Origin of the sequence: Propionibacterium acidifaciens DSM 21887 (genome assembly GCF_000426605.1) — a bacterium.
Lineage (GTDB): Bacteria > Actinomycetota > Actinomycetes > Propionibacteriales > Propionibacteriaceae > Propionibacterium > Propionibacterium acidifaciens.
In genome coordinates this window covers 1-52,158 of the sequence record NZ_AUFR01000002.1, presented here as the reverse complement: position 1 = coordinate 52,158, position 52,158 = coordinate 1, and the positions used below count along the sequence as shown (strand labels likewise).

36 protein-coding genes and 1 pseudogene are annotated in these 52,158 nt (G+C 71.4%); 17 read left to right on the top strand and 20 right to left on the bottom strand.

Annotated features, from left to right (window positions below):
• Both K336_RS20040 and K336_RS0101735 read left to right on the top strand, forming a co-directional pair.
• On the top strand, nucleotides 1–739 hold a 739-nt coding region (locus K336_RS20040; RefSeq protein WP_211223409.1), incomplete at its 5' end, for a transposase.
• A gap of 714 nt (nucleotides 740–1,453) precedes the next feature.
• Nucleotides 1,454–1,762, top strand: coding sequence for a hypothetical protein (locus tag K336_RS0101735; RefSeq protein WP_028706130.1), 309 nt, complete (start codon nucleotides 1,454–1,456; stop codon nucleotides 1,760–1,762).
• Here K336_RS0101735 and K336_RS0101730 read toward each other — a convergent pair.
• From K336_RS0101730 to K336_RS0101690, 9 genes are all read right to left on the bottom strand, one after another.
• On the bottom strand, nucleotides 1,759–3,078 hold the full coding sequence (locus K336_RS0101730; RefSeq protein WP_028706129.1) for a dicarboxylate/amino acid:cation symporter: 1,320 nt from the start codon (nucleotides 3,076–3,078) through the stop codon (nucleotides 1,759–1,761). The genes K336_RS0101735 and K336_RS0101730 overlap by 4 nt on opposite strands.
• A gap of 414 nt (nucleotides 3,079–3,492) precedes the next feature.
• Complete coding sequence (gene lysS, locus K336_RS0101725) at nucleotides 3,493–4,959, bottom strand: lysine--tRNA ligase (RefSeq protein WP_028706128.1); 1,467 nt, start codon at nucleotides 4,957–4,959, stop codon at nucleotides 3,493–3,495.
• Nucleotides 4,960–5,031: 72 nt separating this feature from the next.
• On the bottom strand, nucleotides 5,032–6,417 hold the full coding sequence (locus K336_RS13665; RefSeq protein ID WP_081660496.1) for a UDP-glucose dehydrogenase family protein: 1,386 nt from the start codon (nucleotides 6,415–6,417) through the stop codon (nucleotides 5,032–5,034).
• Between the two features lie 105 nt (nucleotides 6,418–6,522).
• Complete coding sequence (locus tag K336_RS0101715; protein ID WP_028706127.1) at nucleotides 6,523–7,524, bottom strand: phosphotransferase; 1,002 nt, start codon at nucleotides 7,522–7,524, stop codon at nucleotides 6,523–6,525.
• Nucleotides 7,521–8,666 carry an aminoglycoside phosphotransferase family protein gene (locus tag K336_RS13660; protein WP_051245312.1) on the bottom strand — a complete coding sequence of 382 codons (1,146 nt, stop codon included), beginning with the start codon at nucleotides 8,664–8,666 and terminating at the stop codon, nucleotides 7,521–7,523. The genes K336_RS0101715 and K336_RS13660 overlap by 4 nt, the downstream gene beginning before the upstream one ends.
• Complete coding sequence (locus tag K336_RS0101705; RefSeq protein WP_028706126.1) at nucleotides 8,663–10,468, bottom strand: ABC transporter ATP-binding protein; 1,806 nt, start codon at nucleotides 10,466–10,468, stop codon at nucleotides 8,663–8,665. The genes K336_RS13660 and K336_RS0101705 overlap by 4 nt, the downstream gene beginning before the upstream one ends.
• Nucleotides 10,461–11,624: a glycosyltransferase family 4 protein gene (locus tag K336_RS0101700; RefSeq protein ID WP_028706125.1), complete on the bottom strand. Its 1,164-nt coding sequence runs from the start codon at nucleotides 11,622–11,624 to the stop codon at nucleotides 10,461–10,463. The genes K336_RS0101705 and K336_RS0101700 overlap by 8 nt, the downstream gene beginning before the upstream one ends.
• On the bottom strand, nucleotides 11,624–14,053 hold the full coding sequence (locus K336_RS19200) for a glycosyltransferase (RefSeq protein ID WP_211223408.1): 2,430 nt from the start codon (nucleotides 14,051–14,053) through the stop codon (nucleotides 11,624–11,626). The genes K336_RS0101700 and K336_RS19200 overlap by 1 nt, the downstream gene beginning before the upstream one ends.
• 459 nt (nucleotides 14,054–14,512) lie before the next feature.
• Nucleotides 14,513–14,857, bottom strand: a complete 345-nt coding sequence (locus K336_RS0101690) for a cupin domain-containing protein (protein WP_021796490.1) — start codon at nucleotides 14,855–14,857, stop codon at nucleotides 14,513–14,515.
• A gap of 244 nt (nucleotides 14,858–15,101) precedes the next feature.
• On the opposite strand from K336_RS0101690, the gene K336_RS16700 reads away from it, so the two are divergent.
• Genes K336_RS16700 through K336_RS13650 form a run of 3 tightly spaced genes read left to right on the top strand, consistent with a single transcriptional unit; the run spans nucleotide 15,102 to nucleotide 19,410 of the window.
• On the top strand, nucleotides 15,102–15,704 hold the full coding sequence (locus tag K336_RS16700) for a TetR/AcrR family transcriptional regulator (RefSeq protein ID WP_211223407.1): 603 nt from the start codon (nucleotides 15,102–15,104) through the stop codon (nucleotides 15,702–15,704).
• On the top strand, nucleotides 15,698–17,434 hold the full coding sequence (locus tag K336_RS0101680; RefSeq protein WP_028706123.1) for an ABC transporter ATP-binding protein: 1,737 nt from the start codon (nucleotides 15,698–15,700) through the stop codon (nucleotides 17,432–17,434). The genes K336_RS16700 and K336_RS0101680 overlap by 7 nt, the downstream gene beginning before the upstream one ends.
• A complete protein-coding gene (locus K336_RS13650) occupies nucleotides 17,431–19,410 on the top strand; it encodes an ABC transporter ATP-binding protein (protein ID WP_043150042.1) in 1,980 nt (659 codons plus the stop codon). The genes K336_RS0101680 and K336_RS13650 overlap by 4 nt, the downstream gene beginning before the upstream one ends.
• A gap of 114 nt (nucleotides 19,411–19,524) precedes the next feature.
• Here the strand turns inward: K336_RS13650 and K336_RS0101670 are convergent, their stop codons facing one another.
• The 3 genes from K336_RS0101670 to K336_RS0101660 form a co-directional block, all read right to left on the bottom strand.
• Entirely contained in the window at nucleotides 19,525–20,352 is an 828-nt protein-coding gene (locus K336_RS0101670; RefSeq protein ID WP_028706122.1) for an NAD(P)H-binding protein, read from the bottom strand.
• A 526-nt stretch (nucleotides 20,353–20,878) separates the two neighbouring features.
• The gene (locus K336_RS0101665; protein WP_051245310.1) at nucleotides 20,879–22,159 is read right to left on the bottom strand and encodes an alpha-amylase family protein; all 1,281 of its coding nucleotides are present in this window, start codon (nucleotides 22,157–22,159) and stop codon (nucleotides 20,879–20,881) included.
• Nucleotides 22,149–22,589: a MarR family winged helix-turn-helix transcriptional regulator gene (locus K336_RS0101660; RefSeq protein WP_051245309.1), complete on the bottom strand. Its 441-nt coding sequence runs from the start codon at nucleotides 22,587–22,589 to the stop codon at nucleotides 22,149–22,151. The genes K336_RS0101665 and K336_RS0101660 overlap by 11 nt, the downstream gene beginning before the upstream one ends.
• A 61-nt stretch (nucleotides 22,590–22,650) precedes the next feature.
• Between K336_RS0101660 and K336_RS0101655 the strand changes: the two genes are divergently transcribed.
• Nucleotides 22,651–24,084: an FUSC family protein gene (locus K336_RS0101655; protein WP_028706119.1), complete on the top strand. Its 1,434-nt coding sequence runs from the start codon at nucleotides 22,651–22,653 to the stop codon at nucleotides 24,082–24,084.
• On the opposite strand, the gene K336_RS13645 is transcribed toward K336_RS0101655, so the two are convergent.
• Complete coding sequence (locus K336_RS13645) at nucleotides 24,062–26,383, bottom strand: glycoside hydrolase family 31 protein (RefSeq protein WP_043150040.1); 2,322 nt, start codon at nucleotides 26,381–26,383, stop codon at nucleotides 24,062–24,064. The two genes, K336_RS0101655 and K336_RS13645, sit on opposite strands and share 23 nt — an antisense overlap.
• A 208-nt stretch (nucleotides 26,384–26,591) precedes the next feature.
• Between K336_RS13645 and K336_RS18920 the strand changes: the two genes are divergently transcribed.
• Nucleotides 26,592–27,281, top strand: coding sequence for a PIN domain-containing protein (locus K336_RS18920; RefSeq protein WP_043150038.1), 690 nt, complete (start codon nucleotides 26,592–26,594; stop codon nucleotides 27,279–27,281).
• Between the two features lie 216 nt (nucleotides 27,282–27,497).
• Here the strand turns inward: K336_RS18920 and K336_RS20035 are convergent.
• The 4 genes and pseudogenes from K336_RS20035 to uriH form a co-directional block, all read right to left on the bottom strand.
• Nucleotides 27,498–28,274, bottom strand: a pseudogene (locus K336_RS20035) (AzlC family ABC transporter permease); the annotation flags it as partial.
• Nucleotides 28,275–28,416: 142 nt separating this feature from the next.
• A complete protein-coding gene (locus tag K336_RS13635; protein ID WP_051245308.1) occupies nucleotides 28,417–29,412 on the bottom strand; it encodes a nucleoside hydrolase in 996 nt (331 codons plus the stop codon).
• A 241-nt stretch (nucleotides 29,413–29,653) separates the two neighbouring features.
• Nucleotides 29,654–31,024 carry a nucleoside transporter C-terminal domain-containing protein gene (locus K336_RS0101630; RefSeq protein ID WP_028706117.1) on the bottom strand — a complete coding sequence of 457 codons (1,371 nt, stop codon included), beginning with the start codon at nucleotides 31,022–31,024 and terminating at the stop codon, nucleotides 29,654–29,656.
• A 549-nt stretch (nucleotides 31,025–31,573) separates the two neighbouring features.
• The gene (uriH, locus tag K336_RS0101625) at nucleotides 31,574–32,515 is read right to left on the bottom strand and encodes a uridine-preferring nucleoside hydrolase UriH (protein WP_021797535.1); all 942 of its coding nucleotides are present in this window, start codon (nucleotides 32,513–32,515) and stop codon (nucleotides 31,574–31,576) included.
• A 194-nt stretch (nucleotides 32,516–32,709) separates the two neighbouring features.
• On the opposite strand from uriH, the gene K336_RS0101620 reads away from it, so the two are divergent.
• The 5 genes from K336_RS0101620 (at nucleotide 32,710) to K336_RS19565 (ending at nucleotide 36,483) form a co-directional block, all read left to right on the top strand.
• Complete coding sequence (locus K336_RS0101620; RefSeq protein WP_051245307.1) at nucleotides 32,710–33,801, top strand: LacI family DNA-binding transcriptional regulator; 1,092 nt, start codon at nucleotides 32,710–32,712, stop codon at nucleotides 33,799–33,801.
• Nucleotides 33,802–33,907: 106 nt separating this feature from the next.
• Nucleotides 33,908–34,816, top strand: a complete 909-nt coding sequence (locus K336_RS0101615; RefSeq protein ID WP_028706115.1) for a PfkB family carbohydrate kinase — start codon at nucleotides 33,908–33,910, stop codon at nucleotides 34,814–34,816.
• A gap of 538 nt (nucleotides 34,817–35,354) precedes the next feature.
• Complete coding sequence (locus tag K336_RS0101610; protein WP_028706114.1) at nucleotides 35,355–35,780, top strand: hypothetical protein; 426 nt, start codon at nucleotides 35,355–35,357, stop codon at nucleotides 35,778–35,780.
• Between the two features lie 206 nt (nucleotides 35,781–35,986).
• Complete coding sequence (locus tag K336_RS18310) at nucleotides 35,987–36,148, top strand: hypothetical protein (RefSeq protein WP_155944948.1); 162 nt, start codon at nucleotides 35,987–35,989, stop codon at nucleotides 36,146–36,148.
• 71 nt (nucleotides 36,149–36,219) lie between these two features.
• Nucleotides 36,220–36,483 (top strand): helix-turn-helix domain-containing protein, encoded by a 264-nt coding sequence (locus tag K336_RS19565; protein ID WP_267879346.1) that lies wholly within the window; start codon nucleotides 36,220–36,222, stop codon nucleotides 36,481–36,483.
• Nucleotides 36,484–36,771: 288 nt separating this feature from the next.
• Here K336_RS19565 and K336_RS0101595 read toward each other — a convergent pair whose 3' ends face one another.
• From K336_RS0101595 to K336_RS0101585, 3 genes are all read right to left on the bottom strand, one after another.
• Complete coding sequence (locus K336_RS0101595; protein ID WP_267879348.1) at nucleotides 36,772–37,806, bottom strand: dihydroorotate dehydrogenase-like protein; 1,035 nt, start codon at nucleotides 37,804–37,806, stop codon at nucleotides 36,772–36,774.
• 106 nt (nucleotides 37,807–37,912) lie between these two features.
• Entirely contained in the window at nucleotides 37,913–41,503 is a 3,591-nt protein-coding gene (gene nifJ, locus K336_RS0101590; RefSeq protein WP_028706112.1) for a pyruvate:ferredoxin (flavodoxin) oxidoreductase, read from the bottom strand.
• Between the two features lie 188 nt (nucleotides 41,504–41,691).
• Nucleotides 41,692–43,323: an NAD(P)-binding protein gene (locus K336_RS0101585; protein ID WP_028706111.1), complete on the bottom strand. Its 1,632-nt coding sequence runs from the start codon at nucleotides 43,321–43,323 to the stop codon at nucleotides 41,692–41,694.
• A 900-nt stretch (nucleotides 43,324–44,223) separates the two neighbouring features.
• On the opposite strand from K336_RS0101585, the gene K336_RS0101580 reads away from it, so the two are divergent.
• The 5 genes from K336_RS0101580 to K336_RS19195 all read left to right on the top strand — a co-directional run.
• Complete coding sequence (locus K336_RS0101580) at nucleotides 44,224–50,019, top strand: DUF6531 domain-containing protein (RefSeq protein WP_028706110.1); 5,796 nt, start codon at nucleotides 44,224–44,226, stop codon at nucleotides 50,017–50,019.
• A gap of 42 nt (nucleotides 50,020–50,061) precedes the next feature.
• Nucleotides 50,062–50,400 (top strand): LCCL domain-containing protein, encoded by a 339-nt coding sequence (locus K336_RS18305; protein WP_155944947.1) that lies wholly within the window; start codon nucleotides 50,062–50,064, stop codon nucleotides 50,398–50,400.
• 86 nt (nucleotides 50,401–50,486) lie between these two features.
• Nucleotides 50,487–50,981, top strand: a complete 495-nt coding sequence (locus K336_RS18300) for a hypothetical protein (protein WP_155944946.1) — start codon at nucleotides 50,487–50,489, stop codon at nucleotides 50,979–50,981.
• On the top strand, nucleotides 50,981–51,331 hold the full coding sequence (locus tag K336_RS18295) for a hypothetical protein (RefSeq protein WP_155944945.1): 351 nt from the start codon (nucleotides 50,981–50,983) through the stop codon (nucleotides 51,329–51,331). Before K336_RS18300 ends, K336_RS18295 begins: the two co-directional genes overlap by 1 nt.
• Before the next feature lie 278 nt (nucleotides 51,332–51,609).
• On the top strand, nucleotides 51,610–52,158 hold a 549-nt coding region (locus tag K336_RS19195), incomplete at its 3' end, for a winged helix-turn-helix domain-containing protein (RefSeq protein WP_411431114.1).

Below are 52,158 nucleotides of genomic sequence, written 5' to 3'. Positions count from 1 at the left end.
GTTGGATCAGGGCCGGAAGGCCCACACCGCAAGACTGAGGCCCGCCCCGAGCACGAGGCCTGGACCCGCCGCATGCAGCCCCCGAAAGGACAACGCACCAGACCGTCCGTGGACCGGCAGAAGACGTCCCAGTCCTTCCCCGACGCCCTCCCCGACCAGCAGAACAGTCACGCCGTACCCGACCGAGCAGAACCAGAACACCTGGCAGACGACCCTCGCACCGGACCCGCTCCAACAAGAAACCGGCACCGGCAAGACCGCGGTCGTCCCGGACAACGCCCGCTTCCACCATGCGAAAGCGTTGACCGGCCTCCACGAGCCCGGCCGGCTGCTGGAGCGCATCACCCCTGTTTTCCTGCCGCCGTACGCGCCCGACCACAACCCCGCCGAGCACGTCCGGAACACGGCCAAGAACAACACCACCACCATCCAGCACGAGACCCCCGAAGAAACCCTCGAAACATTCGCCTCACACATCACCGGCCGTGCCTTCGACCACGACTCCGAACACCTCCCCGCCCCGCGAAACCAGAAACGATTTTGTTTCATGACAGCCATAATTCTACCTCACGATCATTTCACCCACTGTCCGAAAAACACCAAGCACTCCACACAAAACCCAAGGCTTGACAGCCAGGCCATCGGGCTTCTTGCCCAGGGGCAGGGCCACGATCTTGACGAACCTGGTCGTCCGTTCCATGAGCATCGCCGCCGCCGAGGCCCCGTCCTTGACCTGTGACGGGATCACCCTCCCAGCCGCGACTCCCGGCGGCCCCGCACGTCGTCAGGACGCTCCCCGGTGCCTTCCCCGTCCCGATGATGGAGGCTCCCCGCTGGCCGACCCTGCGACGAGGACGCCGACAGGTCCGGCCGCCGTAGCGGCATGATCCCGTGATGGGCCAGTTCTCCTTCCGGAAGAGACAGTGGATCCAGGCGTGCGGATGGTCTCGTGAGACACGACGGCACCTCCTGCCGGCGGAAACCCTCTCCGAGGGTCTCACCTGCCGGCTCGCAGCCTCCAGATGGAATCTCCCGGCGGCCTGGACGGGTTGTGCGGGACTTCGCCAGATCGGCCAGGGCCCTGGCGCGCAGCACCGGCTCTGTCTCCAGGCGGCGGGGTCTGGGCCGGGACCGTCGGGTGGCTACCTGCTGGTCCGCCTAGCCGGGCCGATAGGCGCCCCTGCCACCGTGTCGGGCAATTCCCCGGGACACGACCGAGGGACACCGGCCCGGCCCGGATCAGCGATCCGCCGCACCGAGCAGCCCTGGGCCAGACCCTCCCCGAACGACTTGGCTGTCCGTCCTGGCCCGCAACCGTCTCAACACCAACCCCCTTGTCACAGGCACGAACACCGTTGCTTCAACACTATGACACCACCCTGGCGGCCTCCGGGATCAGCTACGCGGCCAGAACGGCCACAGGTAAGTCGACGCTGACCATCCCACCGACCTCATGACGCACGTCCTGACGAATCAGGACACCTCGGGGATCATTCCCGTCGTGCGCCGGGAACAGGAGGACACGGGCAGGGCTCTGGAGCAGGCCGGTCAGGCCGTCGTCTCGGCCCGGCTCTCCCATCGGGAGCAGGAGAGTCCGGTCCTCACCGACGGTGATCCGACCCCGGAGTTGCCCAGACGCGCCGCGGTCGAGTCCTCGTCCATCGCCGAGCAACTCCGGGACGTGGCCCGGCTCCACGACGAGGGGGGCCTCTCCGACTCGGAGTTCACCGTGGCGAAGTCACGACTGCTCGGGAACCTCTAGGACGTGCTCGGCAGGACACCGAGGTCCTCGGCGCTCATGCCCGGGGCCGAGACATCATCGAGATAGGCCGTCGTGTCGAAGGCGAGCTCGCGGGCGTTCTCGGGGTCGCCGCCGTCGCTGATCCGGCCGCCGGTCATCCGGTCGACGATGATGGCGAGGGCGCCGTCGCCGGTGACGTTGGTGGCGGTGCCGAAGGAGTCGAGGGCGATGTAGGTGGCGATCATGAGGGCCACCTGGGCGTCGTCGAAGCCGAGCATCGAGGACAGCAGACCGGTCGCGGCCATGATGGCGCCGCCGGGCACGCCGGGTGCGGCCACCATCGTGATGCCGAGCATGAAGACGAAGCCGACCCACTGCGCGGTGGAGATGCTCACGCCCTGGGTGAGGGAGATCGCGTAGGCGAAGGCGAAGATCTTCGAGGTGGAGCCGGCCAGGTGGATCGTCGCGCACAGCGGCACGGTGAAGGAGGCGACGGCGCCGGACACGCCGTTGCGCCTCGTCTGGCGCAGGGTGACGGGGATGGTCGCGGCCGAGGAGGAGGTGCCCAGGGCGGTGAGATAGGCCGGCAGCATCGTGGCGAGGGCCCTCACCGGGTTCTTCCGACCGTAGGCGCCGGCCACGCAGTACTGGACGCCGAGGATGACGACCTCGAGGAGCAGGACGACGACGACCACCCTCAGGAGGGTCTTCACGACGGCGAGGGCCTCGCCGGTGTAGGTGAGGTTGAGGAAGATGCCGAAGATGTGCAGCGGCAGCAGCGGGATGATGATCCGCTCGATGAGCTTCGTGATGATGGCGCGGAACTCGACGAAGCCCTTGCGCAGGACCCCGCGGGGGATCATGCCCAGCCCGATGCCGAGGACGAAGGACAGCAGCAGGGCGGTCATGACCTCGAGCGGCGCCGGCATCTCGACGGTGAAGTAGCTCTCCAGGGCGCTGCCCGGCTTCTCGACGTCGCCCAGCGAGGTGCTCGCCAGGAGGCGCGGGAAGACCTGCGCGCACACGAGATAGGTGATGAAGCCCGAGAAGAGCGTCGACGTGTAGGCCAGGGCCGCCGTGATGCCGAGCCACTTCCCGGCGCCGCGCCCGAGGTCGGCGATGGCCGGAGTGACGAGCCCGACGATGATGAGCGGGATCGAGAAGGTGAGGAACTGGCTGAACAGGTCGGAGAAGGTCGCGAAGACGCGGCCGACGCCGACGGGCAGCAGGTGATTGCCGCCGATGCGCACCGAGCCCAGCACGAGGGCGAGGACGATGGCGGCGAGCACCCACACGAGGATGCCGCCCTTGGACAGGGCTCTGCGGAGCTTGGGCATGGGGAACCTTCCGGCGCCGGCGGCGGCGCGGGCCGCCGCTCGCCACGGTCAGGGTTTCACACGCGCGGGCGCACAATGCGCGGCGGACGGAGAACGAGACACCCGGGCCCGCCCCCGAGCGCGGGGCCGAGCCCTCCGGTCCGGCGGGGAGAGGCTCCACCACCCCGGCCCGGTGCGACTGCGCCAGCTGGAGGTCTCGGGCCCGGCGGGGAAGGCTCCGGAATTCCGGAGCCCCCGGACACGGGGTCGAGCCCGACGAGGAGCGGGACGGGTCCGTCGTCCGCGCCCGGTCCCTCAGCCGCAGCGGCAGGCCATCCCCGCGGAGCGGTTGTGAAGGTTGTGAAGCCGGCCACGCCGACCCCGGGCCGGTCTCCGACAGCCGCGGATCGCGCCGACGGACGAGACATCCGGGCTTCAGCCCTGCGGCCGCAGCAGCGGGAAGAGGATCGTCTCGCGGATCCCGGCGTCGGTGAACAGCATGATGAGCCGGTCGATCCCCAGGCCGAGGCCGCCCATGGGCGGGCAGCCCTGCTCGAGGGCGGACAGGAAGTCCTCGTCGAGCTGCATGGCCTCGGGGTCGCCGGCCGAGGCGGCGAGCGACTGGGCGATGAGGATCTCGCGCTGGACGACGGGGTCGACGAGCTCACTGAAGCCGGTGCCGCGCTCCATGCCGCCGATGATGAGGTCCCAGGCCTCGATGCAGCCGGGCTTGGAGCGGTGGCGGCGGGCCAGCGGCTGGGCGATCTCGGGGTAGTCGCAGACGAAGGTGGGCGCCATCAGGTCCTTCTCGACGAGCTCGCCGAAGAGCTCGACGACCATCTTCTGCGGGCCCCAGCCCTCGTCGAAGGCGACGCCGTTGGCCCGCGCGGCGTCGCGCAGCTCCTCCAGCGGGGTCTCGGGCGTGATCCGTCGGCCGAGCCTGTCGGACAGCCCCTCGTGGACCGGCAGCCAGGCCCACTCGCCGTCGAGGTCGATGACGCCGCGCCCGGTCTCGATCCGGTGGACGCCGAGGGCGTCGGCGACGTCCATGACGACCGACCGGAGGGTCTCGGCGATCGTGAACTGGTCGCCCCAGCTCTGATAGGCCTCGAGCATCGTGAACTCGGGGCTGTGCGAGGAGTCGACGCCCTCGTTGCGGAAGACCCGGCCGATCTCGTAGACACGGTCGGCGCCGCCCACCATGACGCGCTTGAGGTGCAGCTCGAGGGCGATGCGCAAGTACATGTCGATGTCGAAGGCGTTCAGGTGGGTGATGAAGGGCCTCGCCGCCGCGCCGCCGTGCAGGGTCTGGAGCACCGGGCCCTCGACCTCCAGGTAGCCCTGGGCCTCCAGCGACTCGCGGATGGTGCGGGTGATGCGCGCCCTGGTGCGCAGCATGGCGCGCGCCTCGGGACGGACGATGAGATCGTTGTGGCGCTGGCGCACGCGCGACTCCTCGGACAGCCCCTTGTGAAGCACCGGCAGGGGCCGCAGCGCCTTCGAGGCGAGCCGCCACTGGGCCGCCATGACCGACAGCTCACCGCGCCGGGACGCGACGACCCGTCCGCGCACCCACACGAAGTCGCCCAGGTCGACCTCGGACTTCCAGCCCGCCAGGGCCTCGTCGCCGATCTCGGCGCGCGAGAGCATGACCTGGAGGCGCTCGGCGTCGGCGTCGGGGGTGAAGCCGTCCTGGAGGGTGGCGAAGCACAGTCTGCCGGAGTTGCGGAGGAAGACGACGCGCCCGCCGACGGCCACCTCGTCGTCCGTCTCCTCGCCGGGCCCCAGGCCGGGCCAGCCGGCCCGCACCTGCGCGAGGGTGTGCGTCCTGCGCAGATCGACCGGATAGGGCTGGCCGCCCGCCTCGAGGCAGCGCCGGCGCTTGGCGGCGCGCACGCGCATCTGCTCGGGAAGGTCCTGCTCGGGCTCTTCGCCCCTGGGGTCGGTCGGCTGCTGGGAACTCACCCGAACAGGTTACCGTGGCACCTTCCGGGGGCTTCGGGCCCGTCGCAGCGCCCGGGTCCGGAGCGCCGGCACGAGCCGGGGCCGGCCGAGCCCCAGATGGGTCCAGCCGGCCTCGCGCCAGCGCCGGACGTCCAGGGCGTTGCGGCCGTCGATGACGACCGGGGTCGCGACCCGGTCCGCCGCCTCGTCCGGGTCGAGGCGGACGAACTCGTTCCACTCGGTCAGGAGCAGGACCAGGTCGGCGTCCTCGAGGGCCGCCAGGGGCTCGCGGACCGTCTCGAGCCCCCGGTGGTGGCGCCGTACGGCGTCGAGGGCCCGCGGGTCGCACACGCGCACCCGGGCCCCCCGCTCGTGCAGGCGCCGCGCGACCTCCAGGGCCGGGGAGTCGCGGATGTCGTCGCTGTCGGGTTTGAAGGCGGCGCCCAGCACGACGACCCGCGCCCCCTCGGGGGAACCGCCCAGGCAGCGCTCGGCAAGGGCCACGACGCGATCGCGACGGCGCCGGTTGATGGCGTCGACCTGCTCCAGGAAGGAGACGGCCTCCCGGACGCCCAGCTCCTCGGCGCGGGCGACGAAGGCGCGGATGTCCTTCGGCAGGCAGCCGCCGCCGAAGCCGACGCCGGCGCGCAGGAAGGCCGCGCCGATGCGCTCGTCGTACCCGAGGGCCTCGGCGAGCGCCACGACGTCGCCGCCGGTCGCCTCGCACACCTCGGCCATGGCGTTGATGAAACTGATCTTCGTGGCGAGGAAGGAGTTGGCGGCGACCTTGACGAGCTCCGCGGTGGGGTGGTTCGTCACGATGCGGGGGACGCCCTCGGCGAGCAGGGGCGCGTAGACGGCGTCGAGCGCCTCCTGCCCCCGGCGGGCGAGCACCGGGTCCCCGGGCAGCCCGTAGACGATGCGGTCGGGGTGGAGGGTGTCCTCGACGGCACGGCCCTCGCGCAGGAACTCGGGGTTCCACACCAGGGCCGCCCCGCGCGGCGCCAGCGACTCGGCGAGGCGCGACGCGGTGCCCACCGGCACCGTCGACTTGCCCACGACGACGGCCCCCGAGCCGGCGGGCAGGGCCCCTCGGAGCGCCTCGACGGCGGCCTCCACGTGGCTCAGGTCGGCGGAGCCGTCATCGGACTGCGGGGTGCCGACGGTGATGAAGTGCAGCTCGGCGCGGGCGAGCTGCTCGGAGGCCGGCGCGACGGCGAACCGCAGACACCCCTCTCGGGTGACGCGCTCGAGGAGCTCGGCCAGGCCGGGCTCGTAGAAGGGCGGCCGACCCGCCGCGAGGGCGCCGACCCGATCGGCGTCGACGTCGACGCCCAGCACGTCGTGGCCCAGCGCCGCCATGGCGGCCGCGTGCACGGCTCCCAGGTAGCCGCATCCCAGAACGGTGATCCGCATGATGTCCTTCCTTCCGTGGTGCTCGTGTCGGTGGTTCCCGCCCCGGCGGTGCCGACCGGGGCGCGGTGCCCGTCGCGGGCCCGCGGCGGTGCCGCGGCGGTCGACTCAGGGCGGCTCGGCCGACGCCAGGCAGGCCTCGACCCACTCCGGGAGCCACCAGTCGGCCGCCGGCCGGAACGCGTGGACGAGGGCCAGCCGCAGGCGGGCGGCCCGCCGGTAGCAGTCGACGCGCGCCGGGCGCGCGCCCGTCCGAGCGGCGAGCTCCGCCAGGTGGCCGCGGACCCGCCGGTGCGCCGGGGCGCCGAGGGCGCCCGTCAGCCTGCCCAGTTCGGCGTGCGCGAGCAGGTTCCCCACGTCGAGGGCGGCCTCGCCGCGGGCGACGGTGTCCAGGTCGAGGACGCCGAGCTCCCGCCCGTCCCAGAGCAGCTGCCCGTCGTGCAGGTCCCGGTGCAGCAGCGCCGGCGGATCGGCGGATGCGACGAGCTCGGCGCACACCCGCTCCACGGCCCGGCGCAGCGCGTCGAGGCGCCCCAGCGCCCCGTGCTCCCCCGCCGCGGCGAGCCAGCGGGCGAGCACCGCGACCTCGTCGGCCCCGGTGTGCCCGGAATCGGCCAGATCGGGGCGCGCGGCGATCCGCGGCCAGGCCTCGGCGAGCCGCGCCCAGCCGTCGAGACCGTCGTCGCCGAGCTCGTGAAGGCTTCGTCCGGCCAGCAGGGAGAGCTCGACGCGGGCGTCGGTCGCGGCGAGCACCCGGGCGACCCGCAGCCCGGTGCCCTCGCACGGCCCGCCGAGGCGCCGCGAGGCCGCGACGAGCGGCCGGGCGCGTCCGGGCCGCAGCAGCTTGACCGCACGGTCGGCGCGCAGCACGACGGCCCGCCGGTGGAGGCGGTGCACGACGAGCGCCCCGTCCGGAGGCGGCACCAGCTCGGGCAGGCGGGGGTCGGCGGCGTAGTCGGCGAGCTCGACGCGCCCGTCGGCCCCCACACGGCCGGCGCGCAGCAGCCCGTCGTCGCCGCGCCGTTCGAGGACGACGGCGCCGCGGCGCCCCGGCCATGCCCGGACGACCCCCACGAGGCCGCGCAGGGCCGCCAGCGCCTCGCTCGTCATCGCAGCACCTCCTCGAGCCGGTCGAGCCGCTCGCCGACGAGGGCGGGCCAGTCGGGACGGGCCCGCCGCAGGGGCTCGGCGACGCGCAGCAGCATGGCCCGGGCCCGCGCCGCGCGCAGCTGGGGCTCCGGCGGGACCGTGCCGCCCGCCTCCCGGTAGCCGGCCAGGAAGGCCCGGCCCTCGGCGCCGCCGGACGTCGTGAGGTAGGAGCCCAGGTCGACGGCGGCGGGCGCCAGGTGGGCGCGGTCGAAGTCGGTGAGCCAGGCCCCGCCGTCCCGGTCGGTGAGCACCTGGTCGGGGGACGCGTCGCCGTGCACGAGCACCGTCGGGCCGGTCAACGGCGCCGGGGCGCGCGCGGCGAGCCGGCGCACCCGATCGGCCAGCCCGGGGTCGAGCGCGTCGAGGACGCCGGCGTGGGCCGCCGCCTGGCGCTGCGGGTCGACGGCCCTGCGGGCCAGCGCCTCGCGCAGCCCGTCCGGCAGCCGGCCCGTCGAACGGTGGAGCGCCGCGAAGAGGGCGCCGGCCCGACGGGCCGCCACCGAGTCGGGCCGGACGCCCAGGTCGGCGTCCCCGGTGCGGCGGAGCACGGCCATGCTCGGGTCGGCGCCGTCGTCGAGCCGTCGGGGGACGGCCAGCCGGTCCGACACGAAGGCGTGGAGGCCGGCCCCCAGCGGGTCCGGGGCGGCCGTCACCCGCACCACCCGGTCGCCGTCGCGGGCGACGAGGCGCCGGAACGGGTTGTAGCGCAGCGCCGCGTCCTCGGGGCGCCCGGCGAGCAACCCGCCCCGGCCGGCCCGCGCCAGGGGGCGGCGGAGCCGGGGGTCGGCGCGGATCTCGCCGTGCTGGAGCACCAGCCCCGCCAGCCCCCCGTCCAGGGGACGGCGGGCGGTGACCAGTCCGAGCCCGGCGGCCCTGCGCTCGGCCTTGACGGCCTTGGACAGCCCGTCCGGCCACAGCACCCTGGCCCAGCCGTCGGCCAGGCCGGTCCCGGGGTCCGTCAGGGCCAGGACGACGGACGAGCCCGGCTTGACCCGGATGCGCGCGGCGCGCACCTCGCGGCCGACGAGCTCGCTGAGGCGGGCGGCGTCGAGGACCTCGGCCACGACCCGTCCGGTCGACGAGGGCCGCCGGCCGGCGGTCATGGCGGCCCCCCGACCCTCGTCCCGTCGCGGGCGTGCCCGCCGGCGGCGACCCAGTCGCGGAACGCCCGGCTCGACGCCATGAGCTCCTGCGGGGGCCCGTCGAGGACGATGCGCCCGTCCTCGATCCACACGACGCGGGTGGCGCGCAGGGCGACCTCGGCGTCGTGGGTGACGGCCAGGATGGTGCGGCCCGCCACGAGACGCTCGATGGCGTCGAGGACGAGGGCCGCCGAGGCGGGGTCGAGCCCCGTCGTGGCCTCGTCGAGGATCACGACGGGGGCGTCGCGCAGCAGGGCCCGGGCGATGGCCACACGCTGCCGCTGGCCGCCGGACAGGGTGCCGCCCCGCTCGCCGACCACCGTGTCATAGCCCTCGGGCAGCTCCATGACGAAGTCGTGGACGCGGGCGGCCCGGGCGGCCGCCTCGACCTCGGCGTCGTCGGCGCCCCGGCGCCCCAGCCGGATGTTCTCCCGCACCGTGCCGGTGAACAGCACGGCCTCCTGGTGCAGCAGCGAGACGTTCGCGCGCAGCTCGTCCAGGTCGAGCTCGCACAGCGGGTGCCCGTCGAGGCTGACCCGACCGGCGGTGGGGTCCTGGGCGCGCACGAGCAGGGACACAAGGGTCGACTTGCCGGCGCCCGAGGGGCCGATGAGGGCGACGATCTCGCCGGGCGCGGCGGCCAGGCTCAGCCCGTGGAGCACCTCGGCGCCCTCGTAGCCGGCGTGCACGTCGTCGAGACGCACGAGGCCGTGGGCCCGACCGATCCGCACCGGGTGGGCGGGGGTGACGATCTCGGGACGCACCGCCATGAGGTCGGCGACCCGCTCGCCGGAGGCGGTGGCCTGGGCGATCCTGCCCGTGTACTTGGCCATGTCGCGCAGCGGTTTCATCGTCGTGCGCAGATAACTCGTGAAGAGCACGAGGTCGCCCAGGCTCATGGCGCCGGCGAGGGCGCGCAGCCCGCCGCCGACGAGGACGACGGCGGTGGCGACACCGATGATCCCGTCCGTGGTGCGCTCGAGGCGGGCGGACAGCCGCCGGGAGGCCACGCCCGAGCGCAGGGACGTCCGGTTGGCCGAGCCGAAGCGCTCCGCGATGAGCTCCTCCAGCCCGTAGGCCTGCACCACCTGGATGGCCGAGAGGGACTCCTGAGCGGTGTTCGCCAGGTGCCCCTCACCCGTGCGGGTCCTGCGGGCGGCCACCGCGATCCTGCGCGAGTTGCCGGCGGAGACGAGGACGAACAGGCCGATCGCGCCGAGCACCACGAGCGACAGGAGCGGGTCGAGCACGGCCATGACGACGACCATGACGACGAGGGTCACGACGTTGGCCACGAGGGGCAGGCCGGCGGTGATCACGACGTCCTGCATGCGCGCCACGTCGCTCACGATGCGCTGGACGGTGTCGGCGCTGCGGTTGCGGGCGTGGAACTGGAGGGAGAGTCCCTGGACGTGCCGGAAGATGCGGGCGCGCAGCGAGCTGGCCACCCGCGAACCGGCCAGGGCGAAGGCGACCGTGGCCAGGTAGTTCGTGAGGGCCCGCAGTGCGGTGAGCGCCACCTGCGCGGCGCCCAGCCACAGCAGCAGCCCGAGCGTGGCGGGCCGGTGCGAGACGTCGGCGCCCAGCGACGCCGAGACTGAGTCGACGACGTGCTTCATGGGCCAGGGCTCGAGGACGCGGAAGCCGACCTCGGCGAGCAGGGCGATGACCCCGCCCGTCAGGAGCCCCTTGTGGGCTCCGGCGTCCGGGGCGAGCAGCCGCAGGGTGCGGGTCAGCGCCCGTCTCCTGATCCGTTCAGCCATGGCCCGCCTCCGCCACGCCGGCGAGCCGCATGATCCGTCCGACGACGTCGGCCCAGGAGTGCCGTGCGACGGCACGGGCCCGACCGGCCCGGCCGAGTGCGGCGCGGCGGGCCGGGTCGGCGGCGAGGGCGTCGATCGCCGCGGCGAGGGCGGCCGGGTCGGACGGCGGCACGAGGACGCCCAGCCCCTCGAGGACCTCGGGCAACTGGCCCGTCCGCGAGGCGACGACGGGCAGGCCGGCGGCCAGGTACTCGTAGACCTTGAGCGGGGAGAAGTACTGGTCGTCCTCGTCGTCGGTCCTCGGGTAGGGGGCCGCCCCGATGGCCGCGCCGGCCAGGTGGGCGGGCACGTCCTCGGGGGCGACCGGGCCTCGGAAGTCGACCCGCAGGACGAGCCGGCCGGCCAGTTCCTCCAGCCCGGCGCGGCGGGGGCCGTCGCCGATGATCCGCAGCCGCCAGGGCTCGCGGGCCAGGGACGCGGCCCGGAGCAGGTCCTCCACCCCGTGCCAGGGCTTGAGGGTGCCGACGAAGACGACGACGGGAACGCCGGGCCCGGGCGGGGCGGGCACGATGCGGCGCACGTCGACGCCGTTCGGCACGGTGCTGACGCGGGCGGCGCCGGTGCGGGCGAGGACCCACCGGCGCACCGGCTCCGAGACGCACACCGTCGCGGCGGCCGCACCCGTCTGGGCGCGCAGCGCGGCGAGGGCGCCGGCCTCGTCGACGAGCAGCCGGTGGGCGCGCTGCTCGTCGACGAGGGGGGCGTTGACCTCGAGGACGCCGGGCGTGGCGGCCGCCTCGTGGAGCCGGGCCAGCACCGTCGAGAACAGCGAGTAGCGCTCGTAGACCAGGTCGACGCCGTCGGCGAGCAACCGGCGGACGACCTCGTCCGAGGCCCGGCGCTGGGCGCGTTCGCGCCTCTCGGCGTCCTCGGCCCCCGACGCCGGCCCCGCCTCCTCCGGAGCGGTCATCGGCAGTTCCACGACGGGCAGCCCGGCGAGGTCGGCAGGCGGCCGGTCGCCGCGGCGCGTGGTCCACACCGTCACCTCGTGGCCGCGGGCCAGCAGCTCGCGCACCACCTCCTGGACGTGCACCGAGGCGCCCTTGGTGCCGAACACGGGAATGCCCGGGTCGATGCTCACATAGGCGATGCGCATCAGCGGTCGCCCCCCGTCGCGCCGGACTCCCAGGACGACAGGACCGCGGCCTGCCGGCGGCTGTCGAAGTCCTCCTCGATGAGCGCCCTCGCCCTGCGGGCCATGCCGGTCAGGTCGAGGCCGCCGGCGGCCGCGCGCGCGAGGGCGCGGGCGAGCGCGCCGACGTCCCCGGGCTCGAGCAGGATCCCGGTGTCGCCGTCCCTGATGACCTCGGGCAGACCCGAGACGGCGGTCGCGATGACGGGCGTGCCGCAGGCCATGGCCTCGAGCACCACCGTGGGGAGGCCGTCGATGTTGCCGTCGAGGGCCTGCACGCACGGGGCGACGAAGAGGTGCGCATCGGCGAGCAGCCGCCTCACCTCCTCCTGGGTGAGGGGCCCGAGGAGGCGCACGGACCCGGTGAGGCCGCGCCGCTCGATCCGCTCGGCGAGCTCGGCGGCCAGTTCGCCCTCGCCCGCGATGGACGCGTCGACGGCGACGCCTGCGGCGCGGGCCTCGGCCAGCGCGTCGATGAGGTCGGCGAAGCCCTTCTTGGGCACGAGGCGCCCCAGGGCGACCACCCGCAGCGGTGAGCCGACGGCCGGCGGGTCGCCGTAGGGGAAACGCGACAGCTCGAGGGCGTTGTACTGCAGGCGCACCCGGGCCCCGGTCCCGGCCAGGACCCTGCTCAGATGGGCCTCGTTGAACGCGCTGATGGCCACGACGCGGTCGGCCCCGCCGCAGATGCGGCGCAGCCAGGACGCGTCGACGGACTCGTGGAAGATGTCCTTGGCGTGGGTGGTGATCGTGTAGGGCACGCCCGTCAGGCGCGAGGCCAGCCAGGCCATGCGGCCGGCCAGGGAGGCGAAGTGGGCGTGCAGGTGGGTGATGCCGTCGTCGAGGACGGCCTGCGCGAGCGCCACGCCCTGGGCGACCTCGTCGCCCGGCAGCTCGGCGATCTCGGGCAGCAGACGGGCGAGGGGCCCGCTCAGCGCCGGGTCCCGGGCGGCCCCGGCGATCCGCCCCCACAGGTCGGCGGCCCCGCCGGGGCGGGGGACCCAGCTGACCCGGGCCCTGACCCGAGCGATCTCGGGGTGGAACCGCGAGTCGGTCGTCGGGCGCAGGGCGTAGACGTGCAGCTCGTCGCCGAGCTCCTCGCGGGCGAGCATCTCGGTGACGACGAAGGTCTCGGAGAAGCGCGGATAGACCTTGAGGACGTACCCGATCCTGGCCCGCGCCGCGCCGCCACCCGTCGATGCCGCGGCGGCCGGGGTCGACGCCGGCTCCGGGCGCCCGCCCAGGAGCCCGACGGCCCGCCGGCCCGCCTCGGCCAGCCCGTCGAGGACGAGGCCGGAACGGTCCACGCGCCGCCCCACCGCGGCGGCCGCCCAGCCGCCCAGGGCCTGCGGGTCCGCCCGGCCGACGGGCAGGACGTCGAGGGCCCCGGCGGCGGCCAGCGCCCGTGCCCGGATGAGCTGCTCGACCCGGGGCTCCTCGCGCGGCACGACGAGCGCGGGCGTGCCCGTCGCGAGGATCTCGCACGCCGTGTTGTAGCCGCCCATGGCGATGACGGCGGCGGCCTCGCCGATCCGCTCCCCCAGCCCCCGCCACGACCGGAGGACCCGCGTGCGCGGCCCGGCGAGGGCCTCGACGGCGGCGAGGCGGGCGTCGTCGAGCTGCGGCCCTGCGACGACGACGTGCTCATGGCCGTCGGGCACCGTCATCCGCGCGGCGGCCCGCAGCAGTGCGAAGCCGTCGGACCCGCCCCCGGCGGTGGTGAGCACGAAGGGGCGTCCGACCGGCTCGGCGCCGCGGTCGAGGCCGCGTCGGCCGTGGGCCAGGTAGCCGGTGAACCGGACCCGCCCGGCCAGGGCGTCGGGCACCTCGCCGTCGGCGACCGGGTCGTGGACGGCGGGATCGCCGTAGACCCACACCTCGTCGAGAAGGGCGTTCAACTCCGTCGGGTCGCCGAGGGCGCGCCACTCGGCGGCGGCGACGGCGGGATCGTCGAGCACCTCGCGCAGCCCGAGCACGACCCGCACGCCGGGGCGCTCGGCGCGCAGCCGGTGCAGCGGACGGCACAGCTCCTGCTGCACCCCGTAGACGTGACGGTCGATGATCACCAGGTCGGGGGCGTGGGCGAGCAGGGCCGCCTCGACGAGGGCCGAGCGGAGTCCGACGAGCCGGCCCGTGGAACAGGCGAGCCGGCGGGCCTCGTAGCCGGCGGGGCCCTTGGCGACGCCGGGGATGGTCAACCAGTCGAAGCCGGCGGGCAGGACGCAGTCGTCCCCCATGGACAGCCCGGTGACGAGGAGCCCCGAGAGGGGACGGCCGGTGGCCCCCGGGACGGCCCGGGAGAGGGCGTGGGCGAGCGCCAGGTTGCGGCGCACGTGGCCCAGCCCCTGGGAGTCGTGGCTGCAGAGGAGCACTCGGATGGTCGTGTCGTCCACGGGGATGTTCCGATCGGTTCCAGGCACCGGAGGCCCCGACGGTGATGCGTTCCGGGGCTCGGCGCGCATGGTGCGGCGCCGGAGTGCGGTGTGCGTTTTCAGGAGTGGGCGGGGCCTGCGCCCTCGGCGCGGCCCGGTACGGGACAGCCGGTTCCCGACCGTCGGCGTCCACCTGAGCGGGCGGGCTGCTGTCGTGCACGGTCTCGACTTCTGCCGTCGGCCCCCGATCGGTGCCGACGCCCGCCCTCGGTGGCGGGGTGACCGACTATAGCAAGGGTCCTCGGGGGGTCAACCGGCATCGGCCCGGGGCCTCGAGCAGGAAGTGCGGGCCACCGGTGCTCGCCCACACCGATGACCCGCACTCCTCGAGCGATTCGCTGAGGCTAGCCTAATCCATTCCCTCCGGGAAGGGAAGGCCCGCCAACGCTCCCCGTCACGAGCATCCTCGTCAGACCCGACTCACCCCTGGGGATCGACGAGAACGAGGGCCATGCGGCAGTCGGTCTCGGCCCTGACCGAGTGCGGAGTGTCGGGGGCCATGTAGAGGCAGTCGCCGGCGCGAAGCAGGTTGTCCTCGCCGTTGAGGCGGAAGACCAGCTCCCCCTCGAGGACCTGGACGACGGCGGCGCGCGACGAGGTGTGCTCGCTGAGCGTCTGGCCGGCGCCGAAGGTGAACTGGGTCACCTGGAGGAGGTCGTTGTCCACGAGAATGCGCGAGACGATGCTCTCGGCCACGAGGGGCAACTCGGCGACGATGCCGGTCCTCACGACATTCTCGGTACGGGTGGTCTGTCCGTCGCCCATGGGGCTCTCCTTCTGCTGCTCCCCGCCCCGGCGCCTCCCGCCGGCGGGCGCCCGGGGCGCTGCCTCACATGCCGAGGCAACCCTAACCAGATGTTTTCCAAAACGGAAGCCTTGGTAAACGGGCCATCGCCCGTCCCCCGATTCCACCGTGCGCGAACGGACCCGGCCCCGGCGGGCGGGACCGGCGACGGACCCGGACGCCCCCACTTGAATGAGTGAGCACTCACTCATACTCTCGCTGTCCGTGAGCAGAGCAGCACCCATGCCCCCCGAGGAGCGGCGCCGGGCGATCATCGCCGCGGCGCGCCCGCTCCTCGTCGCCAACGGGGGCGGATTCACGACGAAGCAGGTGGCCGAGGCGGCCGGGATCGCCGAGGGCACGATCTTCCGCGTCTTCCCCACGAAGCAGGCCCTCTTCGACGCCGTCATCGCCGATGTGCTCGACCCGACCCGTACGACGAGGGCACTGCGGGCGCTGCCCGAGCACGGCAGCCTCGTCGAGCGCATCACGGCCATCCTGGCCCTGCTCTACTCCGACATGGACACCGTCGAGGAGGTCTTCATGGCCGTCCACGCCATGCCCTCCGACGACTTGACTCCCCACAAGCCCCCGATGAAGAACTGTGACGGCCGCCCCACGCGCTCGGACGACCTGCGAGCGGCCATGGCCGTGGCGCTGGCCCCCTGGGCCGACGAGCTGTCCGTCCCGCTGGAGCAGGCCGCGGCCTGGCTCCGCTCGGTGGCCATGGCGACCTCGCACCCCTTCCTCAAGCAGGGCGCCGACTTCCCCCCGGAGCTCGCCGCGCGCCTGCTCGTCCACGGTCTCGAGAAGGATCACGCATGCTGACGAAGCTCATCGGGCGTTTCGGCGGCCGGTACAGGGGCTGGTTCGCCCTCATCGTGCTGCTCCAGGCGGCCGCCTCCGTGGCCTCGCTCATGCTGCCCAACCTCAACGCCCGCATCATCGACACCGGCGTCGCGTACGGCGACACCGCCTACATCTGGCGCACCGGCGGCCGGATGCTCGCCGTCGGCGGCGCCCAGGTCGTCGCCCAGTGCCTGGCGGCGGTCCTCGGCGCCCGACTGGCGATGGGCATCGGACGCGACATCCGCACAGGCCTGTTCCACACGGTGCTGAACTACTCCAGCCAGGAGGTCGACCACTTCGGCGCCCCCTCGCTCATCACCCGCACGACCAACGACGTGCAGCAGGTCCAGCAGCTCATCCTCATGACCTGCATCATGATCCTCGGCGCCCCGTTCACCATGGTCGGCGCCGTCATCATGGCCCTGCGCGAGGACATGGGCCTGTCGTGGATCGTCGCCGTGGCGGTCGCGGTCCTCATCGTCCTCGTCGGGGCCATCATCCGCCAGATGACCCCGGCCTTCCGGAAGAACCAGAGGAGCATCGACCGCATCAACCAGGTCGTGCGCGAGCAGCTGAGCGGCATCCGGGTCATCCGCGCCTTCGTCCGCGAGCGCCGCGAGCGCAAGCGCTTCGACACGGCCAACCGGTCGCTCATGCTCCTGGGCTTCCGGATCGGCGCCCTCTTCTCGCTGCTCATCCCGATCGTCATGCTCATCATGAACGCCTCCACCGTGGGCGTGTGGTGGTTCGGCGGGCTGCGCGTCGACAGCGGCGACATCCAGGTGGGCCAGATCACCGCCTTCATGACCTACATGTTCCAGATGCTCATGAGCGTCATGATGGCCGCGATCATGATGATCCAGCTGCCCCGCGCGCAGGTCTGCGCCGGGCGCATCATGGCGGTCCTGCGCACCCGCTCGACCGTCGTCCCCGCCGATCGGCCCGTGCGGAAGCTGGCCGAGACCGGCTCGATGGAGATGACCGACGTCGAGTTCAGCTACCCGGGCGCCGAGGAGCCCGTGCTCCACGACATCAACATCTCGCTGCGCCCCGGCACGACGACGGCCGTCATCGGGTCGACCGGCTCGGGCAAGACGACGCTGGCCAACCTCGTGCCGCGCCTGTACGACGTGACGGGCGGCTCGATCAAGCTCGACGGCGTCGACATCCGGCGCCTCGACATGGACCTCCTGTGGAGCCGCATCGGCCTCGTGCCGCAGCGGCCCTATCTGTTCAGCGGCACGGTGGCCTCGAACCTGCGCTACGGCAGCCCGGAGGCCACCGACGACCAGATGTGGGCCGCACTGGCCACCGCGCAGGCCGCCGACTTCGTCGAGCAGATGGACGGAGGCCTGGAGGCCCCCATCGCGCAGGGCGGCTCGAACGTCTCCGGCGGTCAGCGCCAGCGCCTGTCGATCGCCCGGGCCCTCGTCAAGAGGCCCGAGATCTACGTCTTCGACGACGCCTTCAGCGCCCTCGACGTCGCCACCGACGCCCGCCTGCGCGCCGCGCTCGCGGCCGAGACGCGGGACGCAGCGGTGCTCATCGTCGCCCAGCGCGTCTCGACGATCCGCGACGCCGACCAGATCATCGTGCTCGACTCCGGACGCATCGTCGGACGCGGCACCCACGCCGAGCTGCTCACCGAGTGCACGACCTACCAGGAGATCGTGCACTCGCAGATGAGCGCCGAGGAGGCCGCCGCATGAGCCGCACCGCGAGAAGACGCGGCGGGACGAGGGCCAACGAGCGCCCCGACTACGCCAAGAACGTCCAGCAGGGCGGGGGCCCCGGCACGGGCCGGGTGCACGAGAAGGCCGTCAACTTCGGGCCGTCACTGCACCGGCTCGTCGGCGAGCTGTCGCCGCACCGCTGGAAGGTCCTGCTCGTCATCGTCATGGGCTTCATCGGGGTGGCCTTCAACGTCTACTCCCCCCGACTGCTGGGCCGGGCCACGAACGTCGTCTACGAGGGCTTCATCGGCAGGATGCTGCCCGCCGGCATGACGAAGGAGCAGGCCATCGCCGCCCTCGAGGCGGCCGGCAGGACCGACCAGGCCCAGATGATCTCCGGCCTGGACGTCGTGCCCGGCCAGGGCATCGACGTCACCCGGCTGGGCCGCATCCTGCTGGTCTGCATGGCGCTCTACGTGCTCGCCGCGACGCTGCAGTTCCTGCAGGGCTACATCCTCAACCGCGTCGTCCAGCGCTCGGTGTACTCGATGCGCGACCAGGTCAGCGACAAGCTCGACCGCCTGCCGCTGAGCTACTTCGACGCCCAACCCCGCGGCGAGCTGCTGAGCCGCATCACGAACGACATCGACAACATCCAGCAGACGCTCCAGCAGACGCTCTCGCAGATCCTCAACGCGGTGCTCCAGCTGGTCGGCGTGTTCGTCATGATGCTCACCGTGAGCCCCCGGCTCACGCTCATCGCCCTGTGCGCGATCCCCGTCTCGCTCGTCGTCTCGGTGCTCATCGGCCGAGCCTCGCAGAGGCGCTTCGTGGGCATGTGGACCGCGACCGGCATCCTCAACGGCCAGATCGAGGAGGCCTTCACCGGCCACTCGCTCGTCAAGGTCTTCGGACGGCGCCGCGAGGTCGAGGCCGTGTTCGCCAGGACGAACGAGGATCTCTACCGGCAGAGCTTCGGCGCCCAGGCGATCAGCGCGGTCCTCATGCCGGTCAACTTCTTCGTCGGGAACCTGACCTACGTGGCCGTGGCCGTCGTCGGCGGCCTGCGCGTGGCGAGCGGCCAGATGGCCCTCGGCGACGTGACCTCGTTCATCCAGTACTCGCGGATGTTCACCCAGCCGATCACGCAGGTCGCCTCGATGGCCAACCTGCTCCAGTCGGGCGTGGCGAGCGCCGAGCGCGTCTTCGAGGTCCTCGACGCCGCCGAGCAGGCCCCCGACGCGGGCGGCTCGCTCGAGCTGCCGGTCGCCGGGCACGTCGAGTTCGACCACGTGCGCTTCTCGTACAGCCCCGACAAGCCGCTCATCGACGACCTGTCGCTCGACGCCAGGCCGGGCCAGCAGATCGCCATCGTCGGCCCGACCGGAGCCGGCAAGACCACGATGGTCAACCTGCTGGAGCGCTTCTACGACGTCGACGGCGGCTCCATCCGCATCGACGGCGTCGACGTCAACGCCGTGCCGCGCGCCCAGCTGCGCGACCAGCTCGGCATGGTCCTCCAGGACACCTGGCTGTTCGGCGGCTCGATCCGCGACAACATCGCCTACGGCAAGCCGGGCGCCACGGACGATGAGGTCGTCGCCGCCGCCAAGGAGGCCTACGTCGACCGCTTCGTCCACACCCTGCCGGCCGGCTACGACACGGTCATCAACGACGAGGGGACGAACGTCTCCGCGGGCGAGAAGCAGCTGCTGACCATCGCCCGCGCGTTCATCTCCGATCCGTCGATCCTCATCCTCGACGAGGCCACCAGCTCCGTCGACACCCGTACCGAGGCCCTCATCCAGAAGGCGATGGGGCGCCTGCGCGAGGGACGGACGAGCTTCGTCATCGCGCACCGGCTCTCGACGATCCGCGACGCCGACATCATCCTCGTGATGGAGCACGGCGACATCGTCGAGCAGGGGAGCCACGACGAGCTCATCGCGGCCAGGGGCGCCTACTGGCGCCTCTACCAGGCCCAGTTCGCCGGGGACCGGGGGGCCGCCTAGGCAAGGAGGCGGTCCCCCGGAACCACCCGGGGCAGCGGGCGGCTCTCGCAACAAGAAGGGCCCGGTACCGAGCACCCTCCGGTACCGGGCCCTTCCCGCGTCCTCCGCGGACGGTCAGCGGGTCAGCAACCGCTCCAGCGACAGCGGCTCGCGTCCGGTCAGGGCCCGCACGTCGTCGGTGACGGCGGCGACCTCGCCCGCGGCGATGGCCGTGTAGGTGCTGACCCAGGCGTCGAGCTGCCAGTCGGGGACGCCGTAGCGGGCGCGCGAGGCGCGGGCCTGCTCGACGGTCTCGTTCCGGTAGCGCGTCGGCACGCCGGTCAGGCGGGTGACGGTCTCGGCGACCCGGGCGAGGCCGATCGCCTCCGGGCCGGTGAGTTCGTAGGTGGCGCCGGCGTGCGGGGCCGGGTCCGCGAGGACGGCCGCCGCGCTGGCGGCGACGTCGGACTGGGCGACCGCCGAGACGACGCCGTCCCCGGCGGGGCCGGCGATGACCCCGTCGACGGCCATCTTCGGCAGGAAGTCGAGGTAGAAGGAGTCGCGCAGGACGGTGAGGGCCATGCCGGAGGCGCGGAGGGCCTGCTCGGTGGCCCAGTGGGTGCGCGAGAGGGTGAACACGGCGTCGGGCGCGGCGCCGAGGAACGAGGTGTAGACGATGTGCGGCACGCCGGCAGCGGCGGCGGAGGCGACGAACGCGCGGTGCTGGTCGAGTCGGTCGGCGCTCTCGGCGGCCGAGACCATGAGGAGCACGTCGAGCCCGGCCAGGGCCTCGCGGTTGGCCGGGTCCGCGTAGCCAGTGGTGGTGCGCACCCGCCAGGGGCCGCGCGGGGCGCGGGCGGCGTCCCGGACGATGAGGACGAGCTCGTCGGGCCCGTCCTCGAGCAGTCGCGCGACCATGCCGCCGATGCGGCCGGTGGCCCCCGTGATCCCGATGCGCGCCATGGCGCTCCCCTCCCGTCGTCGGACGACCGGACGGCGGCGACCCCGACGGGCCCGGGCCGCCGACCGCCCGCATGATCCCACATGCGAGCGGGCCCCACAAGCAGTTCCGGGCCCGCGGCCGGCCGATTCCCCTCAGGGCGGACCGGGCCCCGCGCGCCGGAGCGGACCGCCCGACCCGTCGGGGCTCCTCCCCGGCTCCGACTCCCCGGCTCCGACGACCCGGGGCGCATCCCCATCGGTGGACACGCCCGCTCCGCCGGGGCTCCTCCCCCGCGGAGGCCCCCACTCGGGCCCCGGGCCAGCGCGCGCGGCGTGCCGTTGTTGTCCGGGGAGGCTTGTTCACAGCACGCCAGAATAAATACCTGACAAGGGGAGACGCTCCCGCGGTCGACGGTCGACTCCTGCGACTAGGCCTCGGGGTTCATTGATCGGCCGCGGGTGCGGACCCCGGGTGCGCGCGGCGTGCCGGCGGCCTCCGGCCCCGCCCCGTCGAGGGGTCCCCCGCGCGGCTTGGAGCCGGTCGGACTCACCGGAACGTCGTGCGGTCCACGCGGAGGAGCACCGCTCCGTCTCCGCTCACCGTGGCGGCGGGTTCGGGGTCCAGGACCAGATCGACGCACAGCCGTTGGCCGTCGGGCCCGCGGGACTCGTAGGAGTACGAGCGGTTCGCCAGGTGCGTGCTCCCGGTCACGGCATGCACGAGCCAGGGGTTCTGGCGGCGCAGCCCTATCAGCCGCTGGTAGAGCCGGAGCATCCAGTCCCCCGTGGAGGGGAGCCGGGCGGGGCCGTCCGGGAACGCCGGACGGATCTCGTCGTCGCCGCCGGGCCCGTCGGTCTTCACGCCGCGCCAGGCGTACTCGTCGCCGTAGTAGACGGACGGGATGCCTCCCACGGTGAACAGGATGACGACGGCCAGGGCCGCCAGCTGGTCACCGATCCTGGTGGCGATCCTCGTGACATCGTGGTTGCCCACGAAGGTCATGGGGACGAACTCGTCCATGAGCCGATCGTGTCTCGTGAGACACCAGTCGAGTTCGAAGAAATTCCCGTCGAGCAGCGAGCTCCAGATGGCCTTCCACAGCTCGTACTGGGTCAGCGAGTCCATTTCGGAGCGGCGGATGATCTCCCTGTGGTCGCCGTGGATCACCTCGCCGACGAACCAGCTCGCGGGGAACTCGGCGCGGACCCGGGGCAGCACCCGGGCCCAGAACTCCGGGGGCACTCTGTAGGCGGCGTCAAGCCGCCAAGCCGACGCACCACGACGCAGCCAGTGGCGCATGACATCCGAGACGAGGTCGACGACGGCCTCGCTCTCATGATTCAACGCGGCAAGGCCGCGGTGACCCTCGAAGTCGGCGTATGTCAGTTCGCCGCCCGAACGATCGATCCGGAACATCGCCTCCTCGGGCCCTCCGGCCAGTGCCTTGCGGAAGAGCGGGTGGGCGGTCCCGACATGGTTGAAGACGCCGTCGAGCATGACGACGATTCCGCGCCGACGGCACTCTGCGATGAGCCGGTCGAAGGCCGCGTCGTCACCGAGCCGCTCGTCGATGGCGAAGAAGTCGGTCGTGTCGTAGCCGTGGGACTCCGAGCGGAAGACGGGCCCCAGGGCGAGGCCGTTGGCGCCGAGCGCGATGAGATGGTCGAGCCAGGGGGTGATCCTGTCGAGCCGGGGCACGGGGACTCTTTCCGCGCCCGTCGGACGGATCGGGGCGCCGGTGAGGCCCAGCGGGTAGACGTGCCACCAGATGCAGTAATCGATCCAGGCCGGCCCGGCGCTCCTCCTCTCACCGCGGTCACCTCTCATGCGGGGCCCCCAGTCGCCGGAGAATCCTCGCGGCCTCGCGGAGGGTGGCGAGCTCCCCCCTGTCGAGACCGGAGAGGGCACCGCGGAGCCACTGGTCGCGCAGCCGCATGTCCGCCTCGAACGCGTCACGACCCGCAGCCGTGACGCGCAGCACGCTGCACCGCCCGTCCCGCGGGTCGGGCGACCGCTCGACGAGGGAGGCGGCCTCCAGCTCGGCGAGCGGCCTGGTCAACGACTGCGCGTGCTGCCGCTCCTCCGCGCTGATCCGCGACGGCGTGCTCTCGCCCTCGCGGACCAGATGGCTCAGGATCGCGACCTTGTTGTTGCTCAGCGCCGACTGCCCCCGTCCCACGCGCAGCCGGCGCGCGAGGCGCAGCACGGCGGCGCGCAGTGGCGGGGCGACCGTCCCCGGTGTCAGGTCCTCGGACATGAGAACTAAGCTATCACTTAGCATATTGTCAAGCAATCACTTGCTTTCTGGGAGGGGACGGATGGGGCGGGAGCCGGCGATCCGGTCGACGGCATCGGTGGGCGAGGCGCTGCTGAGCGGTGCGGAGACGATGGTGGTGGTGCTGCCGACCTTCTGGTCGATGCTCCAGCTGGGGACGTGGTGGGACCCTCCCGTCGACGCGATCGTCTTCGCCGTGATGCTGGGAATCGCCCTGCCCCGCGCCCTGCGGGCAGTCGACCGGTCCGAGCTTCCCGCCGTGCTCGGGCTGTTCGCGGCGTCGAGCGGCGCGGCGGTCGGATGCGGAATGCTCCTGGCCCCCGACACGCGCCGGCGGGTGTGGGGCTGCGCCGCCTTCTCGGCCGGCGTCGCCCTGCTGGTGTGGCAGCGGCGCTTCTCCCCGTCCCTGCGGCGGCCGGGAGTGATCGCCTCGACGCCGTTCATCGCCGTCCTCGCTGCCCCGAGGAGCATCGACCCGACATGGACGCTCCTGGGATGGATGCTCCTCGCAGCGGGGGCGGCCATGACGTGGGCGCTGACCGTGCGGGCGCTCAGCGGTCTGGCGGGGCCGCCGTCCCGTCCCGAGCCCCCGCGCCGGCGCAGGGGCGGCCCGCGGTCGAGCACGCGGATGGCGGTCCAGCTGGGCTGCGCGACCGCCGCCTCCTTCGCTGCCGCGCAGCTCATGGACCCCGATCACCTGGTGTGGCCGGTCCTCACCGTGCTCATCGTCCACAGCGCGAACCAGGGGCGCGGCGACGTGCTCTGGAAGGGGGCCCAGCGCATCATCGGCGCGCTCGCCGGGACCGCGATCGCCACCGTCCTGTCCACGTGGTCGGGCACCGGCGAGGCCAGCACCCTCGTCGCCCTCTTCGCGATCCTCGCGGTGGCGGCAGCGGCGCGCCCCTGCGGCTACGCCTTCTGGGCTGCGGGGATCACCGCCGCCCTCACCTTCCTCTACGGGTACTTCGGCGAGTCCGCGAGCGAGATGCTGGGCCACCGGCTTCTCGGCGTCCTCGTCGGCGGGGCGATCGGCATGGCCAGTGCCTGGTTCATCCTGCCCGTGCGCACCGTCGACGTGGCACGGTTGCGCACCGGTGCCCTGCTGGCGCTCTGCCGCGACGCCCTCTCCGCGGCCGGCCGCGGCGAGCCGGTCGCCGCCTTCGAGCAGCCTCTGGCAGCGGCCGATGAGCGTCTGCGCAGGCTCAGCGGCACGATGAGGGCCGCGGGGCTCCTGGGCTCGGGGACCGCCCGCGAGCTGCGGAGCGTCATGGCCGATGCGCATGCCCTGGCCAGTCGGCTCCTGGGGTTGTCCGCCACCGACAGACCGGTGGGGCACGAGGAGCTTGGCCTGCTGGCCCGTTGGCTCGCCGCCGCCCACGAGGCGCTCGCGAGCAGCGGCGGGCGCTCAGGGCCCCGTCGGGGCACGCCGGCCGCACCCGACGGCCCCGGCGCCCTCAGCCGGCGTCGGCGACGATGATCTCGCGGACGGCCTCGACGAGGTCCTCGGGCAGGGGCGCCGCACCCCCGTGGACGATCCCCCGCACCCGGGCCTCGCGCAGCGCGACGAGCTGGTCGAGCGGGGAGCCCTCGGCGACGAGACGGCTGATGAAGCCCTTCGCCGTGTGCGCGCACTGGGCCGCGGCGAGCAGCTCGTGGACGCGCCCGGCGACGTCGTTGGCGCCCAGCACGGCGCCGGGCACGTGCGCGGTGAGGCCCTCGGCCGCCGCGGCGTCGCCGAGGTCGGCCCGCAGGCCCTCGCCGCGGGCGGACCCGCCGACGCCGACGAAGCGCACCCGCCAGTGCCGTCCGGCCGGGATCGCGCCCGTCGCGCCGACGGCCGGGTGCACGGTGAGCGTGCGGGCGCCGTCGTCCCACTCGATGCGGGTGCGGGCGGTGGCGGGTTCGAGGGCCCCGTCGTCCTCGACGAGCTCGTAGGCCCCGTCGGCGCCCGGCACGACGAGCAGCTCGAGCTCGTCGGGGTTCTCGGTGGAGGCGCCGACCGCCAGCGGGACGATCGAGCCGGCGCGGGCGAGCACCGGGATGGCGTCCAGCCCCCGGCGCATCGTGAGGAAGCGGTCGCCCCGGTGGACGATCCCCGTGAGGACGTCGACCCAGGTGCCCGGCGGGAGCCAGACGCGGGCCGCGGCGGTCTGCGAGGCCTCGTCGCGGGGCCGGGTGAGGGGCGCGACGAGCAGGGCGCGGCCGAGCAGGTACTCGTCGAGGGCCTCGTAGGACTCGGGCCGGTCGCCCCACTCGTGGTAGACGGGCCGCACGAGCGGCGCCCCGGCCGCCCATTCCGTGTACAGATAGGGCACGAGCGCGTGGCGCATCCGCAGGAAGCGCGTCATGACCTCGCGGGCCGGGGCGCCGTAGTTCCACGGCTCCTTGCCGGCGAACGGGTCGTCGGTCGAGTGCAGCCGGTTGAACGGCGAGAAGACCCCGAACTGCAGCCAGCGGGTGGCCAGCTCGTCGTCGTGGACGCCGAAGATGTGCCCTCCGATGTCGTGGCTCCACATGCCGTAGCCGATGTTGGCGGCCGTCGCGGTGAACCGCGGCTGGAAGGCCAGCGAGGCCCATGTGGCGACGGTGTCGCCCGAGAAGCCCACCGGGAAGCGGTGCGAGCCGGGCCCGGCGTAGCGCGACAGGATGAGCGGGCGCCTGCCCCGGGCGGCCATGTCGGCGGTGTGCAGCTGGTTGAGCCGCCACAGCGGGTCGACGCCGTCGGGGCCGACCTCGCCCTGCTGCCAGTCGATCCACCAGAAGTCGACGCCCATGTCCTCCAGCGGATGGTGCACCTGCTCGAAGTAGGCCCTCCGGAACGCCGGGTCGGACAGGTCGAACTCGACGGGCAGGCCGCCGGACGGGTCCCGGCCGAGCGCCTCGCACACCGCCGGGTAGCAGTCCTCGTGGGCGCGGATGCCGTCGGCGGGGTGCACGTTGAGGGTGACGCGCAGGCCGCGCCCGTGCAACCCGGCCAGGAAGCCCGCCGGGTCGTCGAAGAGCTCGCGGTTCCACGTGTAGCCGGTCCAGCCGTGCCCGGTGGCGGGATCGACGTCGGTGACGTGCCAGTCCATGTCGATGACCGCCACCGAGAAGGGGATGCCCTCGTCGGCGAAGCGGTCCATGAGGCGCTCGTACTCGCCCTGCGTGTAGGCGTGGTAGCGGCTCCACCAGTTCCCGAAGGCCCAGCGCGGGATGAGCGGCGGGCGCCCGGCGATGCGGTAGAGGTCCTCGACGGCCCCGGCGTGGTCGGCGCCGTGGACGAAGACGTAGAGGTCGACGGCGCCGGGCTCCCTGGGCAGGAGCCGTTCGCCGTCGACGACGCACGAGGCCGAGTCGTCGAGCACCGACAGGCCGTTGCGGGTGGCGAGGCCCTCGCCCATGTCGATGGGCCCGTCGGCCCCGTCGAGGGTGCGGGCGGTGCCGCCGAGGTTCGAGGCCAGGCCGAGGGCGGGGCCGAACAGGTTCGGCAGCGGCAGCCCGTAGCGCCACTCCGACTGGTAGGTGCCGCGGCCCCTGACGCGCAGCGAGCTCGGAGCGGGCTCGGTGCCGTCGTAGTCGAGCTGGAAGGCGGCGGTGATGACCTGCGCCGCGCCGGGCTCCCGGCGCACCTGGGCGCGCACGGGCGCCCAGGGCCGCGCGGTCACCACCTGGGTGGGGCGGTCCTCGAAGACGCCCCGCGGGCTCCACTCGTAGCGCAGCAGGTGCTCGCCGAGGACGCTGATGCGCCAGTGCTCACCTGTCAGCCGCAGCTGCTCGTACTCCGTCAACGGCATGATTCCCCCTTGTCATCCGACCTGCCGCGTTCCCGACCAGCCTAGTGGATGCGGCGTCGTCCGGGCGCGCCCGGACACCTGGGCGCATCCCCGGCCCCGCGGCGGCAGTCTCCGCACGGGATTGACATCACCCTTGGTGAGAGCGCACACTCGATGCATTGTTCCCCACCGCCCAGCAGGGTTGGTGGGGATTTTTCGAGGAGGAGCGATGACGCTCAACGCCGTGGTGGTCATGGACTACCAGAACGTCCACTTGACCGCCCACGACGTGTTCGACAGGCACGGGGGCAAGCACGAAGCCCTCATCCACCCGAGGCGCTTCGCAGAGGTCGCCATCCAGCGCAGGAACAAGACGCAGAGAGACGGACACCCCGCCGCCCTGCTCAAGGAGGTCATCGCGTTCCGCGGACTTCCCCACAGCCACTACGACTGGGAACAGAACCGTCGATGCTCGGCCCAAGCACGGCAGTGGCGGCTCGACGGAGCGACCGTGGTGCTGCGCGATCTCAAGTACTCCTTCAAGTTGACCGCTGAGGGGACCCCGGACATGGACGCATGCGGGCACAAAGTACCCACGGGGCCGGGCCGGGAGAAGGGCATCGATGTCCTCGTCGCACTGACCTGTCTGCACCAAGCGCTGCTCCCCGATGTCGCTCTGGTCATCCTCGCCTCCAGGGACACCGATCTCGTGCCGGTGCTCAACACCCTCATCGACATGAGACGCGAAGACCCCGCCGTGGCCAAGGTCGAGACCGTGAGCTGGTTCAACAGGAACGCCCGCCGAGAGGGCAACCTCCCCGGGGGAAGTCTGAGGCCCGACCGAGGCAGACGCGTCTGGAACACCAACCTCGATCGCCGATGCTTCGAGGCGTCGCTGGACAGGAACGACTACTCCTGAACGACTCGTCGGGGCCGGCCCGCGGGGGCTGTGCCCCGAGCCACTGCTCGGCGCCCGGGCCGGCGACTGGGCCCGGCCCGGGCGGAGCGACGCACCGGCCCGCGCCTCACACCAGGAGCTGAAGGGCCTCGGCCACGCCGATGGCCAGGGCGGCCCCAGGACCACCCGCGACAGGTCGTGGCCGCGCCAGCCGAGCACCAAGGCGACCCCCAGGGCGACGAGCCCGGTGGTCGACGAGGGAGCGTCGGTGAGAACGGCGGGGAAGGCCATCGCCGACAGCACCGCGTAGGGCAGGTGGTGCAGGAAGCTGAGCATCCACTGGTTCGTGATGCGCCGCCGGATCGCCAGCAGCGGGACGGCCCGCATGAGGTGGGTGACGGTGGCCATGATCGCCACGCCGAACCACGGGTTCACGTCCCGGCCCCCCTGCTCGTCGTCGGGCGCGGGCACCGGGACGACGGTGGCGGGCACCGCCGAGACCACCAGGGCGGTGACGGTGATCCGCCACCCCGAGGCCGGGTCGGTCCGCACCGCGAGCAGGGTGCTCAGCCCGGTGCCGCCCGCCACGACGCCCAGCACGGGACGCGCCCGGGCGGCGGCCGGGGTGACGATCGCCACGAACATGACGTACATGAGCAGGCCGAAGGCCGCGGTGAGCCGCTCCGGGAGCGCATTCCCCACCAGGCCGCCGAGCACCGTGCCGCTCGTCCACCCGAGGATCGGCAGCGCGCAACCGCTCGGATGGGAGACGACGGCGAGCCGGGCGCGCGACATCCCCAGCGCGTAGATCTCATCGGTGATCCCCAGGGCCAGCAGCGTGCGTCGCACGGCGCCGACCCCGGGACCCGGACGCTGGCCCAGCGAGATCGACATGAGAACGTACCGCAGGTTCACCAGGAAGACCCCCGGGGCGAGCCGCAGCCACGAGCCGCCGCCGGTGATCACCGCCACCCCGGCCAGTTGGCCGGAGGAGAAGACATTGGTGAACGAGATGAGCCCGGCCGTCGCCGGGGGGAATCCCGCCGCGGGCGCAGTACAGTCCGAAGGCCGTGGCCACGAAGAAGTAACCGACCATGATGGGGATCGAGTCCCCCATTGCGGTGAGGATCTCCTCGCGCCTGGTCACCGCGACACTCTATGCGCGCGGGCAGCCCGGCGTCGAGCCGCCCCACCCCTCGGGACCGACCGACAGGACGGAGCCGACTCGCGTCATGAATTCCCCGAGGAAGCGTTCGACGTCGACCTCCACCGCGACCTCGACCGTCTTCACGGGGTCCGACAGCCCCGCGAGACTGCCGATGGTGCGTCCTCTGGTCGGCCCCTCCAGATCGACCTGCATGGTGATGGGAAGCAGGGTGACCAGGCTCCGATCGGCGGCCACCGCGACGGCGAGCGGGTCGTGCAGACCGCAGCCGGCGATGTCCATGGCCTTCGTCTCGAAATCGATGTAGTAGTCCGTCATGTCCGCGTAGCAGCGACCGGCCTCCGTGCCAAAGTCGCGCCACGTCGATGTCTCGGCCTTGGTCAGGAGGGTCTGGTGGGTGACGTCCAGGCCGACCATGACCACCTCGGCCCCGGACCGGAACAACCGGTCGGTGGCCTCGGGGTCCTGGCTGACGTTCGCCTCCGTCCACTTGTTCACATTGCCCTCGGTGGTCAGCGCGCCGCCCATCATGACGATCGGCCCCATGGCGTCCTTGATCGTCGGGTCCTTCTCGAGAGCGGCGACGATGTTCGTCGCCGCGCCGGTCGGGATGCAGGTGAGGTCCTCGCCGTACCGGTGCGCCGATTCGATGATGAAGTCAGTGGCCGTCTGCTGTTCGACGTTGCGCCCGGCGGTGGGGATCTCGATCTCGCCGATGCCGTTCCCGCCGTGGATGAAGGCCGAGAGCTCGCTCGGGGTGAAGGAATCGGTGGTCAGCGAGTGGCCGACCCCGGCGAACACCGGGACGTCCGTGCGCCCCAGCAGTTCGAGAACGGCCAGTGAGTTGCGCACCGACCGTCCGACCGTGACGTTGCCGTACGTGGCGGTGATGCCGATGAGATCGAGTTCCGGGCTGCCGAGGGCATAGGCGATCGCGAGCGCGTCGTCGATCCCGGTGTCGAGGTCGAGGATGATCTTCTTGGTCATGATGTTCTTCCTCCGTTCGGTAGGTGTGTGTCAGCGGGCTCCGGGGGGCTTGTTCACAACTCGGCAGGTGCCAGGCAGGCCCCTCACCGCAGGACTCGTGGAGGCCTGTTCGCAGGGGCCCCGCCTCGACGCGTCCCCCTTGCCGGGTCTCCATCCTGTCGAGCCGTGAGCAGGCCTCCCGGAGACTCGTTCACAGCATTCGCGGTGAGCGTTCCGGGGTGCGCCGTCATGCCCGTCCTGGTCACCAGACGAAAAGCCCGACCATGCCCGCCGACAGCAGGGAGACGAGGATTCCCGAGAGGAGCATGCGGCCGACGTTCTTCGCGATGAGTTCATTGCGCTCCTTGTCGACGATGCCCTTGAAGGTGCCGATGATCATGCCGAGGGTGCCGAAGTTGGCGAAGGAGGTCAGGAACACCGTGAGGACCGCTTGGTGGTGCGGGGGGAACGTGGTGACGACGTCCGTGACCCGGCCCATGGCGACGAATTCGTTGGTGACGAGCTTGAGACCCATGATCTGCGACATGTCCCATGCGGCCGAGGGGTCGAGCCCGAGCAGGAGTGAGGGGACGTACATGAAGACGCCGAGGATCGATTCGAGCGACAGCGGCGACCAGATGGCGCCGAGGATCTTGTCGATGAGGGCCGCGAGGGCCACGAAGGTGATGACGTTCGCCGTGACGATGAGGACGAGCCTGCCGCCATTGAGGATCGAATCGCCGAGGAAGGAGAAGAAGGGCTCCTTCCTGGGTCTGTTCGGATCGCGTGCGACGATCCTTCCGAACCGGGCGCCGAGCCCCGACCGCGCCGTCGCCGCGGCGGCGGGCCGGGACGCGGCGGGCTGGGGCGCCGGGCCCTGCTCCGAGGCGACCGCGGCCGGCACGGGCCGTTCCCCAGCATCCACCGTCAACCCGTCCTCGTAGGTGTAGATGACGTCCTCCTCCATCGTGACGTCGACGGGGTAGAGCATCGACGTCACGATGAGAGCGTTGAGGCAGTTGAGCGGGACCGCGGTCAGGGTGTACTCCGCCGGCATCATCTGGATGTATGCGGCGAGGATCGATGCCGTCACGCAACTCATCGTCATCATCGCGATCACGACGTTGCGGGCCGGCGACATCTTCTGAAGCTGGAGCTTGGAGACGACGGGGGCCTCCGTGTTGCCGAGGAACATCATCTCGATGGAGTAGAAGGTCTCGAACTTCGGCCGGCGGGTGATGATGCTCAGGCCACGGCCGATCCACTTGATGACCCAGGGCAGGAAACCGATGTACGTGAGGATGTCGAAGATCGGCAGGATCAGCAGGACCGGGAGCAGCGCGGAGACCACGAAGTTCACCGGCTGGGGATTGAGGCCATCGGCGCCGACCCAGTTGGCGAGCGCGAAGTTGATGCCCGTCCAGGCGACGTCGACGAGCTCGTTGAAGGCCGCAGCGGCCCCTTGGACGGCGGCCCGGCCCCACGGGAAGCTGGTGAGGACCCAGGCCAGCGCCAGGTTGAGCACCGTGAGGATGCCGACGGACTTCCAGTCGATCTTCTTGCGGCCGTGCGAGAACACCAGGCCGATTGCGAGGAATGCCATGATGCCCATGGCGTCGAGTGCGAGATACATGTGAGACCCTTCGGGGGTTGTGCTGGTGAGGCTTGTTCACCGGGGCTCATGCAGGCTTCATTCCAGGAAGCCTGTCCATGGGAGCCCCAGCCGCGGTGCTCCCCCTGGCCGAGCACTCATCCCGTCGTGCTGCGGATGAGCCTCCGTGAACCCACTGCCCAGGTGCTCCGCTTGGGCCTGGTCAAGGTTCCGCACAGGTCTCACCGCATCTGCGGAACGAGTTCCGACCGGGGTTGCGATTGTTGTCGACCTCCTTGTGAACAAGATTCGGAGGCTTATTCAAAACTCTTGACAAACCAGGCTCTGACCAGATATTTCTTGATGACGCGCTAGTTTTGAACGATCCTCCCGGTGTACTGGGGTTTCATTCGGAATCCGACAGCCGCCGGGCGGAGTCCCCGGCCAGGCCGCCCATGGGGCGGGATTCCGAACGATGAGGCCTGTCCACAGGGGCTGGATCATGATCGTCGCCCCTGGGCGCAGCGTCATCCGCGAACGCCGTGAACAAGCCTCGGTCCTCCGGGGGCTGGACCGACCCCGTCCCCTCCATCAGATCTGCGGAAGCCTGCGGACGGCGTCCTCGACGACGTTCCAGAAACGATCGACGGCCAGGCCCGTACCGACCTTGGTCCGGCATTCCGGATTCTCTCCGGCCCGCAGGTCGACGACGGTCATGCCATAGGTGACCCACCCGCGGATCTCGACGTCGAGCGGTGCCCGCCGGGTCTCGACGATCGTCGGGTCGATGACGTACGCCACGGCGCACGGATCGTGCGTGGGCGGATCGGGGAAGGCCTGCTGATTCCGGTAGGTGGCGCGGAAGAAATCCATGAGCCCGTTGACGACTCCCGCAAGCCTCGGGCTGGCGGCGCAGAGCCGCTCCTGGATCTCAGGGGTGCACAGCGCGCGGTGCGTGACATCGAGCCCGATCATCGTCACCGGCCACGTCTCGTTGAAGACGATGTGAGCGGCCTCGGGGTCGCACAAAATGTTGAACTCCGCCACGGGCGTGGCGTTCCCCGGCCCATGGGCTCCGCCCATCAGGACGACCTCCTTGACGCGGTCGACGATGCGCGGTTCGAGCCTGGCCGCCAGCGCGATGTTCGTCAGCGGTCCCGTCGGCACCAGGACGACCGTCCCGGGCTCGCGCGCCATGATCTCGTCGATCATCCAGCCGACCGCGTGCCGATCGGGGAGCTCGCGGGTCGGCTCGGGGAGCTCCACGCCGTCGAGCCCCGTCCGCCCATGGATCCCGGCCGCGTCGATCGCCTCACGGACCAGTGGCCGGCGGGACCCGGCATGCACGGGCGCATCGGGGCGGCCGGCCGCCTCGCAGATCGCCCGGGCATTGTATGTGACCTTGTCCAAGTCCTGATTGCCACCGACCGTGGTGATGCCGATGAGATCGACCTCGGGACTGCCGAGCGCCATGAGGATGGCGATCGCATCGTCGTGCCCCGGGTCGCAGTCGAGGATGATTGCTGCTGCCACGATGAAACTCCTTCGTCCGCGTGGTTCGACCCGGCCGTGCCCCTTCCTCGGGTCGTCGGCCCTGGCCTCGAACCTCCCACTCGCCCGGCTCCCGGCGATCGATCGATGGTCGATGCGATGCGCGGTCTTGACGATCCGGTCGGCTCGTGCGATTGTTGTAGCACGTTTGGAAACGTTTCCACAAGGGGGTGGCGATGACGAATCCCAAGAGCTCCGGCCCGTCCGAACCGACCGGCTCCCCGCAGGGCGCCGAGGCGACGCCGACGGACAGCGATCCCCGCACCCGGTCCCGTCCGACCATCAAGGACGTCGCCGCACGCGCCGGCGTGTCGCTCGGAACCGCCTCACGGGTCCTGACCAACCACCCGGCCACATCCCCAGCCGCACGCGAGAAGGTCCGTGCAGCCGCCCTCGCCCTCGGCTACCAGGTCAACCTGCGGGCCCGCTCGCTGCGGACCGCCAGGACGAATGCGATCGGCCTGATCGTGCCCGACATCCGCAACCCCTTCTTCGCCGGCCTCGCCCAGTCCATCCAGACGGAGGGCCTCGCAGACGGCTTCACGGTCTTCATCGCCTCCTCGCAAGAGGACCCGGACCAGCAGGACCAGCACCTGCGCACCCTCCTGGAGGAACAGGTCGACGGCCTGATCGTCGTCCCACTCGGCGGGATGACGCCGATGCTCGACCGGCTCAGGGACCAGCAGATCCCCTTCGTCACCGTCGACCGCACGCTCGACGGGCTCAAGGCCCCGTCCGTGGACGCCGATCCCCTTCCCGGCGTGTACGCGGCGGTGGAGGCCCTCAGGGATCTCGGCCACCAGCAGATCGTCTACGTCGGCTCCCTGCTCGGCTCCTCGACCGGGCGCGAACGCCTTCTCGCCTTCGACAACGCCAGCGATGCGCTCCTGTCCAGCACGTCGCGCATGGTCATCGCGGCGCCTCTGGACGGCGACGACTGGCTCCGCGAGCTCGACTCGTTCCTCGGGGACGGGGCCACCGCGGTCCTCTTCGGACACTCCCGGCACGCCCTCCGCGCGTTCGGCCACCTCCGTGACGCCGGAAGGGCCATCGGCGATCAGGGCATCTCGCTCGTCTCCTTCGACGACCTGGACGTCTTCAGCCTTCTCACCCCGGCCATCGCCGCCATCACGCAGCACCCGGAGCAACTCGCCGGCAGGGCGATGGCCATGCTGTCCGCCATGATCGACGGCGAACGACCGGGCTCGCAGCGGATCGAGACCTCGCTGATCCCCCGTGAATCCCTCGCCCCACCGGCCACCGGGTGACCATCCGCGGGAGCGCACCGGGCGGGAGCGAGCCGCAGCCCCGGGGCCCGGACCACCGCGCCGGGCCCACAGCATCCGATCAACCACCGAACCGAGGGACCAAATCATGGGACGCGTCATCGTCATCGGATCCATCAACGAGGACATCACGGTCACCGTCGACCGCCTGCCCCGCCCAGGGGAGACCCTGTCGGGCACATCGTTGACCCACCGCCTCGGCGGCAAGGGCGCGAACCAGGCGGCCGCGGCCGCCCACGCCGGCGCGCAGAGCCTCTTCATCGGCAGGGTGGGGGCGGACCAGTCCGGAGCAGCCATTCGCGCCGAGCTCTCCTCGCACGGGGTCGACGTGTCGCACCTGCTCGTCGACGACGACACCACCACGGGCATCGCGATGATCGCCGTGAGCGCCTCCGGCGAGAACACGATCATCCTGGACGCCGGCGCCAACGGGCGGGTGACGGCCGAACAGGCGCGCGAGGCCGTCGAACCGTCCCCAGGGGACGTCGTGGTCCTGCAGGGCGAGATCGGCGCCGAGGTCAACGAGCGGGTGATCCGCTGGGCGCACCGGGCCGGCGCCCGCATCGTCTTCAACATCGCCCCCGCCTACAGGGTGGCCCCGGAGGTCCTCGCCCTGGTCGACTGCGTCGTCGTCAACGAGACCGAGGCCGGGATCGTCCTCGGCCGTCCGGCGCCCCAGGACACGGACAGCGCCCTCGATGCGGCGGACGGGCTCGTGGGCCTGGGGCCCCGTTCCGCGCTCGTGACCCTGGGGGGGCATGGTGCGGCCTGGTCGGACGGCGACCGGAGCGAGCACGTGCCCGCCCTGGAGCTGGGCCCGGTCGTCGACACGACCGGGGCGGGCGATGCCGCCGTGGGCGCGCTCGCAGCCGCCCTCGCCGCCGGATCGGACTTCCCCGGGGCCGTCAGGGCGGGGGTGAGGGCGGGATCGACCGCCGTTCTCGCCGAGGGCGCGGCCGCCTCCTACGCCGGGATCGAGCCCCTGCAGGCCCCCTGAGGGACTCGGAACCGCGGGGTGTGGACCCTGCTGGGAGGGCCCACCGGACCGGCCTGGCATCCTGCGGGCCCCCTGGGATTCGGAACCGCGGGATGGCCGCCGAGGGCGAAGCGACGGCATGGGGCGGCGGAGGATCAGCGGCCGGATCGCCGGCGGGGTTCGATGCTCCTCTCCGCTCACGCCGGGCGCCCGGTGGACCACGCGGGCCGCGCCATGCCGGTGACCGCGCGCCCCGCACCGAGCACCCGGGGATGAGCCGGCCACGACGGGGCCGGGTCGGACGAGCGCCGCATCCCGGCTCACGAACGTCGGCGCACAGATCGTGACCGGACAGCCCCGTCGAGTAACATATCGATTATCAACGCATCGATAGTCGATATGCTCTGATGGTTCACCCGACCAGCCGTCTCACCGCGGAGGCAGCCGTGGCCACGTCGACAGACGCCCGATCAGCGGACCGCCCGATGCGCACGGCGAGCAGCGATGACCCGCATCCTGTGACCGGCGCGAGAGGAGACACCATGAACAGAACACCGACATGACAACCCCTACCGGCCCCGCTGCGGCCCAGCCGGCCACCGCAGGGCCCACGGCGCAGCACGCCCGCTTCACCATCCGGCACCGGGTTCGCGCCATGGTCGACGAGTTCTCCCCGGCGGGCGACAATCCCTTCCCCGGCACCGGCCGGATCAGCGCCACGCCCAGCGCCGCCGTCATCGCGCTGTGCCTGGCGATCCCCCCGTTCCTGGAGATCCTGACCCTGGTGCAAGAACACGCGCTGCTCGTCACCGTCGACGCGCCCTCGTCGGGCAGCGTGCCCGCCGGTTACGAGGGCATCGCCGAACCGGCCGGCGGGCTTGGCGCGCAGTATCTCTACATCTCTACGCGGGAGCCCCCGCATGGGCGCTCGCCGCCTGCGGGGTTCTTGCTGCGGCTTACGTTGTCCTCCTGTTCTGCTGCGTGATCGGCGTGGGGCGAGTGTGCATTGCCACCGTCCCCCGGGATGACGCGAACGGCACCGATCCGAATGCGCCCTGGCGTCGAGTGGTGCACGAGACGAGGCGCCCGGGCCGAAGCGTCGTCGCTGCGGCAGCGGCATGCGGCGGCTGCGCCTGGGTCGTTCCGTCGATCGCCGTGCCCTCCCCCGCCACGGAGGAATCGCCGCCCCTGGTGACCGCCGGCCACTTCAGTGGCGTGGTCTGGATCACCGCGTTCGTCATCGCCAGTTTCATGGCCTTCCTGGCCCATGCGCTCTCCCGGCTCCACGAGCGCACCACCCGCCTGACCGCCGAGAGCACCGTCCTGCGCGAGCAGACCGAGGGGCTGGTATGACGACGACCGCCGCACGCCGGACGGCAGCGGACGATGCGGGACAGCGGGATGCTGCACCTGTGGTCGGCGATGTGAGTGCTGCCCCGACGTCCGGTCCGCACGTCGTCTGCCACCTGGACCGGCTCCTCGACGCGCGCGGCATGACGCTCGTGGAGCTCTCCGAGCAGGTCGGGGTCACCGTCGTGAACCTCTCGGTGCTGAAGAACAACCGGGCGAAGGCCATCCGCTTCTCGACGCTCGTGGCCATCTGCGGGGCGCTGGGCTGCGATGTCGGCGATCTGCTGGAGGTCACCACGAAGGCGGCAGAAGCGGCCGGGCCCGGCACCGACGGCTGATGGGCCCGTGCCAGGGGTGTGGCTGGGCCTCGAAAAGCCAGGGCTCGACCCCGGAGGCGCCGGGCATCTTGCAGACTCCAGCGCCCCACCCGCGAGCTCGCAGGCGATCTGCACCGGGCTCCCCCGGCGAGCCGATCCGAACGGACACGCAGCAGTGAGTTTCTCACGGATGGGCACCGAAGGGCCGGTCCTGAACGACGAGCCGGGGCCGGCCCCGATGTTCGCCGATCGCCCCGGCAGGGGCGCGCCGGGCCCGCGCATGACACCGGATCGGCGGGCCCGGCGGGCTCACAGGCCGTAGCGCCGCTTGGCCTTCTCGAGCGCCGACACGTAGCCGGAGCGCTCGTACTCGTCCACCGGCGCCTCGGCGGGCACGGCGAGCATGCCGCGGGCCCGGTCCAGCGTCAGCTGGTTGCGTCCGAGGTAGCGGCGCAGGCCGTCGACGAGCTCGGCGGCGTGGCTGGCGCCGTGCCGGATGAGCGCCGAGGTGGTCATGACGACGTCGGCGCCGGCCAGCAGGTCCTTGATGACGTCGGCCGAGGTCTCGACGCCGCTCGTCGCGGCGAGCGAGGCCCCGATCCTGCCGTGCAGGGCCGCCAGCCAGGTGCGCGGGAGCCGGCCCTCGTCCGTGCTCGACAGCTCGAAGCCAGAGACGACCTCCTTGCGATGGATGTCGATGTCGGGCTGGAGGAAGCGGTTGAACAGCACGAGCGCGTCGGCGCCGGCCTCGTCGAGGCTGACGGCCATGCGGCCGAAGTTCGAGAAGTACGGCGAGAGCTTGACCGCGACCGGGACGGTCACGACGTCCTTGACCGCCTGGAGGATCTCCAGGTGGCGCTCCTCGACCTCGGTGCCGCTCATCGACAGGTCGCCGGGCACGAAGTAGATGTTCAGCTCGATGGCCGCGGCGCCCGCGTCCTCCATGCGGCGCGCGGTGGCCGTCCAGCCGCCGGTGCGCGCGCCGTTGAGGCTCGCGATGAGCGGCACGGACAGGGCCTTCGCGCCCTGCTCGAGCAGCGAGAGGTACGCGCTCGTCCTGCCGAGATCGTTGCTCGGCGGGGTCGGGAAGAAGCTCAGCGCCTCGGCGAAGCTGTCGGCGTGCGCCTCGGCGGTCTCGACGAGCCCGGCCTCCTCGTGGCGCACCTGCTCCTCGAACAGCGAGAACATGACGATCGCGCCGACGCCGGACTCCTGGAGGTCCTCCATCGACTCGACGGACTGCGACAGCGGACCGGCCGAGGCGACGAGCGGCGAGTTGAGTCGAAGGCCCATGTAGGTGGTCGACAGCTCGGTCTCGACCGGCGTGTTGACCTGGGCGTTCATCTGGTCGGCGTCCATGAGCAGATCGGTCGCGCCGTTGCCGGCCGCCGACTTGGCGGCGGCGGACGCGGCGGCGGCCCTCAGGGCCTCATCGAATTCGACGGACATGTCAGACCTCCTTGCGGGCGTCGACGGCGAACATCTCGGCGGGCCGCGAGGCCATCTCCTCGTACTCCGCCCACCGACGGTTCACCTGCTCCTGGGCGATCGCGGTGAGGCGCTCGGCCTCGGCCGGATCCTTGGCCATGAGCATCTTGAAGCGCAGCTCGGCCTTGCGGTACTCCTTCAGCGGGATGCGCGGGCGCGCCGAGTCCAGCAGGAAGGGGTTGCCGCCGACGTTGCGGGTCTCGGGGTTGTAGCGGAACAGCGGCCAGTGGCCGGAGGCCACCGCCTTGTACTGCTGCTCCAGACCCAGCCGCATGTTGAAGCCGTGCGAGATGCAGTGACTGTAGGCGATGATGAGGCTCGGGCCGTGGTAGGCCTCGGCCTCGCGGAAGGCCTTGAGCGTCTGCTCCGGGTCGGCGCCCAGGGCCACGCGGGCCACGTAGACGTCGCCGTAGGAGACGGCCTGCATCGCCATGTCCTTCTTGTTCGTCATCTTGCCCGCGGTGGCGAACTTCGCCACCTGGCCCATCGGCGTCGACTTGGACGCCTGGCCGCCGGTGTTCGAGTACACCTCGGTGTCGAGCACGAGGACGTTGACGTCGCGCCCGCTGGCGAGCACGTGGTCGACGCCGCCCGATCCGATGTCGTAGGCCCAGCCGTCGCCGCCGACGATCCACACCGAACGGCGCAGCAGGTTGTCGGCGACCGAGCGCAGGTCCTCCACGCGCAGCCTCGTCGTGTCGTCGATCGCCGGGTCGGCGGCGACGGCCGCGAGCCGGCTCTTGAGCGCCTCGACCCGATCGGCCTGGGCGCGCAGCTCGGACTCGAAGGACTGGCTGGCGTTCAGCAGGTCGTCGACGAGGCCGTCGTCGCCGATGAGCGGACGCAGCTCGGTCAGGCGCTGGCAGGCCAGCTCGTGGTGCAGATCGGCAGCCAGGCGCATGCCCAGACCGAACTCGGCGTTGTCCTCGAACAGCGAGTTGCTCCAGCTCGGGCCCCGGCCCTCCGCGTTCTTCGCCCACGGGGTGGTCGGCAGGTTGCCGCCGTAGATGGACGAGCAGCCGGTGGCGTTGGCCACCTGGGCACGATCGCCGAACAGCTGGGTGAGCAGCTTGAGGTACGGGGTCTCGCCGCAGCCGGGGCAGGCGCCGGAGAACTCGAACAGCGGCTCGAGGAACTGCGTGCCGCGCACCGAGCCGAAGTTCACGCGGGTGCGCTGCGGGTGCGGGATCGTCTGGAAGAACTCGACGTTGGCGCGCTCGTTCGTGCGGTCGAGCACGGACTCCAGGTTGATCGCCTTGCGCTGGGGCCGGCCGAGCGGGCGGACGGGGCAGGCCTCGACGCACAGGCCGCAGCCGGTGCAGTCCTCGGCGAAGACCTGGAGCGTGTAGCGGGCATCGGGCAGGCCGGCGGCGTCCAGCGGCATCGACTGGAAGCTCGCCGGGGCGTCGTCGAGCACGCCGGGCTCGTAGTACTTGGCGCGCAGCACGCCGTGCGGGCAGACGAACGAGCAGTTGCCGCACTGGATGCAGTTCTCCTCGTCCCACACCGCGATGATCTCCGAGACGTTGCGCTTCTCGAAGCGGGTCGTGCCGGACGGGTACGAGCCGTCGGCCGGGATCTTCGAGACCGGCAGGGTCTCGCCGCGCTCGGTCATCATGGCCGCGGTGACGTCCTTGACGAAGTCGGGAGCCGTGTCGGGCACCGGCGGCAGGTAGCCGGTGGTGCTCGTCGCCTCGGCGGGCACGTCGATCCTGTGCAGATGCTCGAGGGCCGCGTCGACGGCGGCGTGGTTCTTGTTCACGATGTCCATCGACTTCTTGGCGTAGGTCGCGGTGATCGAGTCCTTGATGGCCTTGATCGCGTGCTCGGCGGGCAGCACGCCCGAGATCGTGAAGTAGCAGGTCTGGAGCACCGTGTTGGTGCGATTGCCCAGGCCCACCTGGCGCGCCACGGAGCCGGCGTCGATCGCGTAGACCTGCAGGTCGAGGTCGATGATCTTGCGCTGCATCGGCGCGGGCAGCCGGCTCCAGACCTCCTCGGTCGGGTACGGCGAGTTGATGAGCACCGTCGTGCCCCTGCGCGCGAAGGCCAGCACGTCGATGCGCTCGAGGTCCGCCCAGTGGTGGACGCCGATGAAGCCGGCCTGGGTGACCAGATAGGGGGCCCTGATCGGATCGGGGCCGAAGCGCAGATGGCTCGTCGTACGGCCGCCGGACTTCTTCGAGTCGTAGACGAAGTAGCCCTGGGCGTAGATGCCCGGCTCGTGGCCGAGGATCTTGATGGTGTTCTTGTTGGCGCCGACGGTGCCGTCGGAGCCGATGCCGTAGAAGACGGCGCGCCGGGTCTGCGGGTCCTCCAGGTCGATGCTGTCGTCCCAGGGGATCGACAGATTCGTCACGTCGTCGGTGATGCCGATGGTGAAGCGGCGCTTGGGCTTGTCCTCGGCCAGCTCGCCGAAGACCGCCGCGCACATGCCGGGCGTGAACTCCTTGCTCGACAGGCCGTAGCGGCCGCCGATGACGACGGGCAGCTCGGCGCGCTCGCCGGCCGAGTAGGCCTCCGACAGCGTGGCGGCCACGTCGAGGAACAGCGGCTCGCCGTTGGAGCCGGGCTCCTTGGTGCGGTCGAGCACGGCGATGCGCCTGACGGTGGGCGGCAGCGCGGCGACCAGCTGGGCCGCCGGGAACGGGCGGTACAGGCGCACGACGAGCAGGCCCGTCCGCTCGCCCTGCTCGTTGAGCTTGGTGACGGTCTGCTGGACGGTCTCGGCGCCCGAGCCCATGATGACGATGACACGCTCGGCGTCGGGGGCGCCGAAGTAGTCGACCAGGTGGTACTGACGGCCGGTCATCGCCGCGAAGTCGTCCATGGTCTCCTGGACGATGCCGGGCACCGCGTTGTAGTACGTGTTGCCGGCCTCGCGGCCCTGGAAGTAGACGTCGGCGTTCTGCGCGGTGCCGCGGATGAACGGGTGCTCGGGGCTCAGGGCGCGCTCGCGGTGGGCGCGGATGAGGGAGTCGGGCACCATCGCGCGCAGCTCGTCATCGGTGAGCTGGATGCACGTGTTGAGCTCGTGGCTCGTGCGGAAGCCGTCGAAGAAGTGCATGAACGGCACCCGCGAGCGCAGCGTGGCGACCTGGGCGATGAGCGCGTTGTCGTGGCACTGCTGGACGCCGGTCGAGCACAGCATGGCCCAACCGGTCTGGCGGCAGGCCATGACGTCCTGGTGGTCGCCGAAGATCGACAGGCCCTGGGTGGCCAGGGAGCGGGCGGCCACGTGCATGACGGTGCTCGTGAGCTCGCCGGCGATCTTGTACATGTTCGGGATCATGAGGAGCAGGCCCTGGGAGGCCGTGAAGGTCGTGGACAGCGCGCCGCCCTGGAGCGCCCCGTGGAGCGCGCCGGCCGCGCCGGCCTCGGACTGCATCTCCATGACGCGCGGCACCTGGCCCCAGATGTTGTGACGGGCCTTGGCCGACCACTCGTCGGCCAGCTCCGCCATCGGGGAGCTCGGGGTGATCGGGTAGATCGAGCAGAGCTCGTTGATGCGGAAGGCCACGTCGGAGGCGGCGGTGTTGCCGTCGCAGATCATCTGGTTGCGCCGGTCGCGCTCCTCACGGGTCTCCTGGACGTCCTCGGCGGCGTCGCGGGCGCCCTCGGCGACGTCGACGGGCGAGGGCGTCGCGGTGGCGGCCTCGCCGGTGGGGATCGAGTTGTCGTCCGGCATGCCGCTCGAGCCGGGGATCGGGCCGCGGGTCTTGGTTGTCGTGCTCATGGCGATCACCTCTCCGGGATCATTTCGATGGCGTGGACGGGGCACTGCTCGTAGCAGGTGCCGCATCCGGTGCACTTCTCGTAGTCGAAGCGGTAGCGGTGGCCCTTGCCGAGCTTGATGATGGCGTCCTCGGGGCAGGAGCCGAAGCAGCCGTCGCACTCGAAGCAGTTGCCGCAGCTCAGGCAGCGGCGGGCCTCGAAGATGGCCTCGTCCTCCGTGAGGCCCTTGACGACCTCGCCGAAGTCGACGACGCGCTCGCTCGGGTCGAGCTCGGCCTGGACCTCGCGCGGGTGGTCGCCGAAGTACCACAGGTGCAGGTCGTCGAAGTGCACGATCGGGTGCTTGACCCGCGGAGCGGGGTTCTGGTGGTTGAGCCAGGTGTCGATCTGCTTGGCGGCGCGCTTGCCGTGGCCGACGCCGACGGTGACGGTGCGCTCGGAGGGGACGGCGTCGCCGCCGGCGAAGATGCCGGGCACGTCCGTCATGAGGGTCGCGGGGTCGACGCGCACGATGTCGCCGTTGAACTGCATGCCGGGGATCTTCCGGAGGAAGCCGGTGTCGGCGACCTGGCCGACGGCCATGATGACGGTGTCGGCGGCGAGCTTCTCGAACCTGCCGGTGCCGTGGGGCTTGCCGTCCTCGTCGAGCTCCATGATCTCGACCTCGATGCCCTCGGCGTCCATCTGGTTGATGGTGCGCAGCCAGTGCACCTGGACGCCCTCGCGCTCGGCCTCGTCGAGCTCCTCCTTGTGGGCGGGCATCTGGGCCTCGGTGCGGCGGTAGATGATCACCGCGTCCTCGGCGCCCAGGCGGCGGGCGGTGCGAGCGGCGTCCATGGCGGTGTTGCCGCCGCCGTAGACGGCGACGCGGCGGCCGATGATCGGCTTGTCGCCGCTGGCCACGTCGCGCAGGAAGTCGACGGCGTCGACCATGTGCCCGGCGTCGACGCTGGGGATCTCGACGCGGCGCGACAGATGGGCGCCGACGGCGACGAAGACGGCGTCGAAGTTGCCCTCCTTCTGCTCGGCCATGAGGTCGGAGACCGGGTGGTTGAGGACGATCCTGACGCCCAACTCCTCGATGCGGGCGACTTCCGCGTCGACGACGTCGCGCGGCAGGCGGTACTCGGGGATGCCGTAGCGCATCATGCCGCCGGCCTTCTCGCCGGCGTCGTGGATCTCGACCTCGTGCCCGAGGCGCGCCAAGTGGTAGGCGGCGGACAGACCCGCGGGCCCGGCGCCGATGACGAGGACGCGGTAGCCGGTGTTGTTGCGCGGGTGGTTGAACCGCCAGCCGTGCGCGATGGCCATGTCGCCCAGGTAGCGCTCGACGGAGTGGATCGAGACGGCCTGGTCGAGGTCGCCGCGGTTGCAGGCGGTCTCGCACGGGTGGTAGCAGACGCGGCCGTGGATGGCCGGGAACGGGTTGTCCCGCACGAGCTGGCGCCAGGCGTTCTCGGGATCGGTCTCCTTGACCAGGCGCAGCCACTCCTGGCAGTTCTCGCCGGCGGGGCAGGCGTTGTTGCACGGCGGCAGCAGGTCGACGTAGATCGGCATGCGCGTGCGGACCGGCCCGACGCGGCCGGAGCTGGTCGCAAGGTCGGGCAGCATGGTGATGTCGCGACGTTCAGTGGTCATGGCGAACCCTTTTCCTCTACCTCATCCTGAGCGGGACTCCACGTCGGGCGGGGTCTCAGCGGGCCCGGGCCGGACCCGTGCGGGCTGACCGCATCGGCTCCGACGCCGGCGACCGGATCGTCACGGGGCCGGGCGGAGCGCCCGGGCGCAAGTAACGGACCGGTTCAGTCCCAAAGTACCCCAGAAAGCGTCGGATGTAACCCCCGGGAGCGGGACCGGCGACTTTTTCCCCGGCGGATCCATGGTGTTTTCACTCCATCGGCTGAATCCGCCGCCGCGTCGCGGACCGATCCGGTCCCGGGGGCTCGGGGGATCTACTACTTCGTCCGCCACATCCCCATGAGGGACCGACCCGGCCGGGGGGCTCGGGGACGGCGCGGGCTCGCTGACGCTCTCGGGCAAGGCTCACCCGACTCTCGTCGAACGCCGGATCCGCAGGCGGCGGTCCCTGGCGGCGGCGAGCCTCACGCCAGCGGAGACGGGCCCATCTGGGAGATGACGCCGGAGGCGATCGTGCGCCGAGCCTCAGCCAGCGGCGACGGGCTCATCCGCCGAGAAGCGATCCAGACCCTGACGTTCGGACCGTGGATGTGTTCGGACCGTGGGCGTCGGCGAGCGGGCCACCGGGACGGACGAACAGCCATCGAGGCACCGAGGCGGCCGGAACGGGGCCGCACCGGAGCAATCGCCGGGGGGACTAGAGCTCCATGCGTCGGGGGACTAGAGCTCCATGAGCCTCGTCTCGGAGTTGTCCCTGATTTTCCCCCGGTCGCGGCGGCGTGCGCGTCCGGATGGCGTTCGGCCTGTGGCGCCTTGTCGGTGCCGGGGTTTAACGTCGGTGGGGTGTGGCCGCCCGCCCCCGGTCCGGCCTGTCTGCGCCTGTGTGGGAGGGATCGTGTCGTGGCCGAGTACTCGGGCAGGCTGGGAGCCTATGACGAGCCGGTGGCGTTTGATGATGCGACGGCGGACGCGTTGAGGTCGGCGGCGGGGACGTTGTCGGGCACCCTGACGAGCCAGGCGGCCTCGCGGGCGGGGTGGGCGTCGGCGGCGTCGGCGGATTTCGAGGGCCATTACGCGGACGTGTTCGACGCGAACGCGAGGACGGCCTCGACGGACTGCACGAACATCGCCTCGGCGTTGGACGACCTGGCGGCCGAGGTGCAGAAGCTGAAGGAGGCCGCCCAGGCCGAACGCGAACGCCGCCGGCAGGCGAAGGAGTGGGCGGACCGGCAGGACCGGGAGAACATTCTCAAGAGGGGCTGGGACTGGGCGTCCAACGGCGACAAGCCGCCGGCGGGCCCGGACCAGGTACCACTGCCGGAGCCCCACGAGCCGACGACCACACCCTGGTCCGAGCCGGCCCCGGGCCCGGCGGGGGCGGTGTCCTCGGCGCGGCCGGACGATCTGCGGGCGTACTCATCGAACGTGGCCGGCGCGAACGACACGGTCACCGCCCAGAAGGGCACCCTCGACGGGGCGATCGCCGACTTCGCGGAGCGGTGCTCGTGGTGCGGCATCGACGCGTCCGGGATCACGGGCGCGCTGGCCTCGTTCGGGGCGAACAACACGAATGAGGTTCGGTGGGTGGACACGGTCGCGGCCGCGTTCGAGGCCGCCGGCGCCTCGGGGGTCGTCTTCACGGTCTCGGACGCGGCGATCGACGCCTCCCTGCGGGCCGCGGGCGTGGACCAGGCCCGCCGGCCGGTCGACGTGACCGCCCCGAGCATCCTGGGCGACCCCCAGACGTCGGGGTATGCGGACGACCCGGTGAACACGACGACCGGGAACTTCATCGAGCCGGAGACCGACCTGTCGTTCGACGGCGGGGCCGCGTCGTTGGGGTTCGAACGCGTGTACAATTCCCTGTCCACGAGTGTCGGGGCGTTCGGGCCCGGCTGGGCCTCGACCGCCGACCAGCGGCTGACCATCGACGAGGACGGGGCGGTGTGGGTGCAGCCCTCCGGCCGCCACATCGTGTTCCCGAGACTCGGCAACGGCTGGGACCGGGCCGACGGCGACAGTTTCTGGCTCCACACCACCGATGGCACCGGCGGTGCCGCCGGCGGCACCGGCCCCACCGCCGAGGCCGCTGCTGCCGCAGACGCCGCTAGCAGGAACACTGCCGACGCCACCGCCGGGGCCGCTGCCGCTGATGGTGCCGACGCCGCCGCGGGCACTCCTGGCTCCGCCGGCGGGGACTCCCCCACCGGCGGTGGCACCTCCACCGGTACCACCGCCATGGCCGCCGCTTCTGCTGCCGGGGCCGCCCCCATCACCGGTGACGCCCCCACCGCCCCCGATACCGCTACCGCGGACGCTTCCGTCACCGCCGGCGGGGCCGCTGCTGGTGGTGGTGGGTTTGTGGTGTCGGACAATGCGGGTGGCCGGTGGGTGTTCGACCGGGCCGGCAGGCCCGTCTGGACCGGCCGTGGCGCGGGCACCAGGGTGGATTATCGGTGGGATGGTGACCGGCTGGTGGGCCTGTCCCACGAGCGGGGCCGGGCCATCACCATCGAGTGGGACGGCCAGGGCACGCGGATCACCGCCCTGGCCGCCAACGACGGACGGCGGGTGGACTACGCCTACGACCCGGCGGGCCGGCTGGTGGAGGCCGCTTCCGCGGGCGGGGCCCGCCGGTACGGGTGGAACGAACAGGGTCTCATCTGCCGGGTGGTGGATCCGGATGGTGTGGTGGAGGTGGTCAACGCCTACAACGGGCGGGGGCAGGTGGTGTCGCAGCGGTCCCGGTTCGGGCGGGTCTCGCACTACACGTACCTGCCGGGCGGTGTGACGCAGGTGGCTGATGGGGACGGGGGCCGGGCGAACACGTGGATCCACGACCAGCGTGGGCGTCTTGTGGGGATGGTGGACGCGGACGGGAACCGGCAAAGCATCGGCTGGGACCGGTGGGGCAACCGGACCCTGGTGACGGGCCGCGACGGCCAGACCACGGTGTGTCGGTATGACGGGCGGGGCCGGCTCGTCACGCGTCTGGAGGCGTCGGGGGCCCGCACCGACTACGAATGGGACGGTCTGGACCGGGTCGTGCGGGTCACCGTCACCGACACCACCAGCACCGCCGGCAATGGCGGCGGTGCTGCTGCGGGGGCGTCCGACGCCAGTAGCCCCGGTAATGGCGGCGGGGGCGCTGGTGGGGCTGTTGCGGGAGCGTCCACCACTGACGAGGCCGCTGGTGGGTCGGGGCCTGCGGTCACTTCGTTCGAGTACGCGGGCGGGGACAGGAATCCGTCGGTGGTGAGGGACCCCTGCGGGGGCGTGTCCCGGCTGGTGTGGGATCGGGGCCTGCTGACCGGGGTGGTGGATCCTGCCGGGGTGGCGGTGCGGTTGGGTTATGACGGGTACGGTGACCTGGTGTCGTTGACTGACGGGGGCGGGAATGCGGCCCGGCTGGTGCGTGACGGGGCGGGGCGTGTGGTCGCGGCGGTGACCCCGTTGGGGCATCGGACCGTGTACCGGTACGACGGTGCGGGCCGGCTGACGTCGCGGCGGGACCCGGACGGGGCGGTGTGGCGGTGGGAGTACACGGCCGGGGGCAGGCTGGCCGGTGTGGTGGACCCGGGCGGGGGCCGCAGGCGGTACGGGTACGGCGGGCACGGGGAGCGGGAGACATTCACGGATCCGCTGGGCGGGGTCGTGACGTCCCGGTGGGATGATGCGGGGAATCTGGCCGGGGCGGTGCTTCCGGACGGGGCCCGGTGGCGGTATGTGCATGACGGGCTGTCCCGGTTGGTGGCGACGGTGGACCCGGCGGGTGGGTTGTGGCGGCGGGAGTACGACGTCGATGGTGTGGTTGCGGCGACGGTGGATCCGACGGGGGTGCGTGTGGACTGGGTCACGGGCGGCCGGGGGCGGGTCCGGACGGTGTCGGACGGGGCCGCGTCGGGGGCGGTACGGACGGACGGGCTGGGCCGGGTGGTCGTGGTGACCGGTGATGACGGGGCGGACCGGGCGACCCGGTACGACCGGTGCGGGCGCCCGGTCGGGTTCGTCGATGGCGGGGGGAACACGACCCGGCTGGTGCGGGACCGGGCCGGCAGGGTCACCGCTGTGGTGCGGCCGTCGGGGGCTGCCACCCGGTACGGCTACGACGTCTGCGGCCGGCTCGCGCGGGTGAGTGACCCGGCGGGGGGGGTGGCCTGTTTCGTCTATGACGGGGATTCGCGGCTTGTGGAGGAGGTCCGGCCTGGTGGGGAGCGGGCCTGGTGGTCCTATGACGAGTGCGGGCGGGTGACGGCGCGGCACGTGCCGGGGTACGGCACGACCCGGTACGCCTATGACCGGTCGGGCCGTGTGAGGGGTCTCGCCGATCCGGTGTGCGGGCGTCGCCGGTTCCGCTACGACGGGGCGGGGAATCTCGTCGAGGCGGTCTCCGGTGCGGGCGCGGTCACCCGGTACGGCTACGACACGGCCGGGGCGCTGGTGCAGGTGACCGGTCCGGCGGGCGGGGTGACCCGGTACGGGCGCGACCGGCTCGGCCGGGTGGTCGAGGCGACGGACGCGCTGGGCAGGGTCACGACCGCCGGGTACGACGCGGCGGGCCGGCAGACGTCCCAGACGGGCCCGGACGGGCATGTGACGGGCTGGTCGTACGACCGCACGGGCCGGTTCGAGGCCCTGTCCTGGGACGGGATGGTGCACCACCGGGTCGCCCGCGACTTCGTGAACCGCTTGATGCGGGTGACCGAGACCAGCGGCCACGAGCACATGGTCCGGTGGGATCATGCGGGCCGGCTCGTCGAGCGGGCCCGGGACGGTCGGGCCGTCCGGTGGGGCTACGACCGTGACGGGCGCAGGGCGTGGATGCGCACCCCCGACGGCCGGTCCGTCCGCTACGGGTACGATCCGGCCGGCAGACTCGCCCGGGTCGAGTCCTCCGCGTTCGGGCGGGTGGTCTACGAGTACGGCCCGTCCGGGCGGATGGTCGCCGCGACCGCCGGCGGCACCCGCCAGGAGTGGGAGCATGCGGACGGGTTCGTCACCGGCCACATCGTCCGCCACGGCGGTGTGGTGTCGCACACGGCGGTGGGCCGCGACGAACAGGGCCGGGTCGCGTGGACCAGCCGGGACGGGGCCCGCACGGGCTACACCTACGACGGCGCGAACCAGCTCACCGCCGCCACGGCCGGTGGCGTCGAAAACACCTTCACCTGGGACGAGGCCGGCCGTCTCGTCGCCGAAACCACCCCCGACGGGGCCACCCGCCGGTACACCTACGACGCGGCCGGACAACTCACCCGGGTGGACGGCGGCGGCGGGGGTGACGGCGGGGAGGGCCTGTCGGTCTGGTTCTCCTACGACGCGGCCGGCCGCAGGGTCCGTGAGGAGCACGCCGACGGCACCATCCGCACCTACGGGTGGGGGCCCCTGGCCCGCCTGGAGACCGTCACCATCGACTCGGCCCTGGAACACGCCCGCACATCACTGTTCACCGACGCGCTCGGCGAGCTCGCCGCCCTCGACGGCCGGCCCCTGGACTGGGACAGTGCCGCCGGGTTCCCGTCCCCGGTGTCGGCCGCCGGTGCCGGCGCCCTGTCCGTGCCGGGATTCACCGCCACCACCGCCGGCGGCTGGCAGACCCCCGGCTGGCGCACCACCCGCACCGCCAACAGCACGGACCCGTGGGCCGTCGGTGCCGGCACCCCACTCGACACCCCGGCCGGGCCGGCCACCGGTGGGATGCTGCTGGGCGGGGCCGGGGAGCTGGTCCTGCCCGGCGGCCTCGAAGCCCTGGGCGCCCGCGTCCACGACCCCGCGACCCGGGCCTTCCTCAGCCCCGACCCCCAACAGCCGACCACCGGGGCCGGCTGGGCCGGCAACCCCTACGCGTACGCCGCCAACAACCCGGTCGCCTTCACCGACCCGTCCGGCCTGCACCCCCTCACCGACGCCGACATGAACGCCTGGCGCGACCAGCACACGACCGGCCTCGCGGCCGCCGGGGACTGGCTGAAGGACAACTGGGAGTACATCGCCGCCGGCGCCGCGGTCGCCGCCGGTGTCGCCCTCATGTTCACCGGCGTCGGCGGACCCGCCGGCGTCGCGCTCATGAGCCTGTCCGGGGCCCTCACCTCGGGCGGGATCAGCATCGCCCAGCAGAAGCACGACAACGGGTCCGTGGACTGGGCCCAGGTCGGCGTCGACGCCGCGATCGGCGCCATCCCCATCCCCGGCGGCGGAGGAGCCGCGGCCGGACGCGAAGCAGCCGCCACAGCCGGCCGCGAAGCCCTCGAGACCACCGGACGCGAAGTGGCCGAGACCACCGGACGCGAAGCAGCCGGACAGGCCGCCCGCACCACCGGCGAACGCCAACTGTCCACCATCGGCACAGACGCCGCCGAGAAAATCAGTGTTTACCGTACGCCGCGCCGCGGAGTCGGTGACCGTGAAGCACTCGATGGTTTAGATCCCGCAGATTTCCAAGTCGGCGACAAGAGCGCATACGTCGACGACGAAGCGGCGGCACGCACGTTCGCCGATCCACGAATCGGAAACTACGAGAACGGGTACACCCGATTCGACATGCACCCCGACCTCAAGAATGAATTCGCGCAATATGAATACCCCTATAAAGAGGGAGGTCCCAACAGTGTTCAATATGCAATACCAGCAGGCAAGATAGATCGTTTCAACGAACTGACCATCAACCGAGAATGGATCCCATGTAACGGCAGCTGAATATCTACCCGACTGACGACATGCAACTAGTTGAGAGGAAACATGACAAAAGAAGTGCCATGGTATGGCCCGGTAGAATGGTGCACAGTCATCGAACACCATCCGTGGGGCCTGGACGTGAGGACCGACGACTCGGACATCATCGGTGTCATCGATCTAAGATTCATCGGGGATGACATCCTCTGCATCAACCCCGAGAACTGGCCTCCCGTCGGCGCACGTCTGAAGGTCAGACGTCAAGGAACCACTCCGAACGGCCAGATCCGGTACACGGCACGAGAAAGTGAACTAGCCCTCCCCGCAACCGAACAGGAGTGGCTGGACAGTCCCGCAGGTAAAGCCTGGCTCGCCGATCAGAACAACGACCCAGGGCCAGCCTGACATCTGCTGTGCATCCAGGCCCTCCGATTTGACCAGATCCACCTCGACGAGGATGGTCATGCAAGCTGGGGCGTTCGAAAAGACCGGTGAGCTGGAGGGCACTGGCATCGGGGATCGCTCCCGGCGACCGGCTCCACACCCCCGACAACACCTGGGTCACCGTCACCGCGGTCCAGACCACCGGACACACCCGCACCGTCCACAACCTCGAAATCGAAGACCTCCACACCTACCACGTCCTAGCCGGCACCACATGGACAACAGTCCACAACATGTGCACACCGAATCAGATTCTGCCAACCCCTGAAGTTCAATCACCTAAACTCCAAAACATCGTAAATAATCTCTATAAAGGGACTACAAATCCTGAACGCGTTGGCGACGGGACTACCATGGATGCCATTAGACACGAGATGGCGACAGGTGATGCAGTACACGGAGTAACCCATAGCATAAAAGGAAAGGAGTCGATAAGAGGTTTAACGAAATGGCTAGATAGAAACCCGAATGCAGATTGGCATGATCGATTAGTTGCACAAAGTCTTGTCGATGATTTAAAATCAGTACTGAAGGTGACGTGATGTCCGCTAAAACTGTAGCTTTTATTGGGGCTCTGTGTTTTAATTATCAAGAGCTTGTTCCAACCCTCCAGGATCATTTGGACGAGATGGAAGGAGAGATTCTTCCACATCTTGTCATGGCGGACATCATTCGTTGGATGTCGTCAAATTGCAATGATAATGCCCCATTGGTAAAGAATATTATTGACTGGATATCTGATGCCATCCAGAAGCATGGACAAGATCAGGAGATAATAGATCTTGTCAGCGTCAGTGGAATGGAGATGATCCCAGACCCTGGAAAGCCTGGTTCCATTCTACGAGATTGGCTACCCTCTACACTTAAAGAATTAGACCCGTGGAAGACTTAGCACGTTTTGGATGCATTCAGAACTCTTGGGGACTTATGCAAAAATCCTGACGTAACCCAAGTGAGACACCTACGGCTGACATGAAACGAAACCGTGTTTTTCGTGGATTTTCTGTGCTGTTTCGGATATGATCGGGGCGTGCAGGTCGGGGTCACCTTGGAGGAAACAGCCGTCCTGATCAGGTGGAAGAAGCGTTCCGACAATTATGTGCTGGTGCGGATGAAAGCAGAAGCAATCCTGTACGCCTCTCGTGGCGTCGTGTGGGTATCATCGCTGAAATGGTTGAGCGGGCCGAGAGGACAGTGCAGGAATGGCTGGCCGACTGGCAGGCCACCAGGATGTGCTCGGTGCTGACCGGGCATGCGGGGAACCAGAACGCGGCGAAACTCACCCGTGCCCAGAAGGAAGACCTCAAGGCCGTCTTGGCCCAGCCGCCCTCACAGTCCGGGATTGATGCCGAGTTCTGGGACGTCCCAGCGATACGTGACGTCGTGAAGATCCTGTTCGATGTCGAGTACGAGTCAGATTCTTCGTACCAGCTGCTCCTGCGGTTCTGCGGGCTGAGTTTCAAGCTGCCGGACCCGTTCGACAAGCACCGCGACGAGCAGGCCGTCACCAGGCGCATGGTCGAGGTGAAAGCCCAGGTCAAGGACCTGTTGGACGCCGGTTGGGAGGTGTACGCGGCAGACGAGGTGCGCCTGGAGCATGAGGCCGAGACCCGCCGCATGTGGCTCCCGAAAGGACAGCGCACCAAACTGTCCGTGGACCGGAAGAAGACGTCCCAGTCGTTCTTCGGTGCTCTCTCGTTGACCAGCAAGAAGGTCAAG

Bases quoted from the DNA above. Each gene is read 5' to 3' on its own strand.
- K336_RS13635 (WP_051245308.1), bottom strand. From the start codon at position 29,412: ATGACCAAGAAGATCATCCTCGACCTCGACACCGGGATCGACGACGCG.
- K336_RS0101715 (WP_028706127.1), bottom strand. From the start codon at position 7,524: ATGACGAGCGAGGCGCTGGCGGCCCTGCGCGGCCTCGTGGGGGTCGTC.
- K336_RS0101660 (WP_051245309.1), bottom strand. From the start codon at position 22,589: ATGTCCGAGGACCTGACACCGGGGACGGTCGCCCCGCCACTGCGCGCC.
- K336_RS0101690 (WP_021796490.1), bottom strand. From the start codon at position 14,857: ATGGGCGACGGACAGACCACCCGTACCGAGAATGTCGTGAGGACCGGC.
- K336_RS13650 (WP_043150042.1), top strand. From the start codon at position 17,431: ATGAGCCGCACCGCGAGAAGACGCGGCGGGACGAGGGCCAACGAGCGC.
- K336_RS0101730 (WP_028706129.1), bottom strand. From the start codon at position 3,078: ATGCCCAAGCTCCGCAGAGCCCTGTCCAAGGGCGGCATCCTCGTGTGG.
- K336_RS13660 (WP_051245312.1), bottom strand. From the start codon at position 8,666: ATGACCGCCGGCCGGCGGCCCTCGTCGACCGGACGGGTCGTGGCCGAG.
- K336_RS0101665 (WP_051245310.1), bottom strand. From the start codon at position 22,159: ATGAGAGGTGACCGCGGTGAGAGGAGGAGCGCCGGGCCGGCCTGGATC.
- K336_RS0101700 (WP_028706125.1), bottom strand. From the start codon at position 11,624: ATGCGCATCGCCTATGTGAGCATCGACCCGGGCATTCCCGTGTTCGGC.
- K336_RS13645 (WP_043150040.1), bottom strand. From the start codon at position 26,383: ATGCCGTTGACGGAGTACGAGCAGCTGCGGCTGACAGGTGAGCACTGG.
- K336_RS0101630 (WP_028706117.1), bottom strand. From the start codon at position 31,024: ATGTATCTCGCACTCGACGCCATGGGCATCATGGCATTCCTCGCAATC.
- K336_RS0101735 (WP_028706130.1), top strand. From the start codon at position 1,454: ATGACGCACGTCCTGACGAATCAGGACACCTCGGGGATCATTCCCGTC.
- K336_RS0101655 (WP_028706119.1), top strand. From the start codon at position 22,651: ATGGGGCGGGAGCCGGCGATCCGGTCGACGGCATCGGTGGGCGAGGCG.
- K336_RS0101585 (WP_028706111.1), bottom strand. From the start codon at position 43,323: ATGACCACTGAACGTCGCGACATCACCATGCTGCCCGACCTTGCGACC.
- K336_RS0101705 (WP_028706126.1), bottom strand. From the start codon at position 10,468: ATGGCTGAACGGATCAGGAGACGGGCGCTGACCCGCACCCTGCGGCTG.
- K336_RS18920 (WP_043150038.1), top strand. From the start codon at position 26,592: ATGACGCTCAACGCCGTGGTGGTCATGGACTACCAGAACGTCCACTTG.
- nifJ (WP_028706112.1), bottom strand. From the start codon at position 41,503: ATGATCTGCGACGGCAACACCGCCGCCTCCGACGTGGCCTTCCGCATC.
- lysS (WP_028706128.1), bottom strand. From the start codon at position 4,959: ATGCGCGTGCGCGCCGCCAAGCGCCGGCGCTGCCTCGAGGCGGGCGGC.
- K336_RS0101680 (WP_028706123.1), top strand. From the start codon at position 15,698: ATGCTGACGAAGCTCATCGGGCGTTTCGGCGGCCGGTACAGGGGCTGG.
- K336_RS0101595 (WP_267879348.1), bottom strand. From the start codon at position 37,806: ATGAACGCCCAGGTCAACACGCCGGTCGAGACCGAGCTGTCGACCACC.
- K336_RS0101615 (WP_028706115.1), top strand. From the start codon at position 33,908: ATGGGACGCGTCATCGTCATCGGATCCATCAACGAGGACATCACGGTC.
- K336_RS0101620 (WP_051245307.1), top strand. From the start codon at position 32,710: ATGACGAATCCCAAGAGCTCCGGCCCGTCCGAACCGACCGGCTCCCCG.
- K336_RS0101670 (WP_028706122.1), bottom strand. From the start codon at position 20,352: ATGGCGCGCATCGGGATCACGGGGGCCACCGGCCGCATCGGCGGCATG.
- K336_RS18295 (WP_155944945.1), top strand. From the start codon at position 50,981: ATGTCCGCTAAAACTGTAGCTTTTATTGGGGCTCTGTGTTTTAATTAT.
- K336_RS0101610 (WP_028706114.1), top strand. From the start codon at position 35,355: ATGACAACCCCTACCGGCCCCGCTGCGGCCCAGCCGGCCACCGCAGGG.
- K336_RS18305 (WP_155944947.1), top strand. From the start codon at position 50,062: ATGACAAAAGAAGTGCCATGGTATGGCCCGGTAGAATGGTGCACAGTC.
- K336_RS13665 (WP_081660496.1), bottom strand. From the start codon at position 6,417: ATGCGGATCACCGTTCTGGGATGCGGCTACCTGGGAGCCGTGCACGCG.